This is a genomic window from Comamonas sp. B-9 (assembly GCF_000410635.1).
Classification (GTDB): domain Bacteria; phylum Pseudomonadota; class Gammaproteobacteria; order Burkholderiales; family Burkholderiaceae_C; genus Comamonas.
The window spans coordinates 42,186-93,319 of sequence record NZ_KE148643.1 but is presented as its reverse complement, the minus strand read 5'-3'; the positions used below and the strand labels follow the sequence as shown (position 1 = coordinate 93,319).

Sequence of the window (51,134 nt, the reverse complement as noted above, 5' to 3'; positions counted from 1 at the left end):
AAGGGGGCGGGGGGGCCCCGCCCGCAAAGCCTGCAGCCGCCCCTGCGAAGGCGGCGAAGAAGACTGCAAGCAAAACAGCAACGAAGACGGCAAGCAAGACCGCGCCCAAGCCGGCAGTGAAGGGCGCGGCGAAAAAGCCAGCTACCAAGTCTGCAAGCAAAACGTCGGCCGCCGCGCCGCGCAAAGCAGCCAAGACGGCCGTGAAGGTGCCCGCAGCCAAGAAGCCAGCTGCGGTCAAAAAACCAGCGGCCAAGTCCACCAAGGCCCCTGCGAAGAAGGCGGCAGCAGCGCCCGCCAAAGCACGCAAAACGGCTGCTGCCAGCGCCCAGGTTGGCGGCAACGCTGCAGCGGCTGCGCGCGGCGCGGTGCCTACGCGCCAGCCGGCAGCGGCCAGCCGGGGCAACCCCATCAAGGCCCAGCCGGTGAACAAGAAAATCAAGGCCAGCGGCCAATCCAAAACCCGGGCGGCACAGGCCAAGCGCGACAGCCGCTAAATAACCAGTCCATCAAAAATGCCGTACCCGCTGTTAGCGGATACGGCATTGTCATGTGGGCTGGCGTTGCCGCACCACGCCCTGCGCAGGGGGGCCGCTCAGCGACTCAGGGCTTGGTCTTTTTGGCAGCCGGGCTGGGCGCGGCGGCTGGTTGCTGCGCCTTGGCGTAGGCCTTGGTCATCATCTCGCGCAGCAGGCCCGAGCTCGATTGCTGCATCATGCGGTTGATGTCGGCCTGCTTGCTTTGCATCAGTTGCGCATGCGGCGATTGTGGGCCTTGGTCGAGCAAGGACTGCAGCTGGGCCTCGTTGAAATTCTGTGCGTAGGCGGCAGCCAGCTGCGTGTCCCAGCGCTTTTGGTAGTCGGCTGCGACCGAGCGTGTGGCCGCAATCATCGCCTGGCCCGCTTGCTGCTGGCCCATCTTGTCGATCAAGGCCTGGTACTCGGGCGATTTGGCTGCAATCTGCAAACCCACCTGGGGCAGGCTGTGGCCAAGCTTGTATTTCTCGACCAGGGCCAGCGCCATGTCCTGCAGCTTGGCGGCATGGGCGAGGCCCGGCAGCCAGGCGCTGCTGGCCGCCACGGCGGGCAGTACCAAGCTGCCCAGCAGGCGGCGGCGGGCTGAGGAGGTGCGGGTGAAGGTAGAAGTCATGGGTGGCACGCTGGTCAGGAAGTGGTCGAGGGGGTGGAGGCTTGGGCGGCCTTGGGGGGAACCAAGGGGCCGGCGGGTGTCTCCAGGTCGATCACATGGATGCCGAATGCGCCGCGCTTGCGGTCTTCAAAATAGCGCTGCAAGGTGACCTTGACGGTGCGAAAGGCGATCTGGTCCCAGGGAATCTCGGCCTCGCTGAAGAGCCGCGCCTCGATGGTTTCCCAGCCGGGCTTGAATTCGGTGCTTTGCAGCTGGGCCAGGTAGAACAGGTGCACCTGGCCGACATGCGGCACATTGACGAGCGAGAACAGCGGGCCCATCGTGATGTCGGCGCCGGCTTCCTCATCGGTCTCGCGCTCGGCGCCCTGGCCGGTGGTCTCATCGAGCTCCATAAAGCCGGCCGGCAAGGTCCAGTAGCCTTTGCGCGGCTCGATATTGCGCAGGCACAGCAGCACCTTGTCGCCCATGTAGGGGATGGTACCCACCACGTTCAGCGGGTTCTCGTAGTGCACGGTATGGCAGGCGGGGCAGATCGCGCGGATCTTGGTGTCGCCGTCATCGGGCAGGCGGTGCTCAACCTGGGTGCCGCAGCGGCGGCAAAAATCAACGGGGGCGCGTGAGGTCATGCGGTCTATTGTGCGTCAAGGCCGCGCTGCTCGCGGCCAGGGACGAAAAAAAGCGCCACCGCAGTGGGTGGCGCGTTGTCCTGGCCTTACACCAGTTCGATCTTCAACGAGGGCAGGCCCGTCACACCGCCTTCGAGCACATCGCCCTTGACGACAGCGGCCACGCCTTCGGGCGTGCCGGTGAAGATCAGGTCACCGGCTTGCAGCTCCCAGGCTTGCGAGATCACTTCAATGGTCTCGGCAATGTTCCAGATCAGCTTTTGCACATTGCTGTGCTGGCGTTCGGCGCCATTGACCTTGAGCCAGATCTCGGCGTTGTTGACATCACCGGCCTGGGCGGCGGGCACGAGGGCTGCGATGGGCGCGCTGCCTTCAAAGGCCTTGCCGATTTCCCAGGGGCGGCCTTGCTTTTTCATCTCGTTTTGCAGGTCGCGGCGGGTCATGTCCAGGCCCACGCCATAGCCCCAGATGTGCGCGGCGGCGTCTGCTGCAGCAATGTTCTTGCCGCCCTTGCCGATGGCCACGACCAGCTCGATTTCGTGGTGCAGGTTGCTGGTGAGCGTTGGGTAGGCGATCTGGCCGGTGCTACCTGTGGCCACGGGCACCACGGCATCGGCGGGCTTCATGAAGAAGAAGGGCGCCTCGCGGCCGGTAAAGCCCATTTCCTTGGCATGATCTTCGTAGTTGCGGCCCACGCAGTAGACGCGGCGCACGGGGAACAGCTGGTCGCTGCCTTGAACAGGTACGCCGGTTGGCGAGGCTGGAGGGATGACGTATTGGCTCATGCTGGACTTTGGTTGGAGGCGGGAGGAAACCGCCCGGTTGAAGCGGTGCCAAAAATTATGCGGCAAAACAAAGCAGCCTGCAGGCTCCCAGGCACAGCCCTTGCTGGTCTTGGCATGCGAGACAGCGACAGCTGTCATGCGGGCGACTGGCTCACCCGCGACTGCAGCGCCCTGCGTTATGCTCGGTCGCCATGAAGCTGCATAACTATTTCCGCTCGTCCGCGTCCTACCGGGTGCGCATTGCGATGCAGGCCAAGGGCCTGGCCTATGACTACCTGCCGGTGCACCTGGTCAAGGCCGAGCACCGCGAACCCGCCTTTGCCCGCCATGTGGGCGACGCGCTGGTGCCCGCGCTGGAGACAGATGACGGCCTGTGGCTGAACCAGTCGCTGGCCGTGATCGAGTGGCTGGACGAGGCCTACCCGCAAACGCCCTCCATGCTGCCGGGCAATGCGCTGGCCCGTGCCCGCATCCGCGCGCTGGCCCTGCAGGTGGCGTGCGAGATCCACCCGATCAACAACCTGCGCGTGCTGGCCTACCTGACTGGCGAGCTGGGCCACAGTGATGCTGAAAAAAGCCAGTGGTACCAGCACTGGTGCCGCACCGGGCTGGAGGCCTTTGAGCGCCAGCTGGTGTTGCTGGCGGCCGAGCGCCAGGCGCAGGGCTTGGCGCCATCGCGTTTTTGCTGGGGCGATAGCCTGACGATGGCGGACTGCGCGCTGGTGCCGCAAGTCTTCAATGCCCAGCGCTTCAAGGTCCATCTTGAAGGCCTGCCACTGACGATGGCCGCCTATGAGGCGGCCTTTGCGACCGATGCGGTGCAAAAAGCCCAGCCTGCCGCCTGCCCGGATGCCCAGCCATGAGTGGCGCTGCGTCCACCCCCTTTCCCGCTGACTGGCTGCTGCCCCAGTGGCCCACGCCACCGGGCGTGTTTGCGCTCTGCACCACGCGTGGCGGCGGTGCCAGCGAAGGCCTGTTTGGCACCACCAACCTGAGCTTTAACGTGGGCGATGTGCCTGGCCATGTGCAAACCAACCGGCTGCTGCTCGCCCAGGCCATGCAGGCGCTGGAGCAGCAGGCCGGCTACGGTGCCGACCAGACCCGCCCCCGCCAGCCGGTATTTGTGCGCCAGGTGCATGGCCGCCAGGTGCAGGTGCTGGGCGAGGGCGGCGGCGCTGAGCAGCCGGCCGATGCCAGCGTCAGCGATGTACCCGGGCTGGGCTGCACCGTGATGGCGGCCGATTGCCTGCCCGTGTTGTTCTGCCACCAGCAGCTGCCGGTGGTAGGCGCCGCCCACGCCGGTTGGCGGGGCTTGCTGGGGCAGGACGGGGTAGGGGTGCTGGAGAGCTGCTTTGCCGCCTATGCCGATCGCGTGCGCCGGCAGGCGGGCCAGGCCGGCCTGAGCGATGCCCAGATTGCCGCGCAAACCATGGCCTGGCTGGGTCCTTGCATCAGCCAGCCTGCGTTTGAGGTGGGTGCCGAGGTGCAGGCCGCCTTTGTGGGGCTGGATCCAGCTTGCGCGCCGCTGTTTGTACCCGGTAAGCCGGGCAAGTTTTTTGCCAACCTGAGCGGCCTCGCCCGCCACCGCTTGCAGCGCTTGGGCCTTGGGGCGTTGTTTGGCAATGACGGCAGCCAGGACTGGTGCACGGTGGCCAACCAAGAGCGGTTTTTCTCGCACCGGCGAGACGGCTCGCCCGGCGGTGGCACCGGGCGCTTTGCCACCTGCATCTGGGTGGCCTAAGGCTCTGCTATCACCCAAGCCTTGCTACTAAAGTACTCATTTTCATTGAAATGAGTACTTTTATAATCTTTTTTTGCATCTGTTTATGCTATTTAATCTACTCATTTCATCGAAAAAGAGTAGAATATGCAGCATGACTACCTCTTTGATGGCCACCTTGGTGGCAGCCCGCAAAGCCCAGCAACTGACCCAGGCCCAACTGGCCGAGCAGGCTGGGCTCTCGCGCATGGCGGTGCAGCGCACCGAAACCGGCGATGTGGACCCGCGCTACTCGACCGTCGCCGAGATGGCCCGGGTGCTGGGCATGCAGCTGGTGGCGGTGCCCGCTGATTTGCTGCCCGCGCTGCAGGCCTTTATCCAGTCGGGCGGCAAGTTTTTGGGCCAGCCGACCGGTGCGGAAGCCCCCCCTTCGGTAGTAGACAGCCTGGCGGGCCGCAAGCCCTGAGGCAAGCTAGGCGCAAGCGAGGCACTGAATGAGCACCTCCATCCGCTACCTGCGTCTCTATATGCACCTGCCCGGCAGCATGGGCGGTGGGCGGCGTGCGATTGGCTACCTGTCGCAGTACGGCGATATCCTGCGCGTCTCGTTCGAGGAGAGCTATATCGCAGATCCGGAGCGGCCTGTGCTCTCGCTCAGCTACCAGGGCGCGACGGAGGCGGACACCCAGCGCATCCTGCATGCCGCGCGCGACGCCCGGCTGGTGCGCACCGATGGGCGCTGGCCGGTCTACTTTCAGAACCTGCTGCCCGAGGGCCATAACCGCCAGCGCCTGGCCGCTGAGCGGGGCTGCTCGCCCGATGACGAGTTTGAGCTGCTGGCCGCTGCCGGCCACGACCTGATGGGCGCGCTGGAAGTGGAGCCGGTGCCGCGCGACGAGGCCATTCCGGACGTGGTGCGCCACTGGCACACCTCGCAAGGCCTCGATGTGCTCGAACCTGGCTTTGTCGAGTTTCCGGTGGCCGATGCTGCGTCGCTGCCGGGCATCGTCACCAAGTTCAGTGCGGTGCAGGATGGCCGGCGCTATACCGTGCGCCGCCGGGGCGCGGCGGGCAGCGTGATCCTGAAGCTGCCCAGCTCCCAGCACCCCGACTTGGTGGCCAATGAGTACAGCTGCTACCAACTGTGCCAGGCCTTGGGGCTGACAACGGCCGATGCACAGATCATCAGCCGCGCACAGGCCGATCTGCCCGAGCACCTGCCGTTTGACGAGATCTTGGCCGTGCAGCGCTTTGACCACCTGCCCGACGGCACCCGCGTGCACATGGAGGAGTTCAACCAGGCCCTGGGCTATGCGCCGCGCCACAAGTACGGCAAGGGCCTGCAGCAGGACTGGCCGACGATGCTGCGCGTGCTCGATCGCCTGAGCCCCCAGCCCGTTGCCGATACCCGCGAGTTTTTGGCCCGCACAGTGGCCGCCATCCTGATGGGCAATACCGATGCGCACCTGAAGAACTGGGCGCTGGTCTACCCCGATGGGCGCCAGCCGCGCCTGGCTCCCGTCTACGACTGTGTCTGCGTCGCCGCCTTCTTTGAGGGTTCGGCCCCGCAACAGTACGCCGTCAACAAGGCCATTGACAGCAGCATGCGGGCGCTCAGCTGGGACGATGTGGCGACCCTCCTGAAGGCCGCCGGTCTGCTGCGCGTGTCGCGCCATATCAGCCTGCTCAAGGACATGGTGCGGCAGGCGCAGAGCGCCTGGCCCGCCTTGCTGGCCCAGGCCCCTGCCGGTATGGCCACCGTGGTGCAGCAGCGTTTGCGCGGGGGCGTGGCCATCGCCACGCTGTAAGAATCGGTTCAGATGGCGCTCGCCAGCGTATTGCCCGACTGGCTGTCGCTTGTATGTCAGGGTTTGCCCCAGGGCAGCGCCCAAAGGCGGTATGCTCCACGCTTGCCTGTTGCTGGAGCCTGTGCTGTGCTGCCCTTTGAAGTTGAAATCCCCTTTGTCAGCCACCTGGGCTTTAGCTTGCACCGCTGGGAAAACGGCGAGGCGGAGCTGCATTACCGGGCCCGGCCCGAGCACCTCAACAGCTATGAAGTGACCCATGGCGGTGCATCGATGACCTTGCTCGACGTGACCATGGCCCATGCGGCGCGCAGTGCCATCCCTGGCAGTGGCGCGGTGACGATCGAGATGAAAACCAGCTTTATGGCGCCAGCCAAAGGCGCCTTGGTGGCCAAGGGCAAGCTGCTCTCGCGCAGCAGCCGCATGGCCTTTTGCGAGGCCTGGCTGTATGACGAGCAGGGCGCCTTGTGCAGCCATGCAACGGGCACGTTCAAGTACGTGATGCCCGAGGTGGTGCAGTCCTTGCAGGCCGCCAAAAAGCAGATCAAGACCGACTGATTTCCGCGCGTGCGCAATGCTGCGTTAGAGCGCAACTGGGCCTGTGGCCGCTGTCCCCAGGCCCCCGATAGATGGACAGAACATGCCAAAGCCTTCTTCAACGCTGGACCAGCTGAGCTGGTCCTTCGAGCCCTTCTCGGCACTCAATCTGCAGCAGCTGTATGACCTGCTGCATGTGCGCTGCCAGGTCTTTATTGCCGAGCAGGTTGCCTTCCAGGACCTGGACTACAAAGACCAGGATGCCTGGCACCTGCTGGGGCGTGATGCGCAAGGCAGGCTGCAGGCCTATGTGCGGGTGCTGCCGCCGGGCTTGGCCTATGCAGAGCCGTCGATTGGCCGCGTGGCCGTCATGCAGGCGATGCGCGGCACGGGGGCTGGCTGGGAGCTGATGCGCCACGCGATGGCCGAAACCGACCGTCTGTGGCCAGGCACCGCCATTCGCATTGGCGCGCAGGCCTATTTGCAAAAATTCTACGAAGGCTGCGGATTCGACGTTGTCTCGGAGCCCTATCTGGAAGACGGCATTCCCCACCTGACCATGCTCTACCCGGGCAAGCCCCAGGCGGTGGAAAGCGTCGCCGTATGAAAACTGCCCATCCACACATGCCGGTGATCTGCCATGGCTGAGGCGCGCATGCAACCGGCCTCGCTGAGCGAGGGTCTGCCCATGCCCGAGCGGCGCCTGGCGATGCTGGTCATCGTGCTGGGCCTGATCGTGGCCGTGCTCGATGGCAGTATCATGAACCTGGCGCTGCCCACGGTGGCCAAGGAGCTGCAGGCGTCGCCTGCCGAGGCGATCTGGGTCATCAATGCCTACCAGCTGGGCACCTTGGGCCTGCTGCTGCCCCTGGCAGCGCTGGGCGAGCGCATTGGCTACCGCAAGGTCTACCTGGTGGGGCTCGTGTGTTTTACGCTGGCATCGGCCGTGGCCATGCTGGCCCAGTCGCTGTGGCTGCTGATTGCAGCGCGCGGCCTGCAGGGCATGGGCGCGGCCGGGGTGATGGCCGTCAATGCCGCACTGGTGCGCTTGACCTACCCGGCGGCCAAGCTGGGCAAGGGCATGGCGCTCAACTCACTGGTGGTCGCCATCTCGTCGGTGGCCGGCCCTGGTGTGGCGGCATTGATTCTGTCGGTGGCCAGCTGGCCCTGGCTGTTTGCGATCAATGTGCCGCTGGGCATTCTGACCCTGTGGCTGGGCCGCAAGGCCTTGCCGCGCAACCCGCAGCAGCTGCTGGATGCACCGCATGCCAAGTTGACGCCGATTGATGTAGCGCTGAATTTTGCGATGTTCTCGCTGGTGTTTCTGGGGGCCGAGCGTATCGGCGCACGACATGGCATGGAGTCGGGCGGCTCGTCCGCCTCAGGCTGGCTGATGCTGGGCCTGGGCCTGCTGCTGGGCGCCTGGTATGTGCTGCGCCAACGCAAACTGAGCCTGCCTTTGCTGCCGCTGGACTTGCTGCGCATTCCCGTTTTTGCACTGTCCATGGGCGCATCGATTGGCGCCTTTGCGGCGCAGATGCTGTCCTTTATTGCGCTGCCTTTCTTGCTGCTCGATGCGCTGCAGCGCAGCCATTTTGCCGCCGGCATGCTGATGACGGCCTGGTCGGTGGCGATTGTGCTGGTGGCGCCGCTGGCGGGGCGGCTGATCGGCCGGGTAGAAGACGGTCTGCTCGGCGGCATCGGCATGGCGATTTTGGCGCTGGGCCTCTTGAGCCTGGCGCTGCTGCCAGTCGACCCGAGCGACCTCAACATCGGCTGGCGCATGGCCTTGTGCGGCCTGGGCTTTGGGCTGTTCCAGTCGCCCAACAACCACACCATCGTGACCTCGGCACCGCTGGCCCGCGCCGGCGCTGCCAGCGGCATGCTGGGCACGGCGCGGCTGACCGGGCAATCGCTGGGCGCTGTACTGGTGGCCATCATCTTCACCTTGTGGCCGGTGGCCAGCGGCCATGGCACGACGGTGGCGCTGTATCTGGCAGCCGGTTTTGCCGCGATGTCGGGGGTGTTCAGCAGCCTGCGGCTGCGGCATTCAGCGCACTAAGCGGCTTTAGGTGGCATCGGGCGGCGGTGGGGCAGGGGCCTGTTGCGCCTCGGCTTCGGCCCGGTGGCGCATGCGGCGCCGCGCAGGGGTGCCGGCGATGAACAGCAGCAAACCCAGCGGCAGCGCGCCATACAGCAGCAAGGTGAAAAAGGCGCCCAGCAGGCTGCCCTGGGGGCTGGCGGCCTCGACCACCGCCATCAACACCACCACATACAGCCAGGCTATCGCTATCAGGTACATGCCTTGGAATTTACCCGAACTTGCTGCCCACCAGCACACGGCTGCCATTTTTTGCGCCTAAGATGCACACAAGCCCATGCCCGCCATGGAGCCTGTTCAGGGAGACGACGATGACGCAGCAACCGTATTGGGGACTGGGCAGCGACCAGTTCCAGCAACTCAGCCAGATGACCCAGCAATGGATGGAGCGCATGCAGTCCATGCAGACCATGGCATCTCCCTTCAATGCGGTAGGCGCACCCCAGGGCTTTACCGCCGGTCTGGGGGCGCTGCCAGCGGGCACGCCCCCCGTCAGTTTTGACATGGCCAAGCTGCAGGCCATCCAGGCGCAGTACGCGCAAGCGGCCTTGGCGCTGTGGACCGAAGGCGCCAAGGGCGAGGTGGCCCTGCCCAAGGACCGCCGCTTTGCCGGCGACGCCTGGCAGCAAAACCCGGTCTCCACGTTCACCGCCGCCAGCTATGCGCTGCATGCCAAAACCATGATGGACATGGTCGATGCCGTGCAAGGCGACGAGAAAACCCGCGCGCGTGTCCGCTTTGGGGTGGAGCAGTGGCTGGCGGCCACGGCGCCCAGCAACTTCCTGGCCTTCAACGCCGAAGCGCAGAAAAAGGCGCTCGACACCCAGGGCCAGAGCATTGCCCAGGGCCTGCAGAACATGCTGGCCGATATGCGCCAGGGCCATGTCTCGATGACCGATGAGTCGCTGTTTGAAGTCGGGCGCAATGTGGCCACCAGCGAAGGGGCGGTGGTCTTCCAGAACGAGCTGTTCCAGCTCATCGAATACAAGCCGCTAACCACCCAGGTCTATGAGCGGCCGATGCTGTTTGTACCGCCTTGCATCAACAAGTACTACATCCTCGATCTGCAGCCTGACAACTCGCTGATCCGCTACAGCGTGGCCCAGGGCCACCGCACCTTTGTCGTCAGTTGGCGCAACCCGGATGCCAGCCTGGGGGGCAAGGGCTGGGACGACTATATCGGCGGCGCGGTGCTCGAAGCGATCGAGGTGGTCAAGGCCATCTCCGGCAAACCCCAGATCAACGCCTTGGGCTTTTGCGTGGGCGGCACGATGCTGGTCAACGCGCTGGCGGTGCTGGCCGCGCGCGGCGATGACTCGGTGGCCAGCGCGACCTTGCTCACCACCTTGGTGGATTTCCAGGACACCGGCATTCTCGATGTATTCATCGACGAGAACTTTGTCAAGTTCCGCGAGCTGACGATGGGCCAGAACGGCCTGATGCCCGGCCAGGAGCTGGCCTCCACCTTCAGTTTTCTGCGCCCGGTCGATCTGGTGTGGAACTACGTGGTCGGCAACTACCTCAAGGGCGAGACGCCGCCGCCTTTTGATCTGCTGTACTGGAACAGCGATTGCACCAACCTGCCTGGGCCTTATTACGCCTGGTACCTGCGCAACTTCTACCTGGAAAACAAGCTGGTGCAGCCCGGCGCGCTCAGCGTCTGCGGTGAAAAGCTGGACGTCGGCAAGATCGACATGCCGATCTACATCTACGGCTCGCGTGAAGACCATATCGTGCCCATTGGCGCGGCCTACGCATCCACCCAGGTGCTGGGCGGCGACAAGCGCTTTGTCATGGGTGCTTCGGGCCATATTGCCGGTGTCATCAACCCGCCCGCCAAGAACAAGCGCAGCCACTGGCTGCGCGAGGATGGCCAGTTGCCCGCCAACATCGATGCCTGGATGGACGGCGCCGATGAGCTGCCCGGCAGCTGGTGGACGGACTGGAGCCAGTGGCTGGCCCAGCATGCAGGCAAAAAGGTGGCAGCGCCCAAAAGCTATGGCCGCGCGCGCACCGACTACCGGGAGCTGGAGCCCGCCCCCGGCAGCTATGTGCAAGCCAAGGCCTGACCTGGAAACCATAGCGGTCTGGTTGCAATTGCAGGGTCGCCAACCCCATGCTGCGGTGCAATAATCTGCAGCGCAGGGCCGTCTGAGACAACGGCATCCGTGCCCATTTTGAAAAGGAAGAATCATGGAAGACATCGTCATCATCTCCGCCGTGCGTACGGCAGTTGGCAAGTTTGGCGGCTCGCTGGCCAAGGTGCCTGCGACTGACCTGGGTGCCACTGTCATTCAGGAAGCACTGGCCCGTGCCAAGGTGGGCGCCGACCAGGTCGATGAAGTCATCATGGGCCAGGTGCTGGCCGCTGGCGTGGGCCAAAATCCCGCACGCCAGGCGATGATCAAGGCCGGCGTGGACAAGAAGACCCCGGCGCTGACTATCAACGCCGTCTGCGGCTCGGGCCTCAAGGCGGTGATGCTGGCAGCGCAGGCGGTTGGCCAAGGCGATGCAGAGATTGTCGTGGCCGGTGGCCAGGAAAACATGAGCCTCTCGCCCCACGTGCTCAACGGCTCGCGCGACGGCCAGCGCATGGGCGACTGGAAGATGACCGACACGATGATCGTCGACGGCCTCTGGGATGTGTACAACCAGTACCACATGGGCATCACCGCCGAGAACGTGGCCAAGGAATTCCATATCGACCGTGACAAGCAGGATGCCTTTGCACTGGCCAGCCAGCAAAAGGCAGCGGCTGCGCAGGACGCCGGCAAGTTCGACGAAGAAATTGTCACCGTGCAGATCCCGCAGCGCAAGGGTGACCCGGTGGCCTTCAAGGCCGATGAGTACATCAACCGCAAGACCAATGGCGAAGCGCTGGCGAGCCTGAAGCCCGCTTTTGACAAGACCGGCTCGGTGACGGCCGGCAATGCCTCGGGCCTCAACGATGGCGCTGCCGCGCTGGTGATTGCCAGCGGCAAGAAGGCCAAGGAGCTGGGTGCCGAGCCACTGGCACGCATCGCCGGCTTTGCCACCGTGGGCCTGGACCCCAAGATCATGGGCATGGGCCCCATGCATGCCGTGCGCAAGGTGCTGGCCAAGACCGGCTGGAAGGCCGAGGAGGTCGATCTGTTCGAGCTCAATGAAGCCTTTGCGGCCCAGGCCTGCGCGGTGAACCAGGAGCTGGGTCTGGACACCAGCAAGGTCAATGTGAACGGCGGCGCCATTGCGATCGGCCACCCGATCGGCGCATCCGGTGCGCGCATCTTGGTGACCCTGCTGCACGAGATGAAGCGCCGTGGCTCCAAGCGCGGCATCGCCGGCCTGTGCATTGGCGGCGGCATGGGCGTGGCGCTGGCGGTCGAGCGTCTCTAAGCCGTTCTTCCCCCGCATCGCTTGCATCGCAACCGCCTCTCGGGGCGGTTTTTTGATGTGCGCCCGTCGCCGCGCAAGACAGGGCTGAGGGCTTGGCAGGGCTGGTGCTTGTTCCGTCATTGAGGGCCATTGGACTGTCATAAAAATACCTGACTATGGCTGTCTGCTTCGTGATAGGGTTTGCGAGGATGCGGCGCGAAAACGATCAAAACCGCGCGTTAATGAGGCGCGTTTTTGTTGCAATAGCCGGTCAAAATCGCCGAAATTAAGGGCTACTGCAAGAAATTGTTCGCTTGGCGTAAACGAGCGTTTGCACACCTCGTTTCTTGGTTACAGTGGTAGTGCACAGGCATTTCAAGCAAAACCAAGGAGATGTGAATGAGTCAAAAAGTGGCCTACGTAACCGGCGGTATGGGAGGCATTGGGACGGCCATTTGCCAGCGTTTGCACAAAGATGGATTCAAGGTGATTGCGGGCTGCGGGCCCACGCGCGATTTCCAAAAATGGCTGGGCGAGCAAAAGGCGCTGGGCTATGAGTTCCACGCTTCGGTAGGCAATGTCGGCAACTGGGAATCCACCGTCGAAGCCTTTGCCAAGACCAAGGCGGAGCACGGCAGCATCGATGTGCTGGTGAACAATGCCGGCATTACCCGCGACCGCATGTTCATCAAGATGACGCCCGATGACTGGCAGGCAGTGATCGAAACCAACCTGAACTCCATGTTCAATGTGACCAAGCAGGTCGTCGCCGACATGGTGGAAAAAGGCTGGGGCCGCATCGTCAACATCAGCTCGGTCAACGGCGCCAAGGGCCAGGCGGGCCAGACCAACTACTCCGCTGCCAAGGCAGGCATGCACGGCTTCTCGATGGCCCTGGCCCAGGAGCTGGCCGGCAAGGGCGTGACCGTGAACACCGTGAGCCCCGGCTATATCGGCACCGACATGGTCAAGGCCATCCGCCCCGATGTGCTGGAGAAAATCGTCGGCACCATCCCGATGAAGCGCCTGGGCGAGCCCACCGAGATCGCGGCAATCATCGCCTGGCTGGCATCGGAAGATGGCGGCTATGCGACGGGTGCCGAGTTCTCGGTCAATGGTGGTTTGCACACCCACTGATCGCCACAGCAGCTACCCATGAAAAACGCGCCTCATAAGGCGCGTTTTGTTTTGTCTGGAGCGGGTGATGGGAACTAAACCCAGATAGCCGCAATCCATTGATTCCAATTAAATTTTTGAAAAATTACCAAAAAAATCGGTGGGTTTATCGGGACACCCACTAGGGACACTAGCAGGTAGTTGCTTTGTACCACAGGTTTCTTGCTTGCAGTCGACTACAGCCCACGGAAATGTGGTGACACGTTCAATCGCTCTGGGATAGAAAATGGTCAATCTCACTCGCAGTGCTGCGAGCCGTACGCATTACCCCAATGAGTGTGGCGGATGCAGCCCCTGTCCAATCACCATAACCAACTAGCCACAGACCTGGTCTATCGCTGGCCTGCGTACCTAACACTTTCACTCTTGAATCGCTCAATATGCCAAGTGGATCTAGTAGTTGGAGTGAAGGGTTGAACCCAGTACACCAAATAACCGCGTCAAGCTCCTGAGCATACCCATCTGCCCATTGCACACCTTCGGCTGTGAAGCGTTTAAATGGGCCAACAGAATGCAAAACTCCACGGCGCCGCGCATCAACGACCGACGGAACCATCACGATGTCACCAAAGCCACCAGGAAGTTCATCTGGGTCACGGCCTTCTTGCTGAGCTTGCCATCTAGCCGTAGCTCTTTCAAATAGCACTCGTCCATCAACTTCGTCAGGTAAAAAGGATGGGGGACGAAGCGTGACCCAGATCGTGGAATCGGCAAAGAGCGAGATTTCCGCCAAGATCTGGGCGCCAGAGTTTCCTCCCCCAACAACCATCACCCTTTTTTCCTTAAATGAGTGAGGTGACATGTACTGAGCTGAGTGCAGCTGTTCTCCTTTAAAGGAGGCCATGCCTTCAACCTCAGGCACAAACGGATTTCGCCATGTGCCTGTGGCGCAAACCACAGCACGTGAATGCCAGCTTCTAGACTCTGAATTGACTTTGAAACCTTGCTCTTTAGCTTCAACACCTGTGACCAGTACAGGCCGCTCGATCTGCAACTCGTAACGTGCCTCGTACTTTCGGAGATAGTCAATTACATGATCGCGAGTTGGATACTGGTCTCCGGAGGCAGGCATCGGCCATCCAGCGATTGAGCTCCAGTTTGCTGGAGAGAACAATTTCAAGGAGTCCCACCCATGTTGCCAGGCGCCGCCTCCAGCCTCTTCAGCATCCAGCAGCAGCACTGACAAGTTGGTGCGGCGAAGGAAATATGCCACCGACAAACCTGCTTGACCTGCCCCGATGATGATCACATCGTGAAATGACACTGTTGACCTCCTACTTACTCTTATTGCTGTGAACTTACACGCATAGAACACAATGCCGCAAATGCGCTAATAGCGAGCAAGGAAGTCAGCCACAGCGCCTTGCTCCCCCAATTTGCAACAGCTAGTCCGAAAAGAAATGGAGAGCCTGCTTGCACGATTCGTGCAGGCACCATCAGCCACCCTTGACGCTGACCATAGCCTCTGGCTCCAAATACTTTGAGTGGTAGAGTGCCGATGGCAATCGTCAAGATTCCATTGCCCAGACCATGCAAGATGGCAAATGCACTAGCAGCTGAATTACCAAAAAATACTAGGCTAATGGTCGCCAGTGGATGAGCAAGGATTGCTAGGCGTGCGGAGAGCAAGGGATGAGCATTTCGGAGCAACCCGTATTCCAGCACTCGGCCTGCTACTTGACCAGGGCCCACCATTGCGGCTGCGGCGATGGAGGCTGCTAGGGCAGTGCCACTCGTTTGAAGAACCAGCGGAAGATGGGCCGCCATCGCGGTGCTAACAAACCAAGTTACCGCAAAAACGTAGGCCATCAGGAACGCTGTTCGCCTGGTGTTGATGCTTCTATGTTCCTCGTTCAGAGATACGAAGTTAGTTGATTCTTGTATTTCTGGCACGGCTTCTGCATTTGGCTTGGCGTGCGATAGCAAGACATTGAGTGGAATACCAATCAGAAGGTGCAATGCGGCCCAGAACATGCAGACGACGCGCCAGTCGTACAGTCCTTGCAGATAGCTGGAAAGAGGCCAACCCACTGTGCTGGCAAAGCCTGCGATGAGTGCGATTCCTGTAATTGTTGGCCTAGCGTTTTGACCATACAGGTGTACCACTGTACTAAAAGCCGCTTCGTAAAGACCGCTCCCCATTGCCAAACCAATTACAGCCCAGGCAACGAACACATGCACGGTCTGTGTGGCTTGACTCAGGAGCAGCAAGCCGAGGGCAAAAATTAGGTTGCTTACGATGAGTACCAGTCTCCCGCCAAGGCGATCAATAAAACGTCCCGCGAGCGGACCTACTGCGGCAGCCACCAGTAGGGCAGCAGAAAAGGCTCCAAACACTTCAGAGTATGTGGCATCAACCGAATGGCCAATGGGCATGGCCAGCACCGCAATCAAGTAGTAAGACGAGGCCCAAGAAAGTGTCTGGGCAACTCCGAGCATGATTGTGACTTGCTTGCGGTTGAGTGCCATGCTGATCTTTAAATGCTGCGCTGGTTGACCCGCTTAGACAGCTCTTCGGCACTCTCGCGACGCTCGCTGTATCGATCCACCAGATAGCCAGAACAGTCTCGTGTGAGCAGTGTGAACTTGACCAACTCTTCCATTACGTCAACTACCCGTTCGTAATATGAAGAAGGTTTCATGCGGCCTGCTTCATCAAACTCTGCGAATGCTTTGGCCACCGATGACTGATTGGGGATGGTGATCATGCGCATCCAACGACCCAGAATCCGCATCTGATTTACAGCATTGAACGACTGCGAACCACCCGAGACTTGCATTACAGCCAGTGTCTTGCCTTGAGTCGGTCGTACAGCTCCTATCGACAAAGGAATCCAGTCGATCTGTGCTTTGAGAATACTGGTCATGGCACCGTGCCGCTCAGGAGAAGTCCAGACCATGCCTTCTGCCCATTGAGCCAGGTCTCGCAGTTCCTTCACCTTCGGGTGGTCTTCAGGAGCGCCATCTGGCAACGGCAAACCACGCGGATCAAAGATTCTGGTCTCAGCACCCATCCTACGCAGCAGGCGAGCTGCCTCTTCGGTCAGTAGGCGGCTGTAGGAGCGGTCTCGAACAGAGCCATAGAGCAGCAGAATCCGTGGTGCATGCGCAGTCCGTTGAGCTGGCACCAAGTCATCAAGGCTAGGCTTTTGAAAGACTTTCGCATCCAGATTTGGGAGGTCAGAGTTTGCCAATTCGTTTTCCTTTTGAATCAATAACAGCTTCGCCGTCCTCCTTTGAGAACGCAGCTTGTTGAGGCTGTGGGAGGATGTCCAAAACCGCTTCGGATGGTCGGCAAAGCCGTGTTCCCAGTGGAGTCACCACAATCGGACGATTGATGAGGATGGGATGCTGGAGCATGAAGTCGATCAACTGTTCGTCTGTCCAATTGGGCTCATCCAAGCTGAGTTCTTCATAGGGCGTACCCTTTTTGCGCAGCAGGTCTCGTACTGGGACATCCATTGCTTTGATCAAATCTATTAGCGTCATACGGTCGGGAGGCGTCTTCAGGTATTCAATGACGTTTGGCTCTTCTCCGCTGTTTCGGATCATGGCCAAAACATTGCGTGAAGTGCCGCAGGCGGGATTGTGATAAATGGTGATGTTGCTCATAACGTTAGATTTCCGTTTTAAACATTCAGGACGCAATGCTCAGCCGAAGCGCCAGAGCAGCGAGTGTTACCAGTAGAACTGGCATGGTCAGCACAGCACCAACTTTGAAGTAGTAGCCCCAACCAATGGTTGTGCCTTTTTTACTTAATACATGCAGCCAAAGGAGGGTTGCCAAGCTACCGATAGGCGTGATCTTGGGACCGAGATCGCACCCAATCACATTGGCGTACACCATGGCTTCCTTGACTGGTCCAGTAGCTGCAGATGCGTCGATAGACAGTGCTCCAATCAACACTGTGGGCATGTTGTTCATGATTGAAGACAGCACAGCCGAAAGAATGCCAGTGCCGAGGGATGCACCCCACACACCACCCGCCGCAAACTGGTCCAGGAGCTTGGCAAGGTGATCGGTCAAGCCAGCGTTTCTCAACCCATAGACAACTAAATACATCCCTAAAGAGAACACCACGATCTGCCAAGGAGCGCCGCGAAGAACTTTCTTGATGCTTATCACGGGACCATGCCCTGCGACCATCAGCAAGATAGATGCCCCTACAGCTGCTACAGCGCTTACTGGGATACCCTGAGGCTCGAGCGCGAAGAAACCGATCAGAAGCAATATGAGCACCACCCACCCAGCTCGGAAGGTTGCTAGGTCCTTAATCGCAGCTGATGGCAATTTCAGCTGAGCCGCGTTGTATGAAAGAGGGATATCGCGTCGGTAAAAGAGCAACAGCACACTAAGGCTGGCTAGGACTGCAGCAATGTTGACAGGCACCATCACGGAAGCATAGTCGTTGAAGCCAATCTTGAAAAAATCGGCAGAGACGATGTTCACAAGATTGGAGACGATTAGAGGCAGGCTGGCTGTATCTGCGATGAATCCTGCCGCCATGACAAAGGCCAGGGTTGCTGCGGGTGAAAAGCCCAGCGCTACCAGCATAGCCATAACGATGGGAGTGAGAATCAGGGCCGCTCCATCATTGGCAAAAACGGCGGATACGGCAGCCCCCAAGAGCACGATCAGTGCAAACAGCTTGACACCACTGCCCCCACCCCAACGAGCAAAATGCAGAGCTGCCCACTCAAAGAACCCAGCCTCATCTAGCAATAGGCTGATGATGATGACGGCGACAAAGGTACCTGTTGCATTCCAAACAATATTCCACACAACGGGAATGTCAGCCAAATGCACGACTCCCAACAGAAGCGCGACAGCGGCTCCAATTGAGGCACTCCAACCTATGCCTAGGCCACGCGGCTGCCATATGACGAGTGTGAGAGTAAAAATGAAAATTGAGATGGCCGTCAACATGGCACATAGGTCCTAAAAAGCTTGTTTCGGCATTAGTAGTTGCCGCGTAGACGCGATGCCAAGAGCGTGTTTCTGAACAATGTCCGAGGCATGATCAGAATCAGACAATTGCTGCTCACTGAGCAGAAAGCTCTCGCGCCGTGGTCTGCAACACTGCTTGTTCTAGTTTGCCTGCAGGCAAGTTCACCAAAAGCTCCAGACGACGGCGGACCATGTGCATGGTTTGTCGGAAGGCTTCCAACTTTGCTTCATCAGAGGCATCGCCTTCGGACGGATCTGGGTAGCCCCAATGTGCAGTTGCAGGGTGGCCAGGCCAGAACGGACACACTTCCCCTGCTGCGTTGTCGCAGACCGTGATGATCAGATCCATATTTGGCGCACCAGCCACCGCAAATTCATCCCAACTCTTACTACGCAGGCCTTCTACCGAAACCCCTGCCATTTCAAGTACTTGAAGCGCCTGCGGATTGGGTTGCTGGTTCTCTCGAGGGCTGCTGCCTGCCGAATAGGCCTTGAAGCGGCCCTTACCCATATCGTTCAGCAATGCCTCAGCCAGGATGCTGCGAGCCGAGTTGTGCGTGCATAAGAACAACACGTTTAGTGGAGCTTTTTTGTCTTGCATGGTGTTTTAGTCGTGAGACTTAGTGGATGGAAAACATTGCTTAGCACTCACACGAATTTGCTGTGCTATCTAGGCAAACTGCTCCTTGACAGCAGTTCTCGGTGAGATATGTGAGCAGATCGTTCATGACGGGAAACGCAGCTCGATAGAGCACATTTCGGCCGTGTCTTTCTTGGCTGACCAGGTCGGCATGAAAAAGCTCTTTCAGGTGAAAGGACAGTGCATTTGGAGCAATGTTGAGCTGCTCCGCCAGAGCGCTGGGAGTTAAACCTTCAGGGCCTGCTACAACCAGGGCACGAAAGACCCTCAGTCGGGCTTCATGAGCCAAAGCGGAGAGAGAGCGGATAACGTTAGCTTCTTGCATGGGTCAATTGTACAACAAATGTTGAATTGATGAATAGTTGGATGAGAAGAATTGGTATTTCATGCGATGAAGCTTCAGCTCGCAAGCAGGGACAAGGCGACACCCGCTAGCGACCGATTGTATGAAATATCTATTAAAGTCTTATTTAGATAGTTGTGGGCTATCAGAACAAGGTGGCTTCATTGATCTTCTATTGAATCCATTGCTTGAAAGAATTCAGATGGCTGAAGATTCAAGGCCTTGATGATCTTAAGTATGTTGACCAGTGCCAAGTTGTGCTCGCCTCGCTCTATACCACCCATATAGCTTCTGTCAATTCCACATTCATCGCCAAAAGCCTCTTGAGAGTAGCCAAGAGCCTTCCTATGCATTCGCACAGCCTTGCCAAATGCTATGAGTTCTGGTGGCGCTGTCTTTCCTGTGTCTTGCTTTCTAACCATGCCCTATGGTCGTGCTGTGTTGTATAAAGCTCCACGGGATATAGCATCACGGGATATAGTTAGCATTTCACGCTATCATGAGTCCCTGGCTCCCGGAGCTAGTAGCTGGTTCAGCACCACCAAAAATTCAAAGGTACATCATGCAAAAAAAGACAATTTCGGCGCTTACTGTTGTTCTGCTTCTCTTAGCGGGGTGCTCAGACGGCCCTGGCAAGAAAGAAGTTGCGACTATCTACGGAAATTCTCTGGAAAAGCTTCAAGCACTTCAAAGCATTGCTGATAAGGAACTTGAATTAAATCTGTTGAGTATTGATGGTTTGGATTGCAAAAAAGATGGGGAAATTTATTACATTTGTACTGGCAAAGCAAATGTAGAGATCAAGGGATCAAAAAATCAGAACAATAACAAAACGCTGTCCAAGGAATTTAAGATGAAATTGAAAAACAACAATGGTAATTGGGTGGATGCTAATTCCGAATGGAAATGAATACAAATTGGATTTGTGTATGATGAGTAAGAAAACTCTTTTAGAGCATTCCGTTTACTCTGTTGGGAAGGCCAAATCAACTTTTTGGCTTTTTGTTGCCATTCCAATAGTCTTCTCAGTAATCTTCATGCCTATCAGTTCAGAGTTTGTAGGCAAAGTGTGGTTTGGCTGGGTAATTGTCAACATTCTCGTCATTCCTTGCAAGCTTCTCTCAAGGAGTTTTAAAGAGCACAATCCAATCTTTGAATACATTGACAACAGAACCTATAGAATTTCCACTTCTGTTAGAAGCAGTCACGAAATCGGGGTAATTACATTGGGGGACTATTTTTTCTGGAATATTCTGAGTGAGCTTTTTAAAGTAGGAAACATTGCTTTAATTCCAAATTTGATTACGGTTCCTGCAATGTACATATATTTAAAATCTCTTCAATATAGAATTAGAGGGCTTCCAGAAAATCTAGAGAAAAATGAAGAATTTTCCGAATCCTTTATTCCTTCAATGCTAATCCCAAAAATGGCCTTCTATTTGATAGTAACAGCCGTAATCTTGGGGCTCATTTCAGGCGCAGTGGTAATTGGTCTAGTTTGGTACGGAAAAGTTTTCAGATAAGCGCTTGTAGATCTCACGCAATAGCGTGAACTACAGAGTTCTTGGGCAATCTAAGCAAGCTTGCAAAAAGGCTCAACTTGAGTGAGAATTAGCTATCAATTTCTTCAGGAGGTAAAATGGCTACATCTCTCAGTGATATCCAGGCAAAAATTAAAGCTCTTCAAGAACAGGAACAAGAGCTTATTAAAAGTGAAAAACACAATGTAATTCAAGAACTTAAAGAGAAAATTTCAGCCTACAAAATTACATTTAAAGAACTCGGCTTCACTGCTCCTGTCGTAGCTACTGAGGAAACTGCAGCAAAAGCTGAGAAGAAGGAGCCTGCGGAGGCCAAGTACCGAGATCCAGAGACGGGAGCAGGCTGGTCAGGTGGGCGAGGAAAACGGCCAGCTTGGGTCAATAAACTTTCTGAGCAATGGGAAAAAGACGGTAAGAAATTTAAGGATGAAATTCAGAATTATTTGATCCAAAAATGACCTTTTAAAATAGTCATGTATTCTGTAAGCCCCTATTTAAGGGGCTTTTTTATTTCTAAATAATTTTAATTGACAGATATAATAAAAATGTGATCTAATTCAATTCTCATAAAAATAAAGAAAGGAAATTTATGAAAAAGGAGTTCTTTAAAAGTCTTAAAAACCTAATTGAAGGCAATCAAGCAAAAAGAGAAGTTGATGTTATTTTGGAAGTGTATGAATATGCATTCACTCTAATCAACAGACATTCTCAATATGATGTGCTTAACTATCTAGCAGATATAGATATCAAAGATAATGAAACCTTGCAGTGTGCAGTTAAGCTATTAAATGCAATGGCACAAAATAGACCATTTGATGATTTGCTGACCGAGTTTATTGAAGTTGAACATATTGCAAATACTAATTTAGGTCAGTATTTCACTTCAGTAGATGTTGCTGACATGATTTCAGTGTTTAATTCAATTGATTATCGCAGTAAAAAAAATCAACGAGAAAAATATCAGTACTATAAATTCTCAGATGAATGCGGCTGTGGTGCTGGCTCATTAACCCTTGCATTCTTAAGAGGTATTGATGCGGAGTCAAGTGATGTCAGAGACTTTCAAAATCTTGAAATCTGGCTAAATGACATTGACGAAAATATAGCAAGAATTGCGACCTTGACGATTTTCATATCTGGTGTTATTCATTCTAGGCATATAGGTGTAATTTATACACAAGCCAAGAACATACTTACAGAGCATAGTGTCTTTAAACCTATATCTCAAATAATTGCTAATGAATTTAGATATAAGATATCGCTAAATATTAGTGCTAAAACCTCATTTGAGGAAAGATTGCCTGCATTTAATGAGCTAATGAATAGATTTTCCAAAATAGACTCTTACACCACTAAAGATTTCTAAGTAAGAAACAACAAATCCCCACGCAGGGGATTTTTTTTGTCTATATGTATCATCGTATTTTAATTCTTGATTTATGCTTTTCTTTGTCATGCTTCTCTTTGAACGCTTGGTTGTTTTTTTCGGCATTCAAGATGGCTAATTTCTGTTGAAGCTCTGCAATTTTGATAGGGTCTTTTAACGATGAAAGTTTAATAATCAAGGTGGCTATTTGAGAGTCAATAATAGCCAAAGATGTGCTTGATTGATGCGATGTGTCTGCAGAAACACATGATAAATTCTCATTGAAATTCTCAAAATTAAAAGAGTTGTGTTGAATTGTCGGAGCATGTTCGCTTCGCTCTTGCAAAGGGGGAGCGATGCTATCGCCCATTTTCTCTTTGGAAGGAATAACAGGGGCTACAGTCATCTCAATATTTGGTATGGTACGTAGATAGCATGATGGCTGCTTATCTGCATTAGCAGATGATAAACGGGATGTGCTGGCTTCCTTTTTGATAAGCGAAGGTCTATTTTTTAATGTGTTTTGGAACTTGGATTTGCTAGGTGTGTGATATTTGTCAAGGTTGTACTTTTCTCGTTCTTTTCTTAGCTGTGCAATTGTATTTATTGCCATCGCACGGTCTAGTTCACTCAGTTTTTCCTTGGACGAGGAGCTTAGTAGCTTTTTATAGTTGGAATCACTTTTGAAAATTTCACCTTGAAATCTCATGGATTTCTCCTTGTCCGAAAACTTGACACTTATATAGTTATGTCCCACTCTTGTTACTTTGTGGCCTTGAGAATTCAAGAATAGGATTAAATCGTTTCTATTGAGAATTTTTCCTGTTTTAGCCATAGTTCTGATTTTTTTAGCAAATTGTGGTTTTCTAGTTTTTTTCTCAAATACATCAAATAACTGGGTGAAGCCGTCACTTGTGACTTGTTTGTAACCCAATTTATCATTTTGCATTATTTGCCAGGCTTCTAATAGTCGCATATTCTTTGATCCAGGCGGGAATGCGTTAAATGCTTTTCCCTTGGATGTTTGTTTGGGGATTAGGAAGTGCATTTCGGTATTGCCTTTTTCCCTATGTAAGACCCATAGAATCGGCACATCGTCTCTAAACATGTGAGGCATGAAAGTCTCCTGAAAGTCTTCACACATCTCTTTCAATTGTTCATAGGATGGATTCTCACTATCTCTAAAAGCAACTACTCCAGATGTGTACTTGTTTTGGCGGTGATTGTTATCTATTAGAAATGCAGTTGCATGCTTAGAGCCTTGAAAAATCCGTGGCTGGATAGATCTTACTTTGCCTTCTGCATCATTGCCTAACAGGTAATTAATTGGTCCTCGTGATGATCCCTTGCCGACGTTTTTAAAAATTTTGATAATCATCTGTTGCCCCTTAATGCTAGCTCTTTCAATTCATGCAGAATGCCTTTTAATTCTTCTAAATATTGTTCCTTTGAGGAATGAGCATTAACTTTGTGTGCAATTTGATTTATGTTTGTTCCAATTTTCTTAATTTGATTTAGTGTTGAGATAGTTAAAAACATATCCTCATTATTTTTGTATATTTTTGACTTGTTATTTCCCAATGCCTTATCTCGTAAATATTTGGCGATTGTTTTTCTCTCCTGAATTGCTCTTCTCTCAATTTCAAGGAATTCATCTTCGCTTGCTCTGATGTGGATTTGTTTATTTCTTATGTATTGGCAAGTGTCACTTTTGTCACTTCTTCCAGATTTCATTTTTTTTCTTTTCATCTCCATACATGTCCTTTATTTTTTCTCTTCTATATTTTTCAAAACCGACTTGACCGATATCAGTTTTAAAATAGCCATTTTTTTATTGTGACTTCCTGTGTGCTTGATAAGCATTTCAGTTAGTTCTTTAATTTCATTTTCAAGTTCTTTTGTTATGCTTTTCATGCCTATCCTTTATTCTTATTCGGGGTATGGGGTATCCCCATATACAAACACTAGCAAGAAATTTATTTTGTGTCGCTAGTGAGTTACCTTGCTTTGCTTTTTCTTATTTTTTCTATTCCTGAAATTTCCTCATTTAATTTTTTGATAATTTCCCAAATTTCTTGGATTTCTTCATCGGTGTGACTTATGTTTTCATCATGCTTTTTAAGCAGATGAATTAGTCTTATTTGCATAAAGTCCTTCATGATAAATCTCCTTGTCTATTACAGATAAAGATACGCAGAATAATTAAGTAGTCAAGTTATTTAAGACGAAAAAAAAGAGTCTTGCGACTCCATTATTTTTTTTCGTTGTGGGATATTTCGTTTACTGTCGTAAACGACTTCTTTATCAGTAAAGAAGCAAACTGTCAGTCTTCGTATATATTGCATATATCCTCGCTGAGTCTAAATACCATTTTATCTTTTCCAGAATACCGAAATAGCTCAATACAAACATCCTAATACCTTAATTTGTCTGCCTTCCTGTCTCCTGTGAATCTGAAGATTCCCAGGAAACGGAAGGCAAAGTTTTCCCTAAGCTGAACATAAATTCATGCTGGGACTTTGGCCATTTCCGTACCTGGGACGCTATTCCCGAGGGGTCCGTTTAGGATCAATAATAAATTAACTATATTGATTTGGCAATTCATGAGGTTAATCTCATTGATACGAGGTTTGCTCTTAGTCTTCCCTGTTGCTTTGTATCAGTACCATTCTAACAACTTAAATATATTCGGCTTTTTCGTTATGCCAGGCTTAACTCGGTAGCCAGTTAATTTGGGTTTATCTTTTGGTTATTTTTTAATAGATGCCAGCCATCTATACGAGTAATATATTTGAAAGGGATTTCCGAACCGAGGTAAACGACGCATAAAAAATCCCTATGCGACAGTTGTAATTAAATAATCTGCTATTGTCAAGTGGAATGAAGTAAATTTAATTAGACTGGCACAGTTCTCTCATTACTTTATCTTCTTTTTGGTATTATCGGATTTTTATTTATTGAGGCAATGTCGTTTGGGATTTTTGTTTCCGTACGGTATAGTCTTATGATTAGGGCTGCTGATAGACCTCTATTTATCTCATCTTCTATACATGCAACCACCTCGGTGTTATGCTTATTCAATTCATTAATAAAGTAGTGCAGTCCCAGCTCTATTGATTCAATATCTTTGAAGTCAATTGCAGTCAATCGCATAGCCTTCAATTGTCTAATTGATTTGATTATTTGTATAATTACTATAATTTCCGTTTGCGTTATCTTCATAAAAAACCCTCCATACTGAGAATATAGAGGGTTTTTCATAAATTGCAAATTTCAAAAATTTGTTCTTAGTTTTCCTTTGAATAGCGGCTTCTCTATATTTTCTTTAATTTTTTCAGCCGCATTTATTCTCTCTTGCCTCATTGCGGCGCGTCTCTCTTTCTCATGATGTTTCTTAAAGAATTCTTTGAATTTCGTGTCGGATATCTTAATCCCTTCAAAGTCTAGTTTGTATGAGAGATTATTGATTGTGGCTTTTAGAGCTTGCAGGCCTACGTCATGAGTATAGACTTTAATGTGGACTGAATCAGATGATTCATCATTATGACCGACGATTTGAAGAGCATGAACAGGATTGGAGTTCAAAGTATGAAGTCGCGTAATTACGGTATGCCTGAAGGAATGAAAGACTTTTCTTTCATTTGATATTTTCAAATTCTTTCTCAAGTAGTCTGAGAACTGACGCCCGACATTTTTTCCTCTCCCATTTTTTCCATCAATTAGATGAGGGAACAAGAATTCATTTCCGAGCTCCAGCATATAGCTGTGGTAATTCAGAAAACCCATTTCAATTAACTTCTCATGAATGGGAACTACTCTTCTTGCTGAGTTATTTTTCCCTTTTTCTATCTCAATAGAATCTACGCCATCAATTGTCAGAATGTTCTTTGTTTTAAGGCTGGCTATTTCTTCTCGTCTTGCTCCAGTAAATAGAGCAATCAAGGGCATGAAATAGTAGTCAGGCTTATTGAATTTATTTTTATATTCCTGTGAGAAAATTGCGGTTAGATCATCATTTGAGAATGGCTCATAGCTTTCGTGTACTATTGTTTTATTGGACGTGATTTTTAAGTCTTTTGTCGGTGCTTCATTGCTGGCGGTGTAGTAGCCGTTATGTAGTGCCCACTCAAAAAGCCCATTTAATTCTCCAAGCTTTGAGTTAATTGTTTGGGGTTTCAGTTTTTCTACGATCTGCGTTGACTTCCAGGCAACAAACTCTTGCTTAGTGAATTCGTTAATTTCAAGATCATTGAATAACTCTTGGAATTGATCATAAGTGCGCTTCTTTGCGAGACGCGTATCATCGTTGTTATCCAGCGTTCGTTCGATCAAGTACAGTTCTACGATTTCACTGAATTTTTTAGATTTTTGAACGACTTTTTTTGCCTCCCTATGGCTTGGACTGGGGGCGGCATTTACAGCCTCTTCAAGCTCTTTTCGGATCTTCAGAGCCTCCATCATTCGCTGGTGGTCTTCCGCAGTGCCATCCGTTCTCATGACACCCCTAGATAGGTCTATTTCATATCGGCGGGAAGAAGGTTTGTCATGTAGCAGATGCTGGAAGTCTTGTAGAGTAGGCTTTTTCATTGCTCGGATTTGTTCAAACGATTTGTTGAACTCTAATGCCAGAAGCCTAGCTACTTGCGGATTTTTTGTGTTGAGACTGTGCTGAGTTTCCCTCAGCTTGCCTGTGGAGTCGTATGTATAGACACGAAGGCAATAGACACCAACGCGGTTGGTGCGAAGTCTTGGAACTTTGATAGGCAACTCGGTACACCTTGTGAGGACACCGAGTTTTTGGATTTGCCTAAAAATTCAATGAAATCAACAACTAAAAGTTGCTGGAGCGGGTGATGGGAATCGAACCCACATTATTTGCTTGGGAAGCAAGAGTCCTACCACTGAACGACACCCGCGTTTGCTGACATTGTAGCCATAGAAATCGCAACACCCGCTGTGCTGCTGCCGCATTGGCTACAGTCAGGTTGTGTGACTCAGTTTCCCTTCTTGCCAGGGAAAGCCCAGGCCTGCTTTTTCTCATCGAGCGGCTGCAGCTTCCATTTCTCCAGCTCGGCATCGCGCTCGGTCTCGCGGCGCACATCGATGCGGCGTGCCGTGTGCTTGGCAACGACGGCGAGTTTTTGCAGATCGGTATCGCGCAGCGTCGGATCGGGCTCGGTGCTGAAGCAGCACAGGGTGCCGTAGATCTGACCATCCGCGAGGATGATGGGGGTGCTCAGGTGGGCGCCCACGCGGAAAGGGGTGGCAGGGAGTTTGGCCGACTCGATGTGCTCTGCCGCATCATGCACCAGTGGCGGCAGGCGGCCGTCGAGCACGCATTGGCAGAAGGACTGCTCCAGTGAGGAGCCGCCACCGGTCTCGATCAAGGCCTTGTCGGCGCTGTGATCCACATGCTTGAAGGTGCGCTGGCCATTGCGGATCTCGGAGACAAAGATCACGTCCATTTTCAGATGCTCGCGCAGGCCGTGCAGCACCTCTTTGACGTTCTGGTCGATCAGGTCATCGGCGCCTTCGGCCGTGGCCACCAGCAGCTCGCTCATCGATACTTCCAGCGCGTCAGGTGCGTAATCCCATAAATGAATGGCCATAGTTGTTCTCGCTATTTCCATGCGCTACCCGTTAGCGCATCCCGGTCGCGTTTGATGATAACGGCACTGAAAAGCGTGTGCATCCCTGGCAGCAGGATTGAATTACTCTTTTACATGGAAGCGAGCGCACACGCGGTGCTAGCTCCGCTAACCCGGATTCAAGCGGACTCGTCGATCCAGGTCAGGCGGCCCTGGCCGAGCTCATTCATCCTGGCGACAAAGTCAGGCGCCTGCGACGCGACCAACTCGATCTCGGCAAGCACATCATCGCCGTGGCTCACCTGCAGTAACTGCGCGTTGGCGCTGGCAACCTCGCGCCGCATGCCGCCTTCGAGCGCATAGGGCAGGCGGCATTGCAGGCGGGTCATTGCCTGGCGCTCGACTTTTTCTGCTTTCACCATCGCCTGGGCAATGGCGTCGGTGTAGGCCCGCACCAGACCGCCGGCGCCCAGCTTGACGCCGCCAAAATAACGCACCACGGTCGCCAAGGCGCCTTCGATCTGCTGGTGGCGCAGCACATCGAGCATCGGGCGGCCGGCAGTGCCGCTGGGCTCGCCATCATCGACCGCGGCAGACTGCCCGCCCGCCATCAGCGCCCAGCAGACATGGTTGGCACCGGGGTGCTGCTCGCGCAGGCTCTGCACAATGACCAGGGCTTGTGCACGATCCTGCACGGGCTGAACGCAGCCGATGAAGCGGCTTTTCTTGATGATCAGTTCGCTGTGAACGGGCTGGGCCAGGGTGTAGGGCATGCGTTGCGTGGAGAAGACGTTTGCTTACACTGTCATGCGTCAACGTCGCCTAGATGTCATGCGTTAGACACATATCATTGTTTCAATGACGGGAGCGCTCCAGTGATGGAGTGGCTTGCCGCAGTGGAGACCTCAGGCGCAGCCAGGCGCGAGTCTACCCCGATTTTTCCAAGAACCATTTCATACCACCGACTGACACATTACCCGGGAGCGACCATGCAACACCAACTGCAAACCAATTTGGATTCCTTGAACAACCATGGGTTCGGACGTGCAGGTTTGGAGACGCCCGCCTATGTGACTGAAGTATTGGCAGCCCTGCCAACGACCCCCAGTGCCAATGACGATGGCAGCTATGTGGACCTGGCCCAGCGCGTGCGCGAAGGCGGTGAGTGGTAAGGCGCTGAGCAAGCGCGCCAGGATGGGCTACCGGTTAACAGACATCACCCGTATCGCGTAAACGCCATAGGCAGCCTGGGCTGCCTTTTTTATTTGCGGTGCCATGCCCAGCCATGCGACAATCATGGGCTATTTGATGCAGCGCAAAAAATGCGGTTTTAATACTCTTTGCTGGTGGCCATAGCCCCCGCCAGCCAGGGACCGGTGATTATCCAAGCCTGGCGCCGCGCTGCAATGCCTTGACCGCCCTGGTCTGAACTGGGGCCTTGCCCCCGCAGATGCTTCCAAATACATAGCATCAATACCCGTACAAGTGCGCGCTACGGGCTATTTTTTTAGAATATCGGACCCGCCACCCTGGCGCCGAGCCCCGCGTGCATTACTCCACGACTGTTGTTGCCCATGTCTGCCCCGATTGATGTTTCTTTTTTTGAACGTGCTGCCAAGCCGCTGACCAGCTACAAGCCGTACTGGGCCAAGCGCTTTGGTGCTGCGCCATTTCTGCCGATGAGCCGTGCCGAGATGGACCAGCTGGGCTGGGACAGCTGCGACATTATCCTGGTCACCGGTGACGCCTATGTGGACCACCCCAGCTTTGGCATGGCCGTGATTGGCCGCGTGCTGGAGGCCCAGGGCTTTCGCGTGGGCATCATTGCGCAGCCCGATTGGCAAAGCGCCGAGGCCTTCAAGGCGCTGGGCAAGCCCAACCTGTTCTGGGGTGTGACGGCGGGCAATATGGATTCGATGATCAACCGTTATACGGCTGACCGCAAGATCCGCTCCGACGACGCCTACACGCCAGGCGATGTGGGCGGCAAGCGCCCGGACCGCGCTGCCATCGTCTACAGCCAGCGCTGCCGCGAAGCCTACAAGGATGTGCCGATTGTGCTGGGCGGCATCGAAGGCTCGCTGCGCCGCATTGCGCATTACGACTACTGGAGCGACAAGGTCCGCCGCTCGATTGTGGTGGACAGCAAGTGCGACATTCTGCTCTACGGCAATGCCGAGCGCGCGCTGGTCGAAGTGGCCCACCGCATTGCCGCGCGTGAGCCGGTCGAGAACATCACCGATGTGCGCGGCACCTCGTTTTTCCGCCGCGCATCTGAAGAGGGCTGGCTCGAGGTGGACTCCACCACGGTCGACGAGCCCGGTGAGGTCGAGCCCCATATCAACCCCTACATGACGACCAGCGAGCAGGCCGAAGCCCAGGGCCAGAGCTGCGCGAAGGAAGACGCGGAAAAGCAGGGCGCTGATGCGTCCACGGCCGCGCCCGCCGCAGCGGCCTGTGGCACGGCTGCAGGCGCTGCCAGCACCAGCGCACCCACGCTGTCGAATGTGCAGCCGCTGCAGTTTGTGCCCAACCTCTCGCTGCGCCACAAGTCCAAGATGCCGGCGCGCGACCGCACCGTGCTGCGCCTGCCCAGTTTTGAAGAGGTCAAGAGCGACCCGATCCTCTACGCCCATGCCAACCGCGTGCTGCACCTGGAGACCAACCCCGGCAACGCCCGCGCGCTGGTGCAGGCCCATGGTGAAGGAGCCACGGCCCGTGATGTGTGGATGAACCCGCCGCCCATTCCGCTGACCACCGCCGAAATGGACTGGGTGTTTGGCCTGCCCTATGCGCGCAGCCCGCACCCGGCCTATGCCGACGAGAGCGGCAGCCACGAAGGCGCGACCAAGATCCCTGCCTGGGAGATGATCCGCACCTCGGTCAACATCATGCGCGGCTGCTTTGGCGGCTGCACCTTCTGCTCGATCACCGAGCACGAGGGCCGCATCATCCAGAGCCGCTCGGAAGACTCCATCATCCAGGAGCTCGAAGACATCCGCGACAAGGTCAAGGGCTTTACCGGCACCATCTCGGACCTGGGCGGCCCCACGGCCAATATGTACCGCCTGGGCTGCAAGAGCCCGCAGATCGAGGCGGCCTGCCGCAAGCCCAGCTGCGTGTTCCCCGGCATCTGCCCGAACCTGCACACCGACCACGGTCCGCTGATCAAGATCTACCGCCGCGCGCGCAAGCTCCCTGGCATCAAGAAGATCCTGATCGGCTCGGGCCTGCGCTATGACCTGGCGGTCAAGTCGCCCGAGTACATCAAGGAGCTGGTGCAGCACCATGTGGGCGGCTACCTGAAGATCGCCCCCGAGCACACCGAGGCCGGGCCACTGAACAAGATGATGAAGCCGGGCATTGGCAGCTATGACCGCTTCAAGCAGCTGTTTGAAAAGTTCAGCGAAGAGGCGGGCAAGAAGCAGTTTCTGATTCCCTACTTCATTGCCGCCCACCCGGGCACCAGCGATGAGGACATGATGAACCTGGCGATCTGGCTCAAGAAGAATGGCTTCCGCGCCGACCAGGTGCAGACCTTCTACCCCAGCCCGATGGCTACGGCCACCGCGATGTACCACAGCGGCCGCAATACGCTCACCAAGGTGCGCCGCCAGATGCGCGACGAGGCCGAGGAGCGCGTCGACATCGTGCGCGGTGAAAAGCGCCGCCGTCTGCACAAGGCGTTCTTGCGCTACCACGACCCCAACAACTGGCCGCTGCTGCGCGAAGCGCTCAAGACCATGGGGCGCTCGGACCTGATCGGCAATGGCAAGCAGCACCTGATCCCGACCTTCCAGCCGCTGGTCGATGGCAGCTACCAAAGCGCGCGTAAGAAAAACAGCACCAGCTCCAAAAGCGGTAATGGCCTGGGCTATACCACCAACAAGGATGGCAAGGCTGTAGCGCTGGCACCGCGCCGCCCGCAGGAGCAGCAAGAGCCCAAGGGCGATGTGCGCTTTCGCAGTGCGCAACCCAAGCCCGGTCAGCTGCTGACCCAGCACAGCGGATTGCCGCCACGGGCTGGCGTGCGCGCCGGCGCGGGCAAGCCTGGCTTGGCTAAAAAGTCGGGCCCCGCGCGCAAGGGCAGCCGCTAAGACTGCGGTGTTGTTGCACCCAGATCGCCGCAAAGGCGCCAAGCGAAGGCTTGGCGCCTTTGTTTTTGGCGGGTTGGGGAGGCAGCCACCGGCCAGCGTGCTGGAGCGATGGTCTGCACAACCCTTGCCCCACGGGGCGGCCAAAGCAGGGGCTTTGGCAGCGGGGGGTTAGCCCATCAGCTTCTGCCCATGGCGGTGCAGTGCCGTAATGCCCGCAACCAACAGCAGCAAGCCGGCCCAGACGCCGCTGATCGGAATGGGTTTGCCTGCCACGACGCTGCCCGCTTCCAGGCCACTGGCTTCCTGCTTGGTGGCAGCCTTGTGCGCGCCAGCGGCCAGCGCAACCCCCCAAGGGGCACTGCCTACCGTCACGGCGCCATGCACTTCCTGGGTGGCGGTATCGATGATGGACAGGCTATTGCGCTGCGGATTGCTCACATAGGCATGCGTCCCGGCCGGATGGAAGACGACATGCTGGGGTGTCTGGTCCACCTCGATCACAGCGGCCACCGCGTGGCTGGCAGTGTCGATGACCGACACGGTGCCGTCGCCGCTGTTGGTGACATACGCCTGGGTGCCTGCGGGGTGGAAGGCGATGCGACTGGGATGCTGGCCGACAGCGACCGTGGCGACGACGCTGTGGGTTCGCGTATTGATTACGGTGACACGGCCACGGGCTTCGTCTGACGCGCGGTTGACCACATAGGCTAGGTTGCCTGCCGGGTGTACCTTGATATCGCTGGCATCGGCGCCGACGCTGATGCGCTCGAGCACCGTGCCGCTGCTGGGGTCGATCACCGCCACTTTGCCGACATCGGGGTCGCGGTGTTGTTCGAGCGAATACAGGCGTGAACCATCGGGATGGACGGCCATGCCGCGGGTGTTTTGGGGGCTGACGGGAAACATGCGCATGAGTTGGTGGGTGGCGGTATCAATGACGGCAATCGCGCCGCCGCCAGGCGTGGTGGTGTCGACATAGGCCAGTGCCCCGGAAGGGCTGAAAACCACATCGTTGCTGACATGGTTCAAAGCAATGCCTGTGAGCAACTGCTGCTTGTTCAGATCGAGTACCGCAATGGTGGCGGACCAGACGCTAGAGAGATAGGCCAGGCAGCCGTCCGGGCTGATGGCAATCTCCTGGGGCATGGCCATGCCGGCGGGGATGGTGGTGATGCTGCGCTTGCTCGCCACATCGACCACCGAGACATTGCTGTCATCGCGGTTGACCACATAGGCCAGCGGTGCGGCCTGGCCCAAGCCGAAGGCGCAGCACAGCGCCATGGCACCGGCCCAGCGCAAGCTCCAGCGCGGCCATCCTTTCAGATTGACTAGCACGATTGAATGTAAGAAATTAATTAATTATATTAATGTACATCATAAGTTGCGGCAAAACGCATACTGGTGCATCGAATCAAGATTGTTGGCAATCCGGGGCAGGCTTCCCCCGCGCAAGGGGGAAAGAGGTCGTCGCCTGTCCCGCACACGGCGGTGCCCAAGAGCTGGCCAGCGCAGCAAAGCGCTGGCTGCAAAATGCGCATTTCGTGACTGCCTGCAACACGTCATTGCAGTCCGCCACTGACCAGGTGCTGCCGTGTCAGCAACGGTGGGCGGAATGCAGCCAGGGCTGCCTCGGCTAGTGCACGCGGTCCGTGGGCAGTGCCTCGGTAGTGTCGGAGAAGGGCTGGGGCCGTCCTACTGCATAGCCCTGCGCGTAGTCGATGCCCATGCCGCGCAGGGTATCGACAATCTCGGGCGTGGATGCGAACTCGGCAATGGTCTTCATGCCCAGCGCATGGCCCAGGTGGTTGATGGCGTCCACCATCGCGCGGTGTGCAGGCTCATTGAGCATGTCGGCGACGATGGCGCCATCGATCTTGAGAAAGTCCACGGGCAGGTTCTTGAGCGAACCAAAGGACGAGACGCCAGCGCCAAAGTCATCCATCGAGAAGCGGCACCCCATGGCCTTCAAGGCCTTGACCAAGCGGATGGCGTTGGGCAGATGCGTGATGGCAGCAGTCTCGGTGATCTCAAAGCACAGCGTGCGCGGGTCCACGCCATAAAGGGCAATCTGCTCTTGCAAAAAGTCCAGCAGGCGCTCATCACCCAGCGAGGTGCCTGAGAGGTTGATTGCGCAGCAGGAGATCGCTGGGCGGTGCGCGGCTTTTTGCAGGCGGGCCAGGGTCTGCAGGGTTTGCTTGACCACCCAGCGGTCCACCATCGGCATCAGCCCATAGCGCTCGGCTGCTGGAATGAACAGCACGGGACTGATGATGTTGCCGTCGGGCAGGCGCATGCGTATTTGCACCTCGATGTGCAGGCCGCCCCCTGCGATATCGTCTGCGGAGGTGCTCAGCGCTTCAATGGTTTGTGCATACAGGCAGAAATGCCCACCTTCCAGCGCTGCCTTGATGCGTTCGACCCATTCCATCTCTCCGACATAGCGGGCAATTTCCTGGTCCACACCCGGGTCATAGGCATAGACATTGTTGCGGCCGCGCTGCTTGGCGCCGTAGCTGGCCATGTCAGCTACGCGCAGCACTTCCTCGACCGACGCCAGGGGTGCTGCGAGCTTGACCAGGCCAATGCTGATGCCCGCACTCAGACTGCGCTCACCCCACTGGATGCGCACATTCTGCGCGGCATCGCGGATCTGCTCGGCAATGTGCTTGGCGTCATCAAAGGAGCAGTGCTTGAGCAAAATGGCAAATTCGTCACCACCGACACGGGCCAGCGTGTCCCCGGCGCGCAGGCAGCGCTGCAGCATGGCGCTCATCGCGCGCAGCATGGCGTCACCTGCAATGTGGCCTGCGGTGTCGTTGATGACCTTGAACTGGTCCAGGTCCAGGTACATGATGGCATGGTCGCCCGGCGCTGCCCCAGCCTGTTTGGTCTGCTCCAGGAACACGCCCAGCAGGCGCTCAAACTCATAGCGGTTGACCAGACCGGTCAGCTGGTCATGGGTGGCCTGCCAGGCCAGCTCGCGGATATAGCTTTGCTCCTGGCTCACATCGTGCAGCACAAAGACCGCTTCGGTCGTGCCAGTGTCGTCACCGATCGGCGTGAACGCGAGTTTGACCTCGCGCATATGGTGCTGCGCATCACAGAGCCGGAAAATCGTCTCGCGCGGGTGCTCGCGCCCTTGCAGGGCATCGGCGATGGCTGTTTGCACCAGCGCAATGCTGGCGCCCCTGTCGCCGTCTCTTTGGTTCGCCATAACAGCCGGAGGTGCATGCATGTGCTGCACCAGTTCGCTGGTCACCAGTTGCTCCAGGCTCATCCCCAGCAGCTCTTCGGCCGCACGGTTCATGTACATCACATGCCCGGCTGCATCGGTGGTGATGACCGCCTCGCCAATAGCGGCCAGCGTGGTGGAGGCGCGCTCCCTGACGAGATCCAGCGCATCTTCGGCGCGGGCCGTTTTGCGCTGCAGGCGCCAGGTATGGCCCATCAGCAGGCCCAGCATGGCCAGCGCAATGCCGATATTGATGGACCACAGCCATTTGTTCATCGCCCGCGATGTATCGCCCAACACCTTGTTGAAGGCCCGCTCGGCCTCGGACAGCTGTATCTGCAGTGCATTGATCTGGGCCAGCCAGCTTTGCTTTTGCTCCGGGGTAGGGGGAGCTAACTGCATGCTGGCATAGATATCGCCCGCCAGATTCTGCAGCTCCTGCAAAGGTTCATCGGCGTCTTGCCAACGGCCCAGCAGCTGGCCGATGGATGCGGTGTGCTTGAAATACACCGTCAGCCAGATCAGGGCATTGATCTCTTCGGGCTCATTGTGGCCTTGCAGCAGCAGCAGGGCCGCCTGGGGTCTGGCCGCATAGCCACGCTCTTCGAGCATCAGGCGCGCCTGCATGTCGCTCATGGGGATATGCAGGCCTTGGTGGAACTGCTCATAGGCGGCAGGGTCACCGCTCACCGCATAGCGTGCCAAGGCATAGGTTGCATCTTTCTGGCCCTTGCTCCACTGGCTCTCGCCAGAGCTGAATGCTCGCATCGCCCCCAGAATATGCAGGCTGGAAATGGCCAGCACGGTCTGCACGATCGCCAACGCCACAAAGGGCCAGATGCTCAGCAGCAAGCTGCGCTTGCCCTTGGGCAGGGCATAGCCTCGCACAGGCTTGGCGTCGCTATGCACCGTTGTCGGCATCGGCGGAGTCAGACGCGGCATGGCTGCCCCGCTAGGGATCCGAGATAGGCCAACCCCGCTTCCGGCTGGAGACGCGATCTGGAGGGCGGGCAGGGCAGGTCAGCAAACATGGTGGGCGCGGTGCGAGGACGGTGAGACAAAGACGGTCCCAAAAAAATCATTCAAGCATAGTAATATGCTATTTGATGATTGAGTCCTTTAAATTGTAGTTATTTGGGGTAAATACGGGGAATTTTTCACGGGTGGGGGAGACGGCAATATGTAAGCAATGTTGACCATTTCGCAGAGATGCGCAAGCACCATCATGGCATTCTTTGCGTCGCACGCTCTACCGCGATGGCGGCCAAGCCTTGGCACAATGGCTGCTGCGGCACAAGCCTCACCATCTATACAAGGAGCCACACAGCATGTCAGCACAGCGTCCGTTCAAGGTTTTGGGAATCCAGCAAGTAGCGATAGGCGGTACCGATAAGGAGCGCATGAAAAAACTCTGGGTCGACATGCTGGGCCTGGCACAAACGGGCAGCTTCCGCAGCGAGCGCGAGAATGTCGATGAGGATATCCTGGCGATGGGCCAAGGGGCCTTCGCCGTCGAAGTAGACATCATGCAGCCGCTGGACATCGACAAAAAGCCTGCCGTACACGCCACGCCCCTCAACCACATTGGTCTGTGGATCGACGACCTGCCCCAGGCCGTGGCCTGGCTCACCGCCCAGGGCGTGCGTTTTGCGCCAGGCGGCATTCGTCCCGGCGCTGCAGGCCATGACATCTGCTTTTTGCATCCTAAGAGCAATGACGAGTTCCCCATCGCCGGCGAGGGCGTGCTGATCGAGCTGGTGCAGGCACCCGCCGATGTGATTGCGGCGCTGGGTTGAGGCGGTCTTCAGCATGGCGGATACCCCCACTTTTCAAGCCTGTGTCATCCCGGTGCTGCGCAGCTTCGACGCCCAGCGGGCTGCAGAGTTCTACCAGGAGTTTCTGGGCTTTGCACAGGACTGGACCCACCGCTTTGGTGACGACTTTCCGCTCTACCAGCAGCTGAGCCTGCGCAGCGCTGCGGGCCTGGCCTGCTTGCTGCATCTGAGCGAACACCATGGTGATGCCTGCCCCGGCAGTACGGTGCGCATTGCCTGGCCGCAGCTGCAGGCCTTCCAGCAAAGATTGCTGGCCAAAAACTACCGCCATGCCAAGCCCGGGCTGGAGCGCATGCCCTGGGGCATGCTGGAGATGCGCATTGCCGATCCCTTTGGCAACCACCTGGTGTTCTTTGAAGAGCTGCCAGCGGCACCAGAAGGTGCGGCTGCCTGAGACACTGCGCTGAGCCCCACAACCGCCGCACGCCGTTGCGGCTTTTTTATGCGCGCATTTTGCAAAGACCCTTAAAGGCACTGGGACTAAAACACGGCGCCAGTGTCAATAAACTCCCAAATTCTGCCAGTGGTATTTGGCGAGCGGGGCCAAAGCTGGACGGCCATGGCCCAGATGGGCATCTGCCCGCGTTCCTGGCACCTTATCTGCTGCTATCTGCATGCCTTGTTACCGCGGCGGAGCCTTCCAGTCAATGCACAAAGCAGGTGGTTGGCTGCATATTGGCAGACATTGCAGCAATCTGTCTTCTTCATGCCTGCAATGCACCTGCAACAGCGCCTTAAGTTGACGGCCCAGAAAAGCTGCCAGACAGGGCCGGAAGAGCCGGTGACGCAAGGGGCCGATGCGGCCTGGTAATGGACACAATAACTGCCATACCCAGGCATACCGCACCGGGTAGCGATTGAGGAGATTTCCCATGTCCAGCCCCCATACCCCGGATGCCGCCCTGTCAGCGGTGCATTGGCATCCCAGAGCTGCCGCAACCCAGCCGGCAGCCAAAGAGCCCTGGCCGGTGGCCCAAGTGCAAGCCCTGTTGGAGATGCCCTTCATGGCCTTGATGTTCCACGCGCAAACGGTCCACCATGCGCACTGGTCAGCCGGTGATATCGAGCTGGCCACGTTGCTTTCCGTCAAAACAGGGGGATGCCCGGAAAACTGCGGTTATTGCCCGCAGTCAGCGGCCTATGACACGGGGGTCAAGGCCGACAAGCTGATGGATGTGGCGGAGGTGGTGCGCGCGGCGCAAGCGGCCAAGGCGGCAGGGGCCAGCCGCTTTTGCATGGGCGCGGCCTGGCGTGCGCCCAAGGACAGGGATATCGCCCAGGTCAGCGCGATGATCGCGGCGGTGAAGGCGTTGGGCCTGGAGAGCTGCGCCACCTTGGGCATGTTGGCACCCCACCAGGCGCAGGCGCTGCGCGATGCTGGGCTGGATTACTACAACCACAACCTGGATACCGGGCCGGACTACTACCGCGATGTGGTCAGCACGCGGCAGTACCAGGAGCGGCTCGATACGCTGGCCCATGTCCGCGCTGCAGGCATCAGCGTATGCTGCGGCGGTATTGTCGGCATGGGCGAGACGCCGGTGGACCGTGCCGCGCTGCTGGCCCAGCTGGCCAATATGCAGCCTTACCCGGAGTCCGTGCCCATCAACAGCCTGGTGCGCGTGCCCGGCACGCCGCTGGCCGATAGCGAACCGGTGGACCCGCTGGATTTTGTGCGCGTGGTTGCAGTTGCGCGCATTGTGATGCCACGGGCCCGCATCCGCCTGTCCGCCGGCCGCCAGCAACTGGGTGAGGCGGTGCAGACGCTGTGCTTTATGGCGGGCGCCAATTCGATTTTCTATGGTGACAAGCTGCTGGTCACCGGAAACCCGGAGGCAGATAGCGACGCCAAGCTGCTGGCCAAGCTGGGCCTGGCGAGCTTGAAAACTGCGGCCTGAGCGAGACGCTCGGACGCATCGGCGCAGCAGGTGAGCACAAAAAAGGCCAGCGCATGCTGGCCTGGTGCGGGTTGCGATGACGGGATCAGCGCCGGCCGCCTTGCGCTTTCAGCGCCTGCGCAATCTCGGTGACGAGGCCGGGGCCCCGGTAGATCAGGCCCGTGTAGATCTGCACCACATCGGCGCCGGCCTTGATCTTCTCGACCGCGTCGGCTCCGCTCAGGATGCCGCCCACGCCAACGATCGGGAACTGCGGGCCCAGCGCAGCGCGCAACTGGCGCACCACGGCATTGCTGGCCTCGAACACTGGCCGGCCCGAGAGGCCACCGGTTTCTTCTGCATGCTGCCGGCCTTGCACCGCATCGCGGCTGATGGTGGTGTTGGTGGCAATCACGCCATCCATGCCATGGGCCTTGAGGCTGTTGGCAATCACGATGACCTGCTCTTCGCTCAGATCGGGGGCAATCTTCAAGAACACCGGCTTGTGCTTGCCATGCTCGCGTGCCAGCTGCTCGCGGCGCTGCACCAGTGCGCTCAGCAGGGCATCGAGCGCCTCATCGCTTTGCAGTGCGCGCAGGTTCTTGGTATTGGGCGAGCTGATGTTGACCGTGATGTAGTCGGCATGGGGGTAGACCGCATCGAGGCACAGCAGGTAGTCGCTGGTGGCGTTTTCGATCGGCGTGGCCGCATTCTTGCCAATATTGAGGCCCAGCAGCAAAGGCGATGCCTGCTTGCGGAACTGCGCCTTTTTCACATTGGCCACAAAAGCGGCCAGGCCTTCGTTGTTGAAGCCCAGGCGGTTGATCAGCGCATCGCGCTCGGGGATGCGGAACATGCGCGGCTTGGGGTTGCCCGGCTGGGCCAGCGGCGTGACCGTGCCCACCTCGACAAAGCCAAAGCCCATGGCGCCCAGGCCATCGATGGCGCGGGCGTTCTTGTCCAGGCCCGCTGCCATGCCCACCCGGTTGGGGAACTGCAGCCCCGCCAAGGTGATGGGGTCGCTCACCCGGCTTTGGCGCCAGGCGCAGGCCAGCGGCGTGTTCTGGCCCTTGGCCAGCATGTCCATCGTGAAGTCGTGGGCAGCTTCGGGCTGCATGCCAAACAGAACGGCGCGGGAGAGGGAATAGGGGATCAGGGACATGGGATGGGATAATCAAGGCGTTATCTGTATTTTCGCTGATCTGATCGCACTACCATGACACAAGACGAATTAAAGGCCGAGGTTGGCCGCGCAGCCCTGCAGTATGTGGTTGCCGGAGAAATCGTAGGCGTGGGCACCGGCTCCACCGTGAACAAGTTCATTGATGCACTGGCCACCATCAAGGACCAGATCCCGGGCGCTGTCTCCAGCTCCGTGGCCAGCACCGAGCGCCTGCGCGCGCTGGGCATCCAGGTGTTCGATGCCAACGAGGTCGAGCGCCTCGCGGTCTATATCGATGGTGCCGATGAAATCGACCACCAGGGTTTCATGGTCAAGGGCGGCGGCGCGGCCTTGACGCGCGAGAAGATCGTGGCGGCGCTCGCCGACCGCTTTATCTGCATTGCGGACGCCTCCAAGCAGGTGCAGACCTTGGGCGCTTTCCCGCTGCCGGTGGAAGTCATCCCCATGGCTGCGGCCCAGATCGCCCGCCGCTTTGCTGCCAAGGGCGGCCATGCGACCATCCGCCTCAAGGATGGCCAGCCCCTGGTCACCGACAACGGCCAGCACATCCTCGATGTCACCGGTCTGGCGATTGCCGACCCTGCCGCCTTTGAGTCGGAAGTGAACCAGTGGCCAGGCGTCATCACCGTCGGCGTATTTGCGCACCAGAAAGCGGCTGTCTGCCTGCTGGGCACCGAGCAAGGCGTGGAAACGCTGGAGTTCTAAAACCGCCAAGCCCCCCACGCCTTAAAGCAATGGCCCGATCCAGCGAATGCCGGGTCGGGCCATTTTTTGTAAGGATGGCGTTTGCTTAGAACACAATCCCGGTCGGGTTGCTGGGCGTGACGCGATCGGGCTCGACGCTCTGGTTACTGGGCGCTGGCTCGGCACTGCCGTCTGCCGGTTGCGCGGCAGCAGGAGCCGCCGGGGCAATCACCTTGGGAATCAAAGGCTGCGCAGGGGCGGGGCGGTAGCTGGAGGGCAGCTTGGACTGGGCTGGATAGCCGGCTGCGTCCAGGTACGCGCTCCAGTCGTTTTCATTAAAGCCACTCAGATGCTGGCTTCCGAGTGTGGCGAAGGGAATGGTGCCATCGGGGTTGAGCTTGCGCAGCGCCTGGATTTCGGCATTGGAGGTCACCGTCTTTTCTGCAAAAGGCACGCCCCGGGTCTGCAGGTAGCGGCGGGCCACATCACAGGCGCCGCAGTCCTTGCTGGTGTAGAAGGTCAGCGGGTACTTGGTGGCCGCTTGTTTGACTTCCAGCGGCAGGTCATTGATCCGGGTACCCGCAGGCTCGGTGACAGCACCCGTCGATACCGATTGGCTCGGTGTGTCGGACGTGGGCGCGCGGTCCGAGAACGTGACCCGGCCATCGGGGCCCACAATGCGGTACACCGTTTGTGCGCTTGCCCAGCCTGCAGCGCAAGCGATTGCGGTGCCGACGAGCATGCTGCCCAAAGCCTTTGTCTTCATGCCTATCCCTCTCTATAGCTGTTGTAGCGCCATTATGCCTGCGCAGCACCCCAACAGGCGGTGGGCTGCGGTCTGCCGGGCACTGCAGGAGTGACCGGCAGGGGCGGCCGGCAGACGGCCCGCTCAGGCCGTCAGCGGCTCGGCCATGCCCTGGTGGCGCAGCAGCGCATCGAGCTGCGGCTCACGGCCCCGGAAGGCCTTGAACGATTCCATCGCTGGGCGGCTGCCACCGGCTTCCAAAATCGCATGCAGGTAGCGCTGGCCCACCTCGCGGTCCACCACATCGCTGCTGCCGCGCTTTTGCGCTGCTTCTTCAAAGCTGGCAAAGGCGTCGGCCGACAGCACCTCCGCCCATTTGTAGCTGTAGTAACCGGCTGCATAGCCACCCGCAAAGATGTGGGTGAAGGTGTTGGGCATGCGGTTGAAGTCTGGCTGGTCGAGCACGGCCACCTGGCGGCGCACATCGCGCATCACGCCATAGATGGCGTCTGCATCGATGCCATTGCCCGACAGCTCGGTGTGGATGCGCATGTCAAACAGCGAGAACTCGATCTGGCGCAAGGTCTGCATGCCCGATTGGAAGTTCTTGGCGGCGATCATCTTGTCGTAGAGCGCGCGGGGCAGCGGCTCGCCGGTGTCGACGTGGGCCGTCATATGGCGCAGCACTTCCCACTCCCAGCAGAAGTTTTCCATGAACTGGCTGGGCAGCTCGACCGCATCCCATTCCACACCACCGATGCCGGAGACATCGCGCTCGTTGACCTGGGTGAGCATATGGTGCAGACCGTGGCCGGTTTCGTGGAAGAGGGTGATCACGTCGTCATGGGTCAGCAGCGGCGGCTTGCCATCGACGCCGGCGGCAAAATTGCAGACCAGGTGCGCGATCGGGGTTTGCAGCTCGCCGTTGTCCGGGCGCAGCCAGCGGGTGCGCACATCGTCCATCCAGGCGCCGCCGCGCTTGCCATTGCGGGCAGGCGGATCGAGGTAGAACTGGCCGACCAGCACGCCATCGCGCTCGATGCGGTAGAAGGCCACGTCCTGGTTCCAGACGGGGGCCAGGTCGCCCTTGATCTGCACACCAAACAAGGTCTCGACAATGCGGAAGAGCCCTGCCAGCACCTTGGGCGCCGGGAAATACTGCTTGAGCTCCTGCTCGCTGAAGGCGTAGCGCGCCTCTTTGAGGTGCTCGCCAATGTAGCCCCAGTCCCAGGCCTGCGGGTTGTCCAGGCCCAGCTCGGTGCGGGCATAGTCGCGCAGGTCTTGCACATCCTTTTGGCCATAGGGCTTGGCCTTGCTGGCGAGCTCCTGCAAAAATTCAAGCACCTGGGCCGACGACTGGGCCATCTTGGGCGCCACCGACAACTCGCCAAAGCTGGGGTAGCCCAGCAGATGCGCTTCTTGCTCTCGCATCTTCAAAATCTCGACCATCAAGGGCGTGTTGTCGAGCTTGGTGTCGCCAAACTCGCTGGCCCGCGTGGTGTAGGCGCGGTAGAGCTTCTCGCGCAAGGCGCTGCTCTTGGCAAACTGCATCACCGGCAGGTAGCTGGGGATCTTCAAGGTCAGCTTGTAGCCGGGTTTGCCTTCGGCCTCGGCCGCAGCGCGGGCGGCCTGGATGACGTCTTGCGGCACACCAGCGAGCTCATCGAGCTCTGCGTAGTAGGCAAACTGGTCGGTGGCATCCATCGCGTTTTCGCTGTACTTCTGGCAGGCTATGGCGCTTTTTTCTTGCAGCTGCGCATAGGTCTCGCGCGCCTGGCCTTGCAGCTCGGCGCCGCCGAGCACAAAGTTGCGCATCGCGTTGTCCCAGGCCTGCTTTTGTTCGCTGTTCAGGCTGGCCGGGTCGATGGCCTTGTACTTGGCATACAGCGCCTCGTCGGCGCCCAGCTGCGTCCAGAAGGCGGTGACCTTGGGCATCTCGGCGTTGTAGGCGGCGCGCAGCGCAGGCGTGTCGGCCACGGAGTTGAGGTGGCCGACCATGCCCCAGGCCCGGCCGAGCTTTTCAGTGCTGACATCGAGCACCTTGGCGATTTCGTTCCATTGCGCCGGGAACCCGGGCGCCGTGACCGTCTTGAGGGCCGCTTCACTGTCGGCCAGAAGCTGGTCGATGGCGGGGGCGATATGTTCAGGTTGGACCTGGTCAAAGCGGGGCAGGCCGCTGAAGTCGAGCAATGGATTGGTCATGGTGCTGTATATGGGGCCTGGCGCCCTGCAATCAATGCCATGTTGGCACTTGGAACGTAATCACGATCCGGAGATCATTGCCTGTCATTTAAGCACAAAAAAAAGCTGCTGGCACCGGCAAGGCGGATGCCAACAGCTATCGTTTTCATAGTTTTACCGCAGCGATAAATCGCCTCCGAATTGAGGCGATTTTGCGGAGATCAGGCGCGCTCGGCCGACTCCAGCGTATTGACCATCAGCATGGTGATGGTCATCGGGCCCACACCGCCGGGCACGGGGGTGATGTAGCCTGCGACTTCCTTGACGCCGTCAAAATCCACATCGCCGCAGAGCTTGCCTTCGGCATTGCGGTTCATGCCCACATCGATCACCACCGCGCCGGGCTTGACCATGTCGGCGGTCAGCACATTGAGCTTGCCCACCGCTGCCACAACGATGTCGGCCTGGCGCGTCATCGCCGCCAGGTCAGCCGTGCCGCTGTGGGTGATGGTGACGGTGGCGTTGGCCGCCAGCAGCATCATGGCCATGGGCTTGCCCACGATGTTGGAGCGGCCAATCACCACCGCGTGCTTGCCGCGCAGGTCCTTCATGCCGATCGATTCGAGCATCTTCATGCAGCCGTAGGGCGTGCAGGCCTTGAAGCCCACTTCGCCCACCATCAGCGCGCCGGCGCTGGCCACATGGAAGCCGTCCACGTCCTTCGTGGGCGAGATGGCTTCGATGACCTTGTGGTCGTCGATGTGCTTGGGCAGCGGCAGCTGCACCAGGATGCCGTGGATGCTCGGGTCGTTGTTGAGCGCCTCGACCCGGGCCAGCAACTCGGCCTCGGTCATGCTTGCGTCGTACTTCTCCAGCACCGAATGGAAGCCGCATTCTTCGCAGGACTTGACCTTGTTGCGCACATAGACCTGGCTGGCCTGGTTGTCACCGACCAGGATCACGGCCAGACCCGGAACGATGCCCTTGGCCTTGAGCTGGTCGGCTCGCGCCTTGACATCGGCACGCAGTTGCTGGGAGAGGGCCTTGCCATCGATCAATTGAGCAGTCATGTGGTCATCCAAAAAGGGTTGCGCGTGGTCCAGCAGCCGGGCGAGCCCCCAGCATGGCACGCGGAATTGAAAAATGCGCCGTACCGAAGCCGGTACCGGCGCATTGCGCTTGGAGAAGCGTTGTTGGAACGTTGTCCCTAGGGCGCGAAGGCCGCTAATTTATCACGTTGCCTTGGCCGCTGCATTCGAGCCCAGCGCAATCTTGAGCAGATCAGCGACGGTATTGGCGCCCAGCTTTTCCATGATGTTGGCGCGGTGCGCCTCGACGGTCTTGATGCTGATGCCCAGGTCATCGGCGATCTGCTTGTTCAGGCGGCCGGCCACAATGCGCTCGAGCACCTGCGACTCGCGTCCGGTGAGCTTGGCCAGCAGTGCATCGCGGCTGGCCGCTTGCTGGTGGCCAGCGAAGGCATCGCGCGCCTGGTCGAGCATGCGCTCGACCAAGGCATCGAGCTGGGCTTCGTCAAAAGGCTTCTGGATGAAATCCATGGCGCCTTTTTTCATCGTGTCCACGGCCATCGGCACGTCGCCGTGGCCGGTGATGAAGACGATGGGCAGCGGCGACTTGTTCTCGATCAGGCGGTCCTGCAGTTCCAGACCACTCATGCCACCCATGCGGATATCGACAATCAGGCAGGCGACCTCGCGGGCATCGTAGCGTGCCAAGAAGGATTCGGCCGAATCAAAGCAGCGCACCCGGTAATCCTTGCCCTCCAGCAACCATTGAAGCGAGTCACGCACCGCCTCATCGTCATCGACTACGTAGACCGTGCCCTTTTTGGGGATCAAGCTCATGCACAATTCCTTCTATCAGTATGGGTATAGCGCTGGCTATTCAGCCGACTCCGCGGGGCTGGCCACCGGAATCCAAAAGCTGAAATTACAACCTGTCACCTCCGGACCATTGTAGAGGTTCTCGGCCTGCATCCGGCCATGGTGAGATTCGACAATGCTGCGGCAGAGATTGAGACCGATTCCCATGCCTTCGCTCTTGGTAGAGAAGAAGGCCTGGAACAGGCGCTCCAGTGCTTCAGGTGACAGGCCGCGCCCCGTATCTTGAACGGAAAACTCTATCACATCCGTGGCGTCGATCTTGCGAGGCACGACGCGCAGTTCCACCATGCGCTGGTGGGCCGGGCGCTCGGCGTTGGCAATGGATTCCGCGCCGTTCTTCATCAGGTTGATGAGCACCTGCTCGATCAGGATGCTGTCGACCTTGACCTTGGGCAGGCGTGCGGCAACGTGGTGCGAAAGCCGCACATTGTGGCGCTTGAGCTCGATCGAGCCCAGCTCCACCGCTTCGCTGACGATGTCGCTGACATCGGCCAGTGCCCGGTTGGGCTCGCTGCGTTTGACAAAGGAGCGGATGCGGTGGATCACCTGGCCGGCGCGTTGCGCCTGGTGCGCGGTTTTCTCCAGGGCCCCGAGCAGCGCTTCTTCGCTCAGGCTCCCGTTCTTGACGCGGGTGATCATGCCCGAGCAGTAGTTGCTGATCGCTGAGAGCGGCTGGTTCAGCTCGTGCGCCACGCTGGACGCCATCTCGCCCATGGTCACCAGGCGGCTCACGGTGGCGGCCTTCTCCGCCTGGCGGGCCGATTGCTCCTCAGCCTGGCGGCGTGGCGTGATGTCAGTGGCAATCACCATCTGCGCCAGGCGCCCGTCCACCCAGTTGAGGTAGCGCGAGCGCACTTCCAGCCATTTGCCCAGCTCGGCGATATAGATCTCGGCATTGCCGCTGACGGCAGTGGTGATCTCGTCACTGGGCAGGCCCATCAGCCCGTCTTCGTCGTCCATGCTGGTGCTGGCATTGCTGTTGCTGGGCAGCACACCGGCCTGGGCCACCAGTTGCAGATGGCCCACCGTTTGCGAGCCAAACCACTGGCGGTAGAGCTTGTTGGCGAACAGCAGCTCGGCACTGCCCAGCGGCGCCACCGACACCGAGGCGTCCAGCGCCTCGAGCACGATGGTGAAGCGCTCATAGGACGCCGAGAGTTGCTCGCGGATGCGGTTGGGCTCGGTGATGTCGGTCATCGAGGTCATCCAGCCGGTCTGGCGGCCGTGGCCGTCGATCAGCGGCGAGACATAGAGCCGCGCCTCGAACATCGTGCCGTTCTTGCGCTTGACCCGCATCTGGAAACCACCGGGAAACACCTTGCCGCTCATCTCGTCGATCAGCATGTCGTGGTAGGTGCTCTGGTCGCCCTCGGGCCAGTAAGGGTAGGGCGGGAGCTTGCCCACCAGCTCTTCTTCGCTCCAGCCGGTCATCTGGCAAAAGGCGGCGTTCACATAGGAGATACGGCCTTGCAGATCGAGCGCACGCATGCCCGTGAGCACACTGTTTTCCATCGCCCGGCGGAAATTGGTCTCGCCCTGCAGCGCTTCTTGCGCGCGGATGCGCTTGCGGGTGTGGCGCCAGGTCGCCACCAGCAGCCAGGCGGTCATAAAGCTCAGCACACAGACCAGCCAGAACAGGCCGTTGCTGACCAGGCCGAGCGAGGTGTGGTAGCCCTGGGCACGCAGCTTCAGGCTGTTGCCCACGGGCGCGACCGGCATCTCGAATTCATTGGGCGCTGCGCGCCAGGGCAGCAGCCGCTGGGCCGCGACACGCGGGGTCAGCGGTGTGCCGGCCAGCGTCGTGCCCTTGCCGTCCTGCAAGGTCACCGCATAGCGGGCCAGGATCTCGGTGGGTGTGCCGTAGCGCAGCAGGTTGTCGATCGAGAACTCGGCCAGCAGCACGCCGCCAAAGCGGCCCTTCTGGCTGATGGGCACCTCCAGCAGCAGCATGGGCGCCGTCTCGCTGGTGGCCAAAGGCTGCGAGAAGACCGGCTGCTGCAGGTCGCGCGCCATTTCAAACAGCTCCAGCAGTTCCTTTTTCTGGATCACCTCATCCAGAGTAAGCAGGTTCTCGGCCGCGACGCTCGGGCCAAACTGGGTGGCACGCACCTGGCGGCCGGTATCAATCCAGGTCAGCGCCTGCAGCTCGGCGTACTGGCTGATCAAGGTGTCGGCCCGGTCATTGAAGCCGTTCTTGTCGACGTCCTGGTTGCCCACGTCGCGGGCCAGGCGCATCAGCTGCTCCTGGCGCTCCGACAGGCGCAGCCGGATGCGCTGCTGGGCATATTCCACATCGCGGCGCATGGCCTCGCGCTCACGCTCAAGTTCCTCGCTGCGCAGGTACCAAAAAGCGGCGACGATGGCGATAAAAAACATCACCACCGCCACCAACGGCGCAATGGCCGCATAGCGGTCTTGTCTCGAAGGTGACAGCCCGCGCCACCAGGTCTGCCACATCTGCACCAAACGGGGTCGGCTGTTCGGGGGCGGGGTGGCGGGGCGCTCGGTCGAATTCATGGTGGCTGAGTGTAGACCAGGGCAGGGCGGCCATACCCTGATGCTGGACAAATCGCTGATCTTGTCCCCGATGCGTCCTTCTGTAGCGCCCATGGATTGTGCGTTTGCAGCAATTTCCCATAATATGAAAATGAAGACCGCTATTTGAAATCTTCAAAAAATGTGAGAAACTCTGGCACAGTCATTCATAGCAGATCACTTGAAGGAGACGCGAGCATGTCCGAACCATCCGAACAAAAAGCCGTCAACGGCCCCACCCGCACCGACGACCAAGAAACCCGAGAATGGATGGACGCGCTGTCCGCTGTGATCGACCGTGAAGGCGCAGATTACGCCCACTCGCTGATCGAGCAATTGCTCGAGCACGCGCGCCAGAACAGCGTCGATCTGCCTTTCTCCGCCAAGACCGGTTACGTCAACACCATCGAGACCGAGCAGGAGGCGCGCAGCCCGGGCAACCTCGAGATCGAACAACGCCTGCGCGCCTACATGCGCTGGAACGCCATGGCCATGGTGGTCAAGGCCAACCGCATTCACCCGCCAGAAGGCGGCGACCTGGGCGGTCACATTGGCTCCTTCGCGTCGCTGGCCAGCATGTTTGGTGCCGGCTTCAACCATTTCTGGCATGCCGAGAGCGACAACCACGGCGGCGACTGCCTCTACATCCAAGGCCACGTATCGCCCGGCATCTATGCCCGCGCCTATCTGGAAGGCCGTATCAGCGAAGAGCAACTGCTCAACTTCCGCCAGGAAGTGGATGGCAAGGGTCTGTCGAGCTACCCGCATCCCAAGCTGATGCCCGATTTCTGGCAGTTCCCCACCGTGTCCATGGGCCTGGGCCCCATCATGGCGATCTACCAGGCGCGCTTTTTGAAGTACCTGCACGCCCGCGGCATTGCCAACACCGAAAACCGCAAGGTCTGGGTGTTCTGCGGCGACGGCGAGATGGACGAGGTCGAATCCCTGGGCGCGATCGGCCTGGCCGCGCGTGAAAACCTCGACAACCTGATCTTCGTGATCAACTGCAACCTGCAGCGCCTCGACGGCCCGGTGCGCGGCAACGGCAAGATCATCCAGGAACTCGAAGGCGAGTTCCGTGGCTCCGGCTGGAACGTGATCAAGCTGATCTGGGGCAAGGGCTGGGATGCCTTGCTGGCCAAGGACCATGACGGCGCACTGCGCAAGATCATGATGGAGTGCAACGACGGCGACTACCAGGCATTCAAGGCCAACGACGGCGCCTATGTGCGCAAGAACTTCTTCGGCCGCGATCCACGCACCCTGAAGATGGTCGAGCACATGAGCGACGACGAAATCTGGAACCTGCAACGCGGTGGCCACGATTCGCAAAAGGTCTATGCCGCTTTCCATGCTGCGCAAAACCACCAAGGTCAGCCCACCGTCTTGCTGGTCAAGACCGTCAAGGGCTTCGGCATGGGCAAGGTCGGTGAGGGCAAGAACAACGTTCACCAGACCAAGAAGCTGGCCGATGAGGACATCAAGGCCTTCCGCGACCGTTTCAATATCCCTATCCCCGACAGCCAGATCGCCGACCTGCCTTTCTACAAGCCAGCCGACGACACCCCGGAAATGAAGTACCTGCACGAGCGCCGCAAGGCCTTGGGCGGCTACCTGCCCAAGCGCCGCGAAAAGGCCGACGAGCAGTTCACCGTGCCTGCGCTGGAGACCTTCAAGGCCGTGCTCGAAGCCACGCCAGAAGGCCGTGAGATCTCGACCACGCAAGCCTATGTGCGTTTCTTGACCCAGCTGCTGCGCGACAAGGAAATCGGTCCGCGCGTGGTGCCCATCCTGGTGGACGAGGCCCGTACCTTTGGTATGGAAGGCCTGTTCCGCCAGATCGGCATCTACAACCCGCATGGCCAGCAGTACACCCCGGTCGACAAAGACCAGGTGATGTACTACAAGGAAGACACCAAGGGTCAGATCCTGCAGGAAGGCATCAACGAAGCGGGTGGCATGTCCAGCTGGATTGCAGCGGCAACCAGCTACAGCCATAGCAACCGCATCATGATTCCGTTCTACATCTACTACTCGATGTTCGGATTCCAGCGCATTGGCGACCTGGCCTGGGCCGCAGGCGACCTGCAGGCGCGCGGCTTCTTGCTGGGCGGCACCTCGGGCCGTACCACCTTGAACGGCGAAGGTCTGCAGCACGAAGACGGCCACAGCCACATCCTGGCGGGCACGATCCCCAACTGCATCAGCTACGACCCGACCTTCTCGCACGAAGTGGCGGTGATCATGCACGAAGGTCTGCGCCGCATGGTGCAGAACCAGGAAAACATCTTCTACTACCTGACCCTGCTGAACGAAAACTATGCGATGCCAGGCCTCACGCCCGGCACCGAGGAAAAGATCCTCAAGGGCATGTACTTGTGCAAGGCCGGTGGCGCCGGTGACCTGCGCGTGCAGCTGCTGGGCTCGGGCACCATCCTGCGCGAATCCTTCTTTGCGCAAGAGCTGCTGGCTGCCGACTGGGGCGTGACTGCCGACGTCTGGAGCTGCCCATCGTTCAACGAACTGACCCGCGACGGCCAGGACGCAGACCGCTGGAACCTGCTGCACCCGCTGGAAACCGCCAAGGTGCCGTTTGTGACCGCCGAGCTGGGTAACAGCACCGGCCCGGTGATCGCCTCGACCGATTACATGAAGTCCTACGCCGAGCAGATTCGTCCCTTCATCCCCGCTGGCCGCACCTACAAGGTGCTGGGCACGGACGGCTTTGGCCGCTCGGACTTCCGCCGCAAGCTGCGCGAGCACTTCGAGATCGACCGCCACTACATCGTTGTTGCCGCCTTGAAGGCGCTGGCCGAAGACGGCAAGCTGCCCGCGCAAAAGGTCGCCGATGCGATTGCCAAGTACGGCATCAATGCCGACAAGATCAACCCGCTGTACGCCTAAATTGCACCAGGAGACACCACAATGGCATTGATTGACATTCAAGTCCCCGATATTGGCGACTTCGCAGAAGTGGGCGTGATCGAGTTGCTCGTCAAGCCCGGTGACACCGTCGCCAAAGACCAGTCGCTGATCACCGTCGAGTCCGACAAGGCCTCGATGGAGATTCCGTCCAGCCACGCTGGCGTGGTCAAGGAAATCGTCGTCAAGATTGGCGACAAGGTGGCCGAAGGCTCGGTCATCATCAAGCTCGAAGCGGCCGATGCTGCTGCTGCCGCACCTGC

Annotated in this window: 52 protein-coding genes and 1 tRNA gene; 23 read left to right on the top strand and 30 right to left on the bottom strand. The window is 57.8% G+C overall.

Annotated elements, in window-relative coordinates:
- Positions 1-220, bottom strand: a 220-nt coding sequence (locus tag H928_RS32945) for a hypothetical protein (RefSeq protein ID WP_204366332.1), incomplete at its 3' end; no start/stop codon positions are given.
- On the opposite strand from H928_RS32945, the gene H928_RS30310 reads away from it, so the two are divergent.
- Positions 201-494: a hypothetical protein gene (locus H928_RS30310; RefSeq protein ID WP_052330145.1), complete on the top strand. Its 294-nt coding sequence runs from the start codon at positions 201-203 to the stop codon at positions 492-494. The two genes, H928_RS32945 and H928_RS30310, sit on opposite strands and share 20 nt — an antisense overlap.
- Before the next feature lie 106 nt (positions 495-600).
- On the opposite strand, the gene H928_RS32545 is transcribed toward H928_RS30310, so the two are convergent.
- The 3 genes from H928_RS32545 to H928_RS0120020 all read right to left on the bottom strand — a co-directional run bounded on the left by H928_RS32545 (position 601) and on the right by H928_RS0120020 (position 2,557).
- Positions 601-1,146, bottom strand: a complete 546-nt coding sequence (locus H928_RS32545) for a hypothetical protein (RefSeq protein ID WP_021028103.1) — start codon at positions 1,144-1,146, stop codon at positions 601-603.
- A gap of 14 nt (positions 1,147-1,160) precedes the next feature.
- The gene (locus H928_RS28905; RefSeq protein WP_021028102.1) at positions 1,161-1,772 is read right to left on the bottom strand and encodes an NUDIX hydrolase; all 612 of its coding nucleotides are present in this window, start codon (positions 1,770-1,772) and stop codon (positions 1,161-1,163) included.
- 86 nt (positions 1,773-1,858) lie between these two features.
- Complete coding sequence (locus tag H928_RS0120020) at positions 1,859-2,557, bottom strand: fumarylacetoacetate hydrolase family protein (protein WP_027011165.1); 699 nt, start codon at positions 2,555-2,557, stop codon at positions 1,859-1,861.
- A 191-nt stretch (positions 2,558-2,748) separates the two neighbouring features.
- On the opposite strand from H928_RS0120020, the gene maiA reads away from it, so the two are divergent.
- The 7 genes from maiA (at position 2,749) to H928_RS0119985 (ending at position 8,681) form a co-directional block, all read left to right on the top strand.
- Complete coding sequence (maiA, locus tag H928_RS0120015) at positions 2,749-3,420, top strand: maleylacetoacetate isomerase (protein ID WP_021028100.1); 672 nt, start codon at positions 2,749-2,751, stop codon at positions 3,418-3,420.
- Positions 3,417-4,298 (top strand): polyphenol oxidase family protein, encoded by an 882-nt coding sequence (locus tag H928_RS0120010; protein WP_021028099.1) that lies wholly within the window; start codon positions 3,417-3,419, stop codon positions 4,296-4,298. The genes maiA and H928_RS0120010 overlap by 4 nt, the downstream gene beginning before the upstream one ends.
- Positions 4,299-4,431: 133 nt before the next feature.
- On the top strand, positions 4,432-4,743 hold the full coding sequence (locus H928_RS0120005; RefSeq protein ID WP_027011164.1) for a helix-turn-helix transcriptional regulator: 312 nt from the start codon (positions 4,432-4,434) through the stop codon (positions 4,741-4,743).
- Positions 4,744-4,771: 28 nt separating this feature from the next.
- On the top strand, positions 4,772-6,085 hold the full coding sequence (locus H928_RS0120000; protein ID WP_021028097.1) for a type II toxin-antitoxin system HipA family toxin: 1,314 nt from the start codon (positions 4,772-4,774) through the stop codon (positions 6,083-6,085).
- Between the two features lie 126 nt (positions 6,086-6,211).
- Positions 6,212-6,640 carry a PaaI family thioesterase gene (locus H928_RS0119995; protein WP_021028096.1) on the top strand — a complete coding sequence of 143 codons (429 nt, stop codon included), beginning with the start codon at positions 6,212-6,214 and terminating at the stop codon, positions 6,638-6,640.
- A gap of 82 nt (positions 6,641-6,722) precedes the next feature.
- Complete coding sequence (locus H928_RS0119990) at positions 6,723-7,226, top strand: GNAT family N-acetyltransferase (RefSeq protein WP_021028095.1); 504 nt, start codon at positions 6,723-6,725, stop codon at positions 7,224-7,226.
- A 33-nt stretch (positions 7,227-7,259) separates the two neighbouring features.
- Positions 7,260-8,681, top strand: coding sequence for an MFS transporter (locus H928_RS0119985; RefSeq protein WP_021028094.1), 1,422 nt, complete (start codon positions 7,260-7,262; stop codon positions 8,679-8,681).
- A gap of 6 nt (positions 8,682-8,687) precedes the next feature.
- Here H928_RS0119985 and H928_RS28900 read toward each other — a convergent pair whose 3' ends face one another.
- Positions 8,688-8,969 carry a hypothetical protein gene (locus tag H928_RS28900; protein ID WP_239645031.1) on the bottom strand — a complete coding sequence of 94 codons (282 nt, stop codon included), beginning with the start codon at positions 8,967-8,969 and terminating at the stop codon, positions 8,688-8,690.
- Between the two features lie 62 nt (positions 8,970-9,031).
- Between H928_RS28900 and H928_RS0119975 the strand changes: the two genes are divergently transcribed.
- From H928_RS0119975 to phbB, 3 genes are all read left to right on the top strand, one after another.
- On the top strand, positions 9,032-10,789 hold the full coding sequence (locus H928_RS0119975) for an alpha/beta hydrolase (RefSeq protein ID WP_021028092.1): 1,758 nt from the start codon (positions 9,032-9,034) through the stop codon (positions 10,787-10,789).
- A 124-nt stretch (positions 10,790-10,913) separates the two neighbouring features.
- Positions 10,914-12,095 (top strand): acetyl-CoA C-acetyltransferase, encoded by a 1,182-nt coding sequence (locus H928_RS0119970; protein WP_021028091.1) that lies wholly within the window; start codon positions 10,914-10,916, stop codon positions 12,093-12,095.
- Positions 12,096-12,473: 378 nt separating this feature from the next.
- Complete coding sequence (gene phbB / locus H928_RS0119965; RefSeq protein ID WP_021028090.1) at positions 12,474-13,211, top strand: acetoacetyl-CoA reductase; 738 nt, start codon at positions 12,474-12,476, stop codon at positions 13,209-13,211.
- 244 nt (positions 13,212-13,455) lie between these two features.
- On the opposite strand, the gene H928_RS31080 is transcribed toward phbB, so the two are convergent.
- The 8 genes from H928_RS31080 to H928_RS0119935 form a co-directional block, all read right to left on the bottom strand.
- A complete protein-coding gene (locus H928_RS31080; RefSeq protein ID WP_084635893.1) occupies positions 13,456-14,514 on the bottom strand; it encodes an ArsO family NAD(P)H-dependent flavin-containing monooxygenase in 1,059 nt (352 codons plus the stop codon).
- A 20-nt stretch (positions 14,515-14,534) separates the two neighbouring features.
- The gene (locus tag H928_RS31075) at positions 14,535-15,719 is read right to left on the bottom strand and encodes an MFS transporter (protein WP_084635892.1); all 1,185 of its coding nucleotides are present in this window, start codon (positions 15,717-15,719) and stop codon (positions 14,535-14,537) included.
- Between the two features lie 8 nt (positions 15,720-15,727).
- Complete coding sequence (gene arsH / locus H928_RS0119955) at positions 15,728-16,444, bottom strand: arsenical resistance protein ArsH (RefSeq protein ID WP_027011162.1); 717 nt, start codon at positions 16,442-16,444, stop codon at positions 15,728-15,730.
- Positions 16,431-16,862 (bottom strand): arsenate reductase (glutaredoxin), encoded by a 432-nt coding sequence (arsC, locus tag H928_RS31070; RefSeq protein WP_084635891.1) that lies wholly within the window; start codon positions 16,860-16,862, stop codon positions 16,431-16,433. Before arsC ends, arsH begins: the two co-directional genes overlap by 14 nt.
- 25 nt (positions 16,863-16,887) lie before the next feature.
- Positions 16,888-18,177: an arsenic transporter gene (locus H928_RS0119945; protein ID WP_021028086.1), complete on the bottom strand. Its 1,290-nt coding sequence runs from the start codon at positions 18,175-18,177 to the stop codon at positions 16,888-16,890.
- 115 nt (positions 18,178-18,292) lie between these two features.
- The gene (locus tag H928_RS31065; RefSeq protein WP_084635890.1) at positions 18,293-18,799 is read right to left on the bottom strand and encodes an arsenate reductase ArsC; all 507 of its coding nucleotides are present in this window, start codon (positions 18,797-18,799) and stop codon (positions 18,293-18,295) included.
- 40 nt (positions 18,800-18,839) lie between these two features.
- Complete coding sequence (locus tag H928_RS31060) at positions 18,840-19,163, bottom strand: helix-turn-helix transcriptional regulator (protein ID WP_084635889.1); 324 nt, start codon at positions 19,161-19,163, stop codon at positions 18,840-18,842.
- A 179-nt stretch (positions 19,164-19,342) separates the two neighbouring features.
- Positions 19,343-19,603, bottom strand: a complete 261-nt coding sequence (locus H928_RS0119935; protein WP_021028084.1) for a helix-turn-helix domain-containing protein — start codon at positions 19,601-19,603, stop codon at positions 19,343-19,345.
- A gap of 140 nt (positions 19,604-19,743) precedes the next feature.
- Between H928_RS0119935 and H928_RS31775 the strand changes: the two genes are divergently transcribed.
- The 4 genes from H928_RS31775 to H928_RS31765 all read left to right on the top strand — a co-directional run bounded on the left by H928_RS31775 (position 19,744) and on the right by H928_RS31765 (position 22,088).
- Positions 19,744-20,091 carry a hypothetical protein gene (locus H928_RS31775; protein WP_204366331.1) on the top strand — a complete coding sequence of 116 codons (348 nt, stop codon included), beginning with the start codon at positions 19,744-19,746 and terminating at the stop codon, positions 20,089-20,091.
- 22 nt (positions 20,092-20,113) lie between these two features.
- Positions 20,114-20,704: a hypothetical protein gene (locus H928_RS31770; RefSeq protein ID WP_158400594.1), complete on the top strand. Its 591-nt coding sequence runs from the start codon at positions 20,114-20,116 to the stop codon at positions 20,702-20,704.
- A 116-nt stretch (positions 20,705-20,820) separates the two neighbouring features.
- On the top strand, positions 20,821-21,180 hold the full coding sequence (locus H928_RS31055) for an H-NS family nucleoid-associated regulatory protein (RefSeq protein WP_084635888.1): 360 nt from the start codon (positions 20,821-20,823) through the stop codon (positions 21,178-21,180).
- Between the two features lie 131 nt (positions 21,181-21,311).
- Entirely contained in the window at positions 21,312-22,088 is a 777-nt protein-coding gene (locus H928_RS31765; protein ID WP_148293241.1) for a hypothetical protein, read from the top strand.
- 49 nt (positions 22,089-22,137) lie between these two features.
- On the opposite strand, the gene H928_RS31760 is transcribed toward H928_RS31765, so the two are convergent.
- The 9 genes from H928_RS31760 to H928_RS0119915 all read right to left on the bottom strand — a co-directional run bounded on the left by H928_RS31760 (position 22,138) and on the right by H928_RS0119915 (position 28,449).
- Positions 22,138-23,466 carry a relaxase/mobilization nuclease domain-containing protein gene (locus tag H928_RS31760; protein ID WP_148293240.1) on the bottom strand — a complete coding sequence of 443 codons (1,329 nt, stop codon included), beginning with the start codon at positions 23,464-23,466 and terminating at the stop codon, positions 22,138-22,140.
- Complete coding sequence (locus tag H928_RS31050) at positions 23,463-23,843, bottom strand: MobC family plasmid mobilization relaxosome protein (protein ID WP_084635887.1); 381 nt, start codon at positions 23,841-23,843, stop codon at positions 23,463-23,465. Before H928_RS31050 ends, H928_RS31760 begins: the two co-directional genes overlap by 4 nt.
- Positions 23,844-23,852: 9 nt before the next feature.
- The gene (locus H928_RS32540; protein WP_158400592.1) at positions 23,853-24,002 is read right to left on the bottom strand and encodes a hypothetical protein; all 150 of its coding nucleotides are present in this window, start codon (positions 24,000-24,002) and stop codon (positions 23,853-23,855) included.
- 83 nt (positions 24,003-24,085) lie between these two features.
- Positions 24,086-24,247 (bottom strand): hypothetical protein, encoded by a 162-nt coding sequence (locus tag H928_RS32535; RefSeq protein ID WP_158400590.1) that lies wholly within the window; start codon positions 24,245-24,247, stop codon positions 24,086-24,088.
- 763 nt (positions 24,248-25,010) lie between these two features.
- Complete coding sequence (locus tag H928_RS31755) at positions 25,011-25,349, bottom strand: hypothetical protein (protein WP_148293239.1); 339 nt, start codon at positions 25,347-25,349, stop codon at positions 25,011-25,013.
- Positions 25,350-25,361: 12 nt separating this feature from the next.
- Complete coding sequence (locus tag H928_RS31045) at positions 25,362-26,855, bottom strand: site-specific integrase (RefSeq protein ID WP_148293238.1); 1,494 nt, start codon at positions 26,853-26,855, stop codon at positions 25,362-25,364.
- A 75-nt stretch (positions 26,856-26,930) separates the two neighbouring features.
- Positions 26,931-27,004: transfer RNA gene (locus H928_RS0119925), tRNA-Gly, on the bottom strand.
- 78 nt (positions 27,005-27,082) lie between these two features.
- A complete protein-coding gene (locus H928_RS0119920; protein WP_021028082.1) occupies positions 27,083-27,697 on the bottom strand; it encodes a GAF domain-containing protein in 615 nt (204 codons plus the stop codon).
- 158 nt (positions 27,698-27,855) lie between these two features.
- Positions 27,856-28,449, bottom strand: a complete 594-nt coding sequence (locus H928_RS0119915) for a YigZ family protein (RefSeq protein ID WP_021028081.1) — start codon at positions 28,447-28,449, stop codon at positions 27,856-27,858.
- Positions 28,450-28,665: 216 nt separating this feature from the next.
- Between H928_RS0119915 and H928_RS0119910 the strand changes: the two genes are divergently transcribed.
- On the top strand, positions 28,666-28,848 hold the full coding sequence (locus H928_RS0119910; RefSeq protein WP_021028080.1) for a hypothetical protein: 183 nt from the start codon (positions 28,666-28,668) through the stop codon (positions 28,846-28,848).
- A 402-nt stretch (positions 28,849-29,250) separates the two neighbouring features.
- The gene (locus H928_RS0119905; RefSeq protein ID WP_021028079.1) at positions 29,251-31,773 is read left to right on the top strand and encodes a YgiQ family radical SAM protein; all 2,523 of its coding nucleotides are present in this window, start codon (positions 29,251-29,253) and stop codon (positions 31,771-31,773) included.
- A 168-nt stretch (positions 31,774-31,941) separates the two neighbouring features.
- On the opposite strand, the gene H928_RS28895 is transcribed toward H928_RS0119905, so the two are convergent.
- Both H928_RS28895 and H928_RS0119895 read right to left on the bottom strand, forming a co-directional pair.
- Positions 31,942-33,108 carry a YncE family protein gene (locus tag H928_RS28895; protein ID WP_148293237.1) on the bottom strand — a complete coding sequence of 389 codons (1,167 nt, stop codon included), beginning with the start codon at positions 33,106-33,108 and terminating at the stop codon, positions 31,942-31,944.
- 298 nt (positions 33,109-33,406) lie between these two features.
- Positions 33,407-35,947, bottom strand: coding sequence for an EAL domain-containing protein (locus H928_RS0119895; RefSeq protein ID WP_084635885.1), 2,541 nt, complete (start codon positions 35,945-35,947; stop codon positions 33,407-33,409).
- A gap of 386 nt (positions 35,948-36,333) precedes the next feature.
- Between H928_RS0119895 and H928_RS0119890 the strand changes: the two genes are divergently transcribed.
- The 3 genes from H928_RS0119890 (at position 36,334) to bioB (ending at position 38,738) form a co-directional block, all read left to right on the top strand.
- Positions 36,334-36,801 (top strand): VOC family protein, encoded by a 468-nt coding sequence (locus H928_RS0119890; RefSeq protein ID WP_027011159.1) that lies wholly within the window; start codon positions 36,334-36,336, stop codon positions 36,799-36,801.
- 13 nt (positions 36,802-36,814) lie between these two features.
- Positions 36,815-37,234: a glyoxalase superfamily protein gene (locus tag H928_RS0119885; protein ID WP_043341223.1), complete on the top strand. Its 420-nt coding sequence runs from the start codon at positions 36,815-36,817 to the stop codon at positions 37,232-37,234.
- A gap of 478 nt (positions 37,235-37,712) precedes the next feature.
- Positions 37,713-38,738, top strand: coding sequence for a biotin synthase BioB (gene bioB, locus H928_RS0119875; protein ID WP_021028073.1), 1,026 nt, complete (start codon positions 37,713-37,715; stop codon positions 38,736-38,738).
- A gap of 85 nt (positions 38,739-38,823) precedes the next feature.
- Here bioB and H928_RS0119870 read toward each other — a convergent pair whose 3' ends face one another.
- Positions 38,824-39,879: a quinone-dependent dihydroorotate dehydrogenase gene (locus tag H928_RS0119870; RefSeq protein ID WP_021028072.1), complete on the bottom strand. Its 1,056-nt coding sequence runs from the start codon at positions 39,877-39,879 to the stop codon at positions 38,824-38,826.
- 54 nt (positions 39,880-39,933) lie between these two features.
- Here H928_RS0119870 and rpiA point away from each other — a divergent pair, with 54 nt between their 5' ends.
- A complete protein-coding gene (rpiA, locus tag H928_RS0119865; RefSeq protein WP_021028071.1) occupies positions 39,934-40,605 on the top strand; it encodes a ribose-5-phosphate isomerase RpiA in 672 nt (223 codons plus the stop codon).
- An 85-nt stretch (positions 40,606-40,690) separates the two neighbouring features.
- Here rpiA and H928_RS0119860 read toward each other — a convergent pair whose 3' ends face one another.
- From H928_RS0119860 to H928_RS28890, 5 genes are all read right to left on the bottom strand, one after another.
- A complete protein-coding gene (locus tag H928_RS0119860) occupies positions 40,691-41,350 on the bottom strand; it encodes a glutaredoxin domain-containing protein (protein WP_021028070.1) in 660 nt (219 codons plus the stop codon).
- A 123-nt stretch (positions 41,351-41,473) separates the two neighbouring features.
- Positions 41,474-43,531, bottom strand: coding sequence for a M3 family metallopeptidase (locus H928_RS0119855; RefSeq protein WP_021028069.1), 2,058 nt, complete (start codon positions 43,529-43,531; stop codon positions 41,474-41,476).
- A gap of 200 nt (positions 43,532-43,731) precedes the next feature.
- Positions 43,732-44,580 (bottom strand): bifunctional methylenetetrahydrofolate dehydrogenase/methenyltetrahydrofolate cyclohydrolase FolD, encoded by an 849-nt coding sequence (folD, locus tag H928_RS0119850; RefSeq protein ID WP_021028068.1) that lies wholly within the window; start codon positions 44,578-44,580, stop codon positions 43,732-43,734.
- A gap of 162 nt (positions 44,581-44,742) precedes the next feature.
- Positions 44,743-45,375 carry a response regulator transcription factor gene (locus tag H928_RS0119845; RefSeq protein ID WP_021028067.1) on the bottom strand — a complete coding sequence of 211 codons (633 nt, stop codon included), beginning with the start codon at positions 45,373-45,375 and terminating at the stop codon, positions 44,743-44,745.
- Positions 45,376-45,411: 36 nt separating this feature from the next.
- Positions 45,412-47,931: a PAS domain S-box protein gene (locus H928_RS28890; RefSeq protein WP_052330143.1), complete on the bottom strand. Its 2,520-nt coding sequence runs from the start codon at positions 47,929-47,931 to the stop codon at positions 45,412-45,414.
- A 216-nt stretch (positions 47,932-48,147) separates the two neighbouring features.
- Between H928_RS28890 and aceE the strand changes: the two genes are divergently transcribed.
- The gene (gene aceE, locus H928_RS0119835; RefSeq protein ID WP_021028065.1) at positions 48,148-50,853 is read left to right on the top strand and encodes a pyruvate dehydrogenase (acetyl-transferring), homodimeric type; all 2,706 of its coding nucleotides are present in this window, start codon (positions 48,148-48,150) and stop codon (positions 50,851-50,853) included.
- A 21-nt stretch (positions 50,854-50,874) separates the two neighbouring features.
- A partial coding sequence (locus H928_RS33680; protein WP_306729959.1) for a biotin/lipoyl-containing protein occupies positions 50,875-51,134 on the top strand: 260 nt, incomplete at its 3' end.

Bases quoted from the DNA above. Each gene is read 5' to 3' on its own strand.
- rpiA (WP_021028071.1), top strand. From the start codon at position 39,934: ATGACACAAGACGAATTAAAGGCCGAGGTTGGCCGCGCAGCCCTGCAG.
- H928_RS0120010 (WP_021028099.1), top strand. From the start codon at position 3,417: ATGAGTGGCGCTGCGTCCACCCCCTTTCCCGCTGACTGGCTGCTGCCC.
- H928_RS31075 (WP_084635892.1), bottom strand. From the start codon at position 15,719: ATGGCACTCAACCGCAAGCAAGTCACAATCATGCTCGGAGTTGCCCAG.
- H928_RS0119870 (WP_021028072.1), bottom strand. From the start codon at position 39,879: ATGTCCCTGATCCCCTATTCCCTCTCCCGCGCCGTTCTGTTTGGCATG.
- H928_RS31065 (WP_084635890.1), bottom strand. From the start codon at position 18,799: ATGCAAGACAAAAAAGCTCCACTAAACGTGTTGTTCTTATGCACGCAC.
- H928_RS31760 (WP_148293240.1), bottom strand. From the start codon at position 23,466: ATGATTATCAAAATTTTTAAAAACGTCGGCAAGGGATCATCACGAGGA.
- H928_RS0119895 (WP_084635885.1), bottom strand. From the start codon at position 35,947: ATGCCGCGTCTGACTCCGCCGATGCCGACAACGGTGCATAGCGACGCC.
- H928_RS32545 (WP_021028103.1), bottom strand. From the start codon at position 1,146: ATGACTTCTACCTTCACCCGCACCTCCTCAGCCCGCCGCCGCCTGCTG.
- H928_RS28905 (WP_021028102.1), bottom strand. From the start codon at position 1,772: ATGACCTCACGCGCCCCCGTTGATTTTTGCCGCCGCTGCGGCACCCAG.
- H928_RS31050 (WP_084635887.1), bottom strand. From the start codon at position 23,843: ATGGAGATGAAAAGAAAAAAAATGAAATCTGGAAGAAGTGACAAAAGT.
- arsC (WP_084635891.1), bottom strand. From the start codon at position 16,862: ATGAGCAACATCACCATTTATCACAATCCCGCCTGCGGCACTTCACGC.
- H928_RS28890 (WP_052330143.1), bottom strand. From the start codon at position 47,931: ATGAATTCGACCGAGCGCCCCGCCACCCCGCCCCCGAACAGCCGACCC.
- aceE (WP_021028065.1), top strand. From the start codon at position 48,148: ATGTCCGAACCATCCGAACAAAAAGCCGTCAACGGCCCCACCCGCACC.
- H928_RS0119975 (WP_021028092.1), top strand. From the start codon at position 9,032: ATGACGCAGCAACCGTATTGGGGACTGGGCAGCGACCAGTTCCAGCAA.
- H928_RS31060 (WP_084635889.1), bottom strand. From the start codon at position 19,163: ATGCAAGAAGCTAACGTTATCCGCTCTCTCTCCGCTTTGGCTCATGAA.
- H928_RS31770 (WP_158400594.1), top strand. From the start codon at position 20,114: ATGAGTAAGAAAACTCTTTTAGAGCATTCCGTTTACTCTGTTGGGAAG.
- H928_RS32535 (WP_158400590.1), bottom strand. From the start codon at position 24,247: ATGAAGGACTTTATGCAAATAAGACTAATTCATCTGCTTAAAAAGCAT.
- H928_RS0119970 (WP_021028091.1), top strand. From the start codon at position 10,914: ATGGAAGACATCGTCATCATCTCCGCCGTGCGTACGGCAGTTGGCAAG.
- H928_RS0119845 (WP_021028067.1), bottom strand. From the start codon at position 45,375: ATGAGCTTGATCCCCAAAAAGGGCACGGTCTACGTAGTCGATGACGAT.
- H928_RS0119945 (WP_021028086.1), bottom strand. From the start codon at position 18,177: ATGTTGACGGCCATCTCAATTTTCATTTTTACTCTCACACTCGTCATA.
- H928_RS28900 (WP_239645031.1), bottom strand. From the start codon at position 8,969: ATGGCAGCCGTGTGCTGGTGGGCAGCAAGTTCGGGTAAATTCCAAGGC.
- H928_RS0120020 (WP_027011165.1), bottom strand. From the start codon at position 2,557: ATGAGCCAATACGTCATCCCTCCAGCCTCGCCAACCGGCGTACCTGTT.
- H928_RS0119890 (WP_027011159.1), top strand. From the start codon at position 36,334: ATGTCAGCACAGCGTCCGTTCAAGGTTTTGGGAATCCAGCAAGTAGCG.
- H928_RS32540 (WP_158400592.1), bottom strand. From the start codon at position 24,002: ATGAAAAGCATAACAAAAGAACTTGAAAATGAAATTAAAGAACTAACT.
- H928_RS0119905 (WP_021028079.1), top strand. From the start codon at position 29,251: ATGTCTGCCCCGATTGATGTTTCTTTTTTTGAACGTGCTGCCAAGCCG.
- phbB (WP_021028090.1), top strand. From the start codon at position 12,474: ATGAGTCAAAAAGTGGCCTACGTAACCGGCGGTATGGGAGGCATTGGG.
- folD (WP_021028068.1), bottom strand. From the start codon at position 44,580: ATGACTGCTCAATTGATCGATGGCAAGGCCCTCTCCCAGCAACTGCGT.
- H928_RS0119935 (WP_021028084.1), bottom strand. From the start codon at position 19,603: ATGGTTAGAAAGCAAGACACAGGAAAGACAGCGCCACCAGAACTCATA.
- H928_RS0119920 (WP_021028082.1), bottom strand. From the start codon at position 27,697: ATGGCCATTCATTTATGGGATTACGCACCTGACGCGCTGGAAGTATCG.
- H928_RS31775 (WP_204366331.1), top strand. From the start codon at position 19,744: ATGCAAAAAAAGACAATTTCGGCGCTTACTGTTGTTCTGCTTCTCTTA.
- H928_RS31765 (WP_148293241.1), top strand. From the start codon at position 21,312: ATGAAAAAGGAGTTCTTTAAAAGTCTTAAAAACCTAATTGAAGGCAAT.
- bioB (WP_021028073.1), top strand. From the start codon at position 37,713: ATGTCCAGCCCCCATACCCCGGATGCCGCCCTGTCAGCGGTGCATTGG.
- H928_RS0119910 (WP_021028080.1), top strand. From the start codon at position 28,666: ATGCAACACCAACTGCAAACCAATTTGGATTCCTTGAACAACCATGGG.
- H928_RS0119855 (WP_021028069.1), bottom strand. From the start codon at position 43,531: ATGACCAATCCATTGCTCGACTTCAGCGGCCTGCCCCGCTTTGACCAG.
- H928_RS0120000 (WP_021028097.1), top strand. From the start codon at position 4,772: ATGAGCACCTCCATCCGCTACCTGCGTCTCTATATGCACCTGCCCGGC.
- maiA (WP_021028100.1), top strand. From the start codon at position 2,749: ATGAAGCTGCATAACTATTTCCGCTCGTCCGCGTCCTACCGGGTGCGC.
- H928_RS31055 (WP_084635888.1), top strand. From the start codon at position 20,821: ATGGCTACATCTCTCAGTGATATCCAGGCAAAAATTAAAGCTCTTCAA.
- H928_RS0119860 (WP_021028070.1), bottom strand. From the start codon at position 41,350: ATGAAGACAAAGGCTTTGGGCAGCATGCTCGTCGGCACCGCAATCGCT.
- H928_RS0120005 (WP_027011164.1), top strand. From the start codon at position 4,432: ATGACTACCTCTTTGATGGCCACCTTGGTGGCAGCCCGCAAAGCCCAG.
- H928_RS0119885 (WP_043341223.1), top strand. From the start codon at position 36,815: ATGGCGGATACCCCCACTTTTCAAGCCTGTGTCATCCCGGTGCTGCGC.
- H928_RS0119915 (WP_021028081.1), bottom strand. From the start codon at position 28,449: ATGCCCTACACCCTGGCCCAGCCCGTTCACAGCGAACTGATCATCAAG.
- H928_RS0119985 (WP_021028094.1), top strand. From the start codon at position 7,260: ATGGCTGAGGCGCGCATGCAACCGGCCTCGCTGAGCGAGGGTCTGCCC.
- H928_RS0119990 (WP_021028095.1), top strand. From the start codon at position 6,723: ATGCCAAAGCCTTCTTCAACGCTGGACCAGCTGAGCTGGTCCTTCGAG.
- H928_RS31755 (WP_148293239.1), bottom strand. From the start codon at position 25,349: ATGAAAAACCCTCTATATTCTCAGTATGGAGGGTTTTTTATGAAGATA.